The sequence below is a fragment of the Amaricoccus sp. W119 genome (assembly GCF_047275745.1).
Lineage (GTDB): Bacteria > Pseudomonadota > Alphaproteobacteria > Rhodobacterales > Rhodobacteraceae > Amaricoccus.
In genome coordinates, this window is sequence record NZ_JBKQWU010000001.1 from 57,348 (window position 1) to 112,516 (window position 55,169).

Annotated in this window: 53 protein-coding genes and 1 tRNA gene (2 of these 54 cut by a window edge); 26 read left to right on the forward strand and 28 right to left on the reverse strand. The window is 69.8% G+C overall.

The genetic code is table 11. The annotated features are described in order from the left end of the window. From ACLJK8_RS00255 to ACLJK8_RS00285, 7 genes are all read left to right on the forward strand, one after another. Positions 1-392, forward strand: partial view of a class I SAM-dependent methyltransferase gene (locus ACLJK8_RS00255; protein WP_413147945.1) — the end only. The gene continues 625 nt to the left of window position 1, outside the view; 392 of the gene's 1,017 nt are visible here — the last part of the coding sequence; its start codon lies beyond the left edge, outside the window; its stop codon occupies positions 390-392. 57 nt (positions 393-449) lie between these two features. Next, positions 450-1,598: a succinyl-diaminopimelate desuccinylase gene (gene dapE / locus ACLJK8_RS00260; RefSeq protein WP_413147946.1), complete on the forward strand. Its 1,149-nt coding sequence runs from the start codon at positions 450-452 to the stop codon at positions 1,596-1,598. Positions 1,599-2,504: 906 nt separating this feature from the next. Beyond that, positions 2,505-3,854 (forward strand): hypothetical protein, encoded by a 1,350-nt coding sequence (locus ACLJK8_RS00265; RefSeq protein ID WP_413147947.1) that lies wholly within the window; start codon positions 2,505-2,507, stop codon positions 3,852-3,854. Positions 3,855-3,968: 114 nt separating this feature from the next. Continuing rightward, on the forward strand, positions 3,969-4,292 hold the full coding sequence (locus ACLJK8_RS00270; RefSeq protein WP_413147949.1) for a hypothetical protein: 324 nt from the start codon (positions 3,969-3,971) through the stop codon (positions 4,290-4,292). Then, positions 4,292-5,485, forward strand: a complete 1,194-nt coding sequence (locus ACLJK8_RS00275; RefSeq protein ID WP_413147950.1) for a glycosyltransferase — start codon at positions 4,292-4,294, stop codon at positions 5,483-5,485. Before ACLJK8_RS00270 ends, ACLJK8_RS00275 begins: the two co-directional genes overlap by 1 nt. Next, on the forward strand, positions 5,472-7,568 hold the full coding sequence (locus tag ACLJK8_RS00280) for a glycosyltransferase (RefSeq protein ID WP_413147951.1): 2,097 nt from the start codon (positions 5,472-5,474) through the stop codon (positions 7,566-7,568). Before ACLJK8_RS00275 ends, ACLJK8_RS00280 begins: the two co-directional genes overlap by 14 nt. Further along, on the forward strand, positions 7,501-7,911 hold the full coding sequence (locus ACLJK8_RS00285; protein ID WP_413147952.1) for a hypothetical protein: 411 nt from the start codon (positions 7,501-7,503) through the stop codon (positions 7,909-7,911). The genes ACLJK8_RS00280 and ACLJK8_RS00285 overlap by 68 nt, the downstream gene beginning before the upstream one ends. A gap of 40 nt (positions 7,912-7,951) precedes the next feature. On the opposite strand, the gene ACLJK8_RS00290 is transcribed toward ACLJK8_RS00285, so the two are convergent. From ACLJK8_RS00290 to mnmD, 3 genes are all read right to left on the reverse strand, one after another. After that, complete coding sequence (locus tag ACLJK8_RS00290; protein WP_413147953.1) at positions 7,952-8,374, reverse strand: hypothetical protein; 423 nt, start codon at positions 8,372-8,374, stop codon at positions 7,952-7,954. A gap of 61 nt (positions 8,375-8,435) precedes the next feature. Continuing rightward, entirely contained in the window at positions 8,436-9,359 is a 924-nt protein-coding gene (locus tag ACLJK8_RS00295; protein WP_413147954.1) for a DMT family transporter, read from the reverse strand. Beyond that, a complete protein-coding gene (mnmD, locus tag ACLJK8_RS00300; RefSeq protein ID WP_413147956.1) occupies positions 9,356-10,081 on the reverse strand; it encodes a tRNA (5-methylaminomethyl-2-thiouridine)(34)-methyltransferase MnmD in 726 nt (241 codons plus the stop codon). Before mnmD ends, ACLJK8_RS00295 begins: the two co-directional genes overlap by 4 nt. Positions 10,082-10,152: 71 nt before the next feature. Here mnmD and ACLJK8_RS00305 point away from each other — a divergent pair, with 71 nt between their 5' ends. Together ACLJK8_RS00305 and ACLJK8_RS00310 are read left to right on the forward strand one after the other, a co-directional pair. After that, complete coding sequence (locus ACLJK8_RS00305; RefSeq protein WP_413147957.1) at positions 10,153-11,292, forward strand: NAD(P)/FAD-dependent oxidoreductase; 1,140 nt, start codon at positions 10,153-10,155, stop codon at positions 11,290-11,292. A 68-nt stretch (positions 11,293-11,360) separates the two neighbouring features. Then, positions 11,361-14,924 carry a chromosome segregation SMC family protein gene (locus tag ACLJK8_RS00310; protein WP_413147958.1) on the forward strand — a complete coding sequence of 1,188 codons (3,564 nt, stop codon included), beginning with the start codon at positions 11,361-11,363 and terminating at the stop codon, positions 14,922-14,924. A gap of 112 nt (positions 14,925-15,036) precedes the next feature. Here the strand turns inward: ACLJK8_RS00310 and ACLJK8_RS00315 are convergent. Next, positions 15,037-15,123, reverse strand: a tRNA-Leu gene (locus ACLJK8_RS00315). A gap of 360 nt (positions 15,124-15,483) precedes the next feature. Between ACLJK8_RS00315 and lipB the strand changes: the two genes are divergently transcribed. Then, complete coding sequence (lipB, locus tag ACLJK8_RS00320) at positions 15,484-16,176, forward strand: lipoyl(octanoyl) transferase LipB (protein ID WP_413147959.1); 693 nt, start codon at positions 15,484-15,486, stop codon at positions 16,174-16,176. A gap of 364 nt (positions 16,177-16,540) precedes the next feature. Here lipB and thrS read toward each other — a convergent pair whose 3' ends face one another. Beyond that, a complete protein-coding gene (gene thrS, locus ACLJK8_RS00325; protein ID WP_413147960.1) occupies positions 16,541-18,517 on the reverse strand; it encodes a threonine--tRNA ligase in 1,977 nt (658 codons plus the stop codon). Positions 18,518-18,760: 243 nt separating this feature from the next. On the opposite strand from thrS, the gene ACLJK8_RS00330 reads away from it, so the two are divergent. Then, positions 18,761-19,504: an alpha/beta hydrolase gene (locus ACLJK8_RS00330; protein WP_413147961.1), complete on the forward strand. Its 744-nt coding sequence runs from the start codon at positions 18,761-18,763 to the stop codon at positions 19,502-19,504. A 128-nt stretch (positions 19,505-19,632) separates the two neighbouring features. Here the strand turns inward: ACLJK8_RS00330 and ACLJK8_RS00335 are convergent, their stop codons facing one another. The 3 genes from ACLJK8_RS00335 to ACLJK8_RS00345 all read right to left on the reverse strand — a co-directional run bounded on the left by ACLJK8_RS00335 (position 19,633) and on the right by ACLJK8_RS00345 (position 21,226). Further along, complete coding sequence (locus ACLJK8_RS00335; protein ID WP_413147962.1) at positions 19,633-19,806, reverse strand: YdcH family protein; 174 nt, start codon at positions 19,804-19,806, stop codon at positions 19,633-19,635. Positions 19,807-20,078: 272 nt separating this feature from the next. Then, on the reverse strand, positions 20,079-21,008 hold the full coding sequence (locus ACLJK8_RS00340; protein WP_413147963.1) for a tRNA1(Val) (adenine(37)-N6)-methyltransferase: 930 nt from the start codon (positions 21,006-21,008) through the stop codon (positions 20,079-20,081). Next, positions 21,005-21,226 (reverse strand): DUF2007 domain-containing protein, encoded by a 222-nt coding sequence (locus ACLJK8_RS00345; protein WP_413147964.1) that lies wholly within the window; start codon positions 21,224-21,226, stop codon positions 21,005-21,007. Before ACLJK8_RS00345 ends, ACLJK8_RS00340 begins: the two co-directional genes overlap by 4 nt. Positions 21,227-21,274: 48 nt before the next feature. Here ACLJK8_RS00345 and ACLJK8_RS00350 point away from each other — a divergent pair, with 48 nt between their 5' ends. Together ACLJK8_RS00350 and ACLJK8_RS00355 are read left to right on the forward strand one after the other, a co-directional pair. After that, positions 21,275-22,288 (forward strand): polyprenyl synthetase family protein, encoded by a 1,014-nt coding sequence (locus tag ACLJK8_RS00350; protein WP_413147965.1) that lies wholly within the window; start codon positions 21,275-21,277, stop codon positions 22,286-22,288. Between the two features lie 59 nt (positions 22,289-22,347). Further along, complete coding sequence (locus tag ACLJK8_RS00355; RefSeq protein ID WP_413147966.1) at positions 22,348-22,647, forward strand: putative quinol monooxygenase; 300 nt, start codon at positions 22,348-22,350, stop codon at positions 22,645-22,647. Here ACLJK8_RS00355 and ACLJK8_RS00360 read toward each other — a convergent pair. The 3 genes from ACLJK8_RS00360 to ACLJK8_RS00370 all read right to left on the reverse strand — a co-directional run bounded on the left by ACLJK8_RS00360 (position 22,617) and on the right by ACLJK8_RS00370 (position 26,961). Next, positions 22,617-23,501: a 4-(cytidine 5'-diphospho)-2-C-methyl-D-erythritol kinase gene (locus tag ACLJK8_RS00360; RefSeq protein WP_413147967.1), complete on the reverse strand. Its 885-nt coding sequence runs from the start codon at positions 23,499-23,501 to the stop codon at positions 22,617-22,619. The two genes, ACLJK8_RS00355 and ACLJK8_RS00360, sit on opposite strands and share 31 nt — an antisense overlap. Positions 23,502-23,506: 5 nt before the next feature. Continuing rightward, positions 23,507-25,210 (reverse strand): tetratricopeptide repeat protein, encoded by a 1,704-nt coding sequence (locus tag ACLJK8_RS00365; RefSeq protein WP_413147968.1) that lies wholly within the window; start codon positions 25,208-25,210, stop codon positions 23,507-23,509. Between the two features lie 92 nt (positions 25,211-25,302). Next, positions 25,303-26,961 (reverse strand): 4Fe-4S dicluster domain-containing protein, encoded by a 1,659-nt coding sequence (locus ACLJK8_RS00370; protein WP_413147969.1) that lies wholly within the window; start codon positions 26,959-26,961, stop codon positions 25,303-25,305. Positions 26,962-27,193: 232 nt separating this feature from the next. Between ACLJK8_RS00370 and greA the strand changes: the two genes are divergently transcribed. Further along, positions 27,194-27,664 (forward strand): transcription elongation factor GreA, encoded by a 471-nt coding sequence (gene greA, locus ACLJK8_RS00375; RefSeq protein ID WP_413147970.1) that lies wholly within the window; start codon positions 27,194-27,196, stop codon positions 27,662-27,664. Between the two features lie 65 nt (positions 27,665-27,729). On the opposite strand, the gene ACLJK8_RS00380 is transcribed toward greA, so the two are convergent. From ACLJK8_RS00380 to mobA, 3 genes are all read right to left on the reverse strand, one after another. Continuing rightward, complete coding sequence (locus ACLJK8_RS00380; RefSeq protein ID WP_413147971.1) at positions 27,730-28,905, reverse strand: MFS transporter; 1,176 nt, start codon at positions 28,903-28,905, stop codon at positions 27,730-27,732. Positions 28,906-28,981: 76 nt separating this feature from the next. Further along, positions 28,982-29,503 carry a molybdopterin-guanine dinucleotide biosynthesis protein B gene (mobB, locus tag ACLJK8_RS00385; protein ID WP_413147972.1) on the reverse strand — a complete coding sequence of 174 codons (522 nt, stop codon included), beginning with the start codon at positions 29,501-29,503 and terminating at the stop codon, positions 28,982-28,984. Beyond that, complete coding sequence (gene mobA, locus ACLJK8_RS00390; protein ID WP_413147973.1) at positions 29,500-30,177, reverse strand: molybdenum cofactor guanylyltransferase MobA; 678 nt, start codon at positions 30,175-30,177, stop codon at positions 29,500-29,502. The genes mobB and mobA overlap by 4 nt, the downstream gene beginning before the upstream one ends. Positions 30,178-30,301: 124 nt before the next feature. On the opposite strand from mobA, the gene ACLJK8_RS00395 reads away from it, so the two are divergent. Together ACLJK8_RS00395 and ACLJK8_RS00400 are read left to right on the forward strand one after the other, a co-directional pair. Next, a complete protein-coding gene (locus tag ACLJK8_RS00395; protein ID WP_413147974.1) occupies positions 30,302-31,024 on the forward strand; it encodes an AzlC family ABC transporter permease in 723 nt (240 codons plus the stop codon). Then, positions 31,021-31,353, forward strand: coding sequence for an AzlD domain-containing protein (locus ACLJK8_RS00400; protein WP_413147975.1), 333 nt, complete (start codon positions 31,021-31,023; stop codon positions 31,351-31,353). The genes ACLJK8_RS00395 and ACLJK8_RS00400 overlap by 4 nt, the downstream gene beginning before the upstream one ends. Before the next feature lie 18 nt (positions 31,354-31,371). On the opposite strand, the gene mscL is transcribed toward ACLJK8_RS00400, so the two are convergent. The 4 genes from mscL to pheS form a co-directional block, all read right to left on the reverse strand. Further along, complete coding sequence (gene mscL, locus ACLJK8_RS00405; protein ID WP_413148250.1) at positions 31,372-31,806, reverse strand: large-conductance mechanosensitive channel protein MscL; 435 nt, start codon at positions 31,804-31,806, stop codon at positions 31,372-31,374. Positions 31,807-31,883: 77 nt separating this feature from the next. Continuing rightward, the gene (gene pheT, locus ACLJK8_RS00410; protein ID WP_413147976.1) at positions 31,884-34,298 is read right to left on the reverse strand and encodes a phenylalanine--tRNA ligase subunit beta; all 2,415 of its coding nucleotides are present in this window, start codon (positions 34,296-34,298) and stop codon (positions 31,884-31,886) included. Positions 34,299-34,395: 97 nt separating this feature from the next. Further along, positions 34,396-34,851 (reverse strand): hypothetical protein, encoded by a 456-nt coding sequence (locus ACLJK8_RS00415; protein WP_413147977.1) that lies wholly within the window; start codon positions 34,849-34,851, stop codon positions 34,396-34,398. A gap of 68 nt (positions 34,852-34,919) precedes the next feature. Further along, positions 34,920-36,002 (reverse strand): phenylalanine--tRNA ligase subunit alpha, encoded by a 1,083-nt coding sequence (gene pheS / locus ACLJK8_RS00420; RefSeq protein ID WP_413147978.1) that lies wholly within the window; start codon positions 36,000-36,002, stop codon positions 34,920-34,922. Between the two features lie 330 nt (positions 36,003-36,332). On the opposite strand from pheS, the gene ACLJK8_RS00425 reads away from it, so the two are divergent. Next, positions 36,333-37,865 (forward strand): GMC oxidoreductase, encoded by a 1,533-nt coding sequence (locus tag ACLJK8_RS00425; RefSeq protein WP_413147979.1) that lies wholly within the window; start codon positions 36,333-36,335, stop codon positions 37,863-37,865. Positions 37,866-38,203: 338 nt separating this feature from the next. On the opposite strand, the gene ACLJK8_RS00430 is transcribed toward ACLJK8_RS00425, so the two are convergent. From ACLJK8_RS00430 to ACLJK8_RS00440, 3 genes are read right to left on the reverse strand one after another with little or no spacing between them, the layout of a single operon-like run. Then, on the reverse strand, positions 38,204-39,157 hold the full coding sequence (locus ACLJK8_RS00430; protein WP_413147980.1) for an aldo/keto reductase: 954 nt from the start codon (positions 39,155-39,157) through the stop codon (positions 38,204-38,206). 48 nt (positions 39,158-39,205) lie between these two features. Next, positions 39,206-40,690, reverse strand: coding sequence for an MFS transporter (locus tag ACLJK8_RS00435; protein WP_413147981.1), 1,485 nt, complete (start codon positions 40,688-40,690; stop codon positions 39,206-39,208). A gap of 15 nt (positions 40,691-40,705) precedes the next feature. After that, the gene (locus tag ACLJK8_RS00440) at positions 40,706-41,494 is read right to left on the reverse strand and encodes an SDR family NAD(P)-dependent oxidoreductase (protein ID WP_413147982.1); all 789 of its coding nucleotides are present in this window, start codon (positions 41,492-41,494) and stop codon (positions 40,706-40,708) included. 395 nt (positions 41,495-41,889) lie between these two features. Here ACLJK8_RS00440 and ACLJK8_RS00445 point away from each other — a divergent pair, with 395 nt between their 5' ends. The 4 genes from ACLJK8_RS00445 (at position 41,890) to ACLJK8_RS00460 (ending at position 45,669) form a co-directional block, all read left to right on the forward strand. After that, complete coding sequence (locus ACLJK8_RS00445) at positions 41,890-43,233, forward strand: NAD(P)/FAD-dependent oxidoreductase (protein WP_413147983.1); 1,344 nt, start codon at positions 41,890-41,892, stop codon at positions 43,231-43,233. An 82-nt stretch (positions 43,234-43,315) separates the two neighbouring features. Then, entirely contained in the window at positions 43,316-43,795 is a 480-nt protein-coding gene (locus ACLJK8_RS00450) for an acyl-CoA thioesterase (protein WP_413147984.1), read from the forward strand. Between the two features lie 42 nt (positions 43,796-43,837). Next, entirely contained in the window at positions 43,838-45,031 is a 1,194-nt protein-coding gene (locus ACLJK8_RS00455) for a hypothetical protein (RefSeq protein WP_413147985.1), read from the forward strand. Positions 45,032-45,039: 8 nt separating this feature from the next. After that, positions 45,040-45,669: an OmpA family protein gene (locus tag ACLJK8_RS00460; protein ID WP_413147986.1), complete on the forward strand. Its 630-nt coding sequence runs from the start codon at positions 45,040-45,042 to the stop codon at positions 45,667-45,669. Positions 45,670-45,855: 186 nt separating this feature from the next. Here ACLJK8_RS00460 and rplT read toward each other — a convergent pair whose 3' ends face one another. The 3 genes from rplT to ctaA form a co-directional block, all read right to left on the reverse strand. Next, positions 45,856-46,218 carry a 50S ribosomal protein L20 gene (gene rplT / locus ACLJK8_RS00465; protein ID WP_413147987.1) on the reverse strand — a complete coding sequence of 121 codons (363 nt, stop codon included), beginning with the start codon at positions 46,216-46,218 and terminating at the stop codon, positions 45,856-45,858. A gap of 12 nt (positions 46,219-46,230) precedes the next feature. After that, positions 46,231-46,431 carry a 50S ribosomal protein L35 gene (gene rpmI, locus ACLJK8_RS00470; RefSeq protein WP_413147988.1) on the reverse strand — a complete coding sequence of 67 codons (201 nt, stop codon included), beginning with the start codon at positions 46,429-46,431 and terminating at the stop codon, positions 46,231-46,233. Between the two features lie 124 nt (positions 46,432-46,555). Then, positions 46,556-47,698, reverse strand: coding sequence for a heme A synthase (gene ctaA, locus ACLJK8_RS00475; RefSeq protein ID WP_413147989.1), 1,143 nt, complete (start codon positions 47,696-47,698; stop codon positions 46,556-46,558). Between the two features lie 207 nt (positions 47,699-47,905). Between ctaA and ACLJK8_RS00480 the strand changes: the two genes are divergently transcribed. Together ACLJK8_RS00480 and ACLJK8_RS00485 are read left to right on the forward strand one after the other, a co-directional pair. Next, positions 47,906-48,625: a glutathione S-transferase N-terminal domain-containing protein gene (locus ACLJK8_RS00480; protein ID WP_413147990.1), complete on the forward strand. Its 720-nt coding sequence runs from the start codon at positions 47,906-47,908 to the stop codon at positions 48,623-48,625. A 138-nt stretch (positions 48,626-48,763) separates the two neighbouring features. Then, on the forward strand, positions 48,764-50,572 hold the full coding sequence (locus tag ACLJK8_RS00485) for a M3 family oligoendopeptidase (RefSeq protein WP_413148251.1): 1,809 nt from the start codon (positions 48,764-48,766) through the stop codon (positions 50,570-50,572). An 87-nt stretch (positions 50,573-50,659) separates the two neighbouring features. Here ACLJK8_RS00485 and ACLJK8_RS00490 read toward each other — a convergent pair whose 3' ends face one another. Continuing rightward, complete coding sequence (locus ACLJK8_RS00490; protein WP_413147991.1) at positions 50,660-51,178, reverse strand: GNAT family N-acetyltransferase; 519 nt, start codon at positions 51,176-51,178, stop codon at positions 50,660-50,662. 61 nt (positions 51,179-51,239) lie between these two features. After that, positions 51,240-52,115: an SDR family oxidoreductase gene (locus ACLJK8_RS00495; RefSeq protein WP_413147992.1), complete on the reverse strand. Its 876-nt coding sequence runs from the start codon at positions 52,113-52,115 to the stop codon at positions 51,240-51,242. 102 nt (positions 52,116-52,217) lie between these two features. Between ACLJK8_RS00495 and ACLJK8_RS00500 the strand changes: the two genes are divergently transcribed. Further along, positions 52,218-52,607 (forward strand): winged helix-turn-helix transcriptional regulator, encoded by a 390-nt coding sequence (locus ACLJK8_RS00500; RefSeq protein ID WP_413147993.1) that lies wholly within the window; start codon positions 52,218-52,220, stop codon positions 52,605-52,607. Between the two features lie 96 nt (positions 52,608-52,703). Here the strand turns inward: ACLJK8_RS00500 and ACLJK8_RS00505 are convergent, their stop codons facing one another. Next, the gene (locus ACLJK8_RS00505; RefSeq protein WP_413147994.1) at positions 52,704-53,018 is read right to left on the reverse strand and encodes a muconolactone Delta-isomerase; all 315 of its coding nucleotides are present in this window, start codon (positions 53,016-53,018) and stop codon (positions 52,704-52,706) included. 193 nt (positions 53,019-53,211) lie between these two features. On the opposite strand from ACLJK8_RS00505, the gene panB reads away from it, so the two are divergent. Both panB and panC read left to right on the forward strand, forming a co-directional pair. Continuing rightward, a complete protein-coding gene (gene panB, locus ACLJK8_RS00510; protein ID WP_413147995.1) occupies positions 53,212-54,024 on the forward strand; it encodes a 3-methyl-2-oxobutanoate hydroxymethyltransferase in 813 nt (270 codons plus the stop codon). Between the two features lie 37 nt (positions 54,025-54,061). Next, positions 54,062-54,928, forward strand: a complete 867-nt coding sequence (gene panC, locus ACLJK8_RS00515) for a pantoate--beta-alanine ligase (protein WP_413147996.1) — start codon at positions 54,062-54,064, stop codon at positions 54,926-54,928. A gap of 73 nt (positions 54,929-55,001) precedes the next feature. Here panC and cysK read toward each other — a convergent pair whose 3' ends face one another. Then, positions 55,002-55,169 carry the 3' end of a cysteine synthase A gene (gene cysK, locus ACLJK8_RS00520; protein WP_413147997.1) on the reverse strand. Its footprint extends 918 nt past the window's final position, so the window shows 168 of its 1,086 coding nt (coding positions 919-1,086); the start codon falls outside the window, past its right edge; its stop codon occupies positions 55,002-55,004.

The window sequence follows — 55,169 nt, forward strand, 5'->3', positions numbered from 1 at the left end:
GCGCGCTCAAGGCCGATCCGCGCGTCGAGCGGGTCGATCTCTACGAGGCCGAGGCCCGCGCGCTCGAGATGGCGCGATTGAACGTGACCGATCCGCGCGCCGGTTTCCACTGGTCCGATGTGGCCAGTCTGGGCCGCGGCGTCCCGCCCTACGACGCGGTGATCGCCAATCCGCCTTTCCACCGCGGACGCGCGGCGGAGCCCGAGCTCGGCGCCGCCTTCATCGACGCGGCCGCGCGCATCCTGAAGCCCTCGGGGCAGTTCCTGATGGTCGCCAATCGCCAGCTGCCCTACGAGTCGACGCTGGACGCGCGTTTCAAGCATTGGGAACGTCTGTCCGAGGAAGGCGGATACAAGATACTATCCGCGACGCGGCCGCGGTCGGGCCGCTGAGGTTGAACGGCTGGCCGGGGCCCGGACCCGGCTGGCCTCCGCGAGAAGGAAGACCCGATGATCGATCCCGTCGCCCTGACAGCCGAGCTGATCCGCCGCCCGTCCGTCACGCCAGAGGACGCGGGCGCGCTCGAACATCTCGCCGCGCTTCTGCGGGACGCTGGCTTCGCCGTCATCTGGATCGACCGGGGCGGCGTTCGGAACATCCACGCACGCTGGGGCGAGGGGAGCCCGGTCTTCGGGTTCAACGGACATACCGATGTCGTGCCCCCGGGCGAAGCGCATGCCTGGCGGCATCCGCCCTTCGCCGCCGAGGAGGAGGACGGCTTCCTCTACGGGCGCGGTGCCTGCGACATGAAATCGGGCGTCGCGGCCTTCGTCGCGGCGGCGATCGGTTTCGTCACCGAGACGCCGCCCGAAGGCAGCGTGGTCATCACGTTGACCGGTGACGAGGAGGGCGAGAGCATCGACGGCACGCGCGCGATCCTCGACTGGATGGCGGAGAACGGCCAGGGCATGGACCACTGCCTCGTCGGCGAGCCGACCTGCCCGGAAGAAATGGGCGAGATGATGAAGGTCGGCCGCCGCGGGTCGATGACCGCGTATTTCACCGCCTATGGCGTGCAGGGCCACGCCGCCTATCCGGATCGGGCGAAGAATCCCCTCCCCGGACTGGTCCGTCTCCTGGACCGGCTCGCCGGGCACAGGCTCGACGGCGGCACGCGGCATTTCGATCCGTCGACGCTCGCGATCACCACGATCGACACTGGCAATACCGCGACCAACGTCATCCCGGCCGAGGCGCGGGCCGTGGTCAACATCCGGTTCAACGACGCGCATTCCTCGGCCTCGCTGTCGTCCTGGATCGAGGAGGAGGCGGATCTGATCGCGCAGGAGTTCGGCGTCGGCATCGCCGCGCGGTTTCAGGTCTCCGGCGAGAGCTTCCTGACGCTGCCCGGCCCGTTCTCGGAGCTTGTCGCCACCGCCGTCGAGGCCGAGACCGGCCGCCGGCCCGAAGCCTCGACCACGGGCGGCACCTCGGATGCGCGGTTCATCAAGGACCTTTGCCCGGTCGTCGAGTTCGGCCTCGTCGGCCAGACGATGCACAAGGTGGACGAGCGGGTAGCACTCGATCATATCCGGGCCCTGACCGCGATCTACCGGAGGATTCTCACCGACTATTTCGCGAAAGGCGGGCTCGCCTGAATCACCCGCTCACATTCGCGTGGCCCCTCGCCGTGGGGTTCAGGGCCAGCGCCTTGTTCGACAGGGATTTTTGCCTCCGAGAGACCGGCGGAACTTCGCCCGTGCCGGCCCGGGCGCCGTTTCCGCGGGACGCCGCGCTGGCATGCGGCGGCGTTTCCCGATAGAAACGCCCTGATGAGGAAGGGTCCGCGCGCCGCGCCGGGCCCTATGGGTGTGTCGGGCCGCCTCGTGCCCGTGGAACCGCTCGGGAGTTGATGCATGTCGAATTCCGCCCATCCGGAGCGGTCATCGGATCGTTCGGCGGAGTCAGAGCCGAGCTGGGCCGAGCTTCTCGACCCGGCGGCGCTGGAACGCCGCCTGCGCGATGCCCGGGAACGCCGGGCGGAAGCGATTCGCGCCCGCAAGGAGCGCGCCGAACAGCCGACCGCCGAGGGCGACGGAAACGCGGCGCCGGTGCCGCCCCGACCCGCGCCGCGCGCCGTGGTCGTGCCCGGCGGCGAAAGCGATCCACCGAGCCGCCCTGGTCGCCCCGAATCGCTGGGACGCGAATCGCTGGGACCCGGCGCTGGGCCGTTGGCTCCGACACCCTCCAGCCGTCCCGGATCGACGCCGCCGCCAGCCGCTGGCGAGGGCGAGGCCGAACGGCCCGCGCCGCCCGCTTCGCGTGGGTTTCCCCCCGCCGCCGCGCTCGCGGCGCGACAGGCCGCCGCCGAGTCGACCTTAACGTCGGGCCGAGGGATGCCGCGCGGCGAGCCAGGCGCCGACGCACCTTCCTCGCGTCCGGGCTGGCCCCGGCCCGCCGCGACCACTCCTCCGGCTGGCCAGCTCCCCGACCGCGCGCCCCCCGCGACGCGCGAGGCGATCGATCCCGAGTCCCGGCCACGCCCGCCGGCGCGCAGCGGATGGATGCCACCGCGCCCGGCACCGACGCCGGCTCCGGAGCGCGAGACCGCGGCGTCGGCCAAATCGGAGGCGCGCGTTCCGGAAATCGAGCCGAACTCCGACGAGACACCCGCGCCGGCGCCTGCGAAACCGATCCGCCCCGTCAGCCTTGAGCCGCCGGTACCGCTGTTCGAGCCCGGGCAGGCTCAGGCGCGCTCGCGCGGCATGAGAGGGTTCTCGGCGATACTGCTCGCGATTTTCCTGATCGGCCTGCTCGGTGGCGGCGCCGCCGTGCTTTTCGCGCCCGCGTCGTTTCGCGCGCGGATCGCCGAGATGATCGCCCCGTCGGGTGGCGGGACGGACGAGGCGGGCAGCAACACCGGGACCAACCCCGGGACCAACGCGGGGGACGGCACGATCTCCGCCCGGCCGGTACCGGCGCCGCCCTCGCGCCAGAGCGCCGCGCTCCAGAACGGCGCGGCGTCCGGAACGCCACCGGATGCGATGACCGACACGTCCGGCGCACCGTGGATCGGGCAGGATCAGCCAGCCGCGCCCGGTCTCTCGACGCCCGGTCTTTCCGCCTCCAGCCTGTCGGTGCCGCGCGCCGCCGAGCCGACGACCCTGGCCGCCGCCGATCCGTTCGGCGAGCTCGTCGCACCCGAGGCACCAGCTGCGATCGGGCCGTTGCGTCTCCCCGAACTCGCGCCGGATCAACAGGCCGACGAGGCGGTGGCGGCGCTTCCGCTGCCGCCCGCGGCCGGAGATACTCCGGTGGAAGCACCCACCCAGACCGCCGCGATCGAGCAGCCGGCTCCGGCCGCCGCGCCTGCGGAGACCGAGGCCGCCAGCACCGGGGCGCCAGAGGAAACGGCGGAGGGAATGGCGGTGGTCATGCCCGCCGCCCCGGCGCTCGCAACAGCGCGTATCTCGGTCAACTACCCGGCGTCGGCCGCGGGTATCGCCAACGAGATCGCCGCCGCGCTGCGCGCGGCCGGAGCGGGCGCGGCCAATGCCGTGCCGGTCGGCTTCTCCGTGAGTTCAACCAACGTGCGCTATTACCACGCCCAGGACCGCCCGGCGGCCGAGGCGCTGGCGGAACTCGCCAGCGGGGCCGGACCCGTGGAGACCCGCGATTTCACGAACTTCCGTCCGCAGCCCCTTCCGGGGATCGTCGAGATCTGGCTGAGCGGCGCTGGATCGTCCGGCGGCGCAACCGCCACCGTCCGGACGCCGGTCACGACGACGCGGACCACCGCGCGGCCCCCGGCACCAACCGCTTCCGCGCGGGACCTCGAAGCCGAGGAAGTCGAGCGGATGCTGCTCAGCCGGGAGGTCGAACGCCTGCTGCGCCAGCAGGGCGGGACACCTTAGCGGCTGGCGCCTCGGCTACTCGCATACCGAGGCGCTTCCCTCCCGCCACCACCTCCCGTAAGATTCGGGAGGGTCACCAGTCACCAGTATCGGCCGATGAGGGCCAAGAGAACGATGCACCGACAAATTGGCATTCTGGTTTCCGCGATGATCCTCGGCGCACAGCTGGGCAGCCCCGCCGGGGCGGAGCAACCGTCGACGACCCAACTGCGCGAGATCGCCTCGCTGCTTTCCTCCGACGACTACAACGGGCTCAGGATCTATCTGCGCGCGCATCCTGACCTGCTGGTCGAGGACACGCGGCTTTCGGGGCTGCTGCGTGAGTTCCTGGAGGGCTCGAACTCCGCTGCGCGGGGACTCGACACTGACCTCAGCGACGCGCTGAATCGGTTCAGCGCCCAGAATTCCAACGATGGCGGAGGAGCGAGCCAATACTGATGCCACCGGACGCGCCGATCGAGCTTCCCGCTGACCGCGCCTTCGAGGCCGCGGGCGGAACGGTCGGCCTGGCGGCGAATGTCCCCGGCCCCGCCCTCCGGTCCTCGCGCCGGCGGCGGCGGGCCGAAATCGCGATTCTGGTCGATCCGCGCTTTCCCGGCGGCACGGCGGGCGCGGTCGCGGCGGAGATCGCCGCGCTGGCGCCACATGCCGCGATCGAGGTCCATGCGCTCAGGACCCGGATGTTCCGCGAACGCGGCACCAACGCGAAGCTCGCGGCGGCGATCGAGGCGCATGGCCTGACACTCATCGAGGACGCGCCGGTGATCCGCGCCGAGACGATCGTCCTGCACAACCCATCGTGCCTCAAGCGCGACAGCGCGCTTCACCAGCGGCTGAGCTGTGCCCGGGCCTTCGTCGTCTGCCATGAGAACTTCCTGCGGCCCGGCGGCTCGGAAGGGTTCGACGTTGGCCATTGCCTCGGTCTGATCGACGCGGCGCTCGCCTGCGGCCTGCCGCTGCTGGCGCCGATCTCGCCCTGGAACCGCGACGGCGTGCTCGCCTGGCAGGCGCGCGCGGACGGGGCGCCGGGGGCGGACTGGCCCGTGACGCCGGTGGACTGGTTCAACGTCATCGATCTGCCCGTCCGCGCGCCCAGCGGCACGCCGCGCGACCGGCGCGGCCGCCACTCCCGTCCGGGGTTCGAGAAGTTCCCGCCGCTCGACCGGCTTCGGGCGCAGTTCCCGGCCGAGGCGGAGGCCTGCGTCATTCTCGGCGCCGACAATCTGATCGCCGATCCCGAATCGCCGCGCCACTGGCGCCTGCTGCCCTTCGGCGCGATGGAGCCGGCGCACTTCCTCGCCGAAATCGATTTCTTCGTCTATTTCACCAATCCGCTCTGGCAGGAGAGCTTCGGCCGGGTGATCGCCGAGGCGATCGCGGCGGGCAAGGTCGTCATCACAGACCCCGTTACCGCCTCGGCCTTCGGCCCGGCCGTGGTCGCCGACGCCGAGAACGGCCAGAGCGGCAATCTTGCGCGAGTCATCGAGGGCTTCATCGCCGACCCCGCCGGCTATCAGGCCTTTGTCCGCGACGCGCAGGCCCGGCTTGCCCGGTTCCGGCCGGACGCCTTCGCCCGCCAGACGATGTCCCTGCTCGAAACCTCCGGGGAGGTCACGCATGCTGCGCTGTGAGACCGCGAGCGCCGCGCCGCGCGACATCGAGGATCTGGCGGTCCTGGTCAGCCAGCTCGCCGCGCTCGGGATCGAAGCGCGCATCGACGCGCGCGGCATCCCCCAGGGTCTCGCCCGGAACGTGCAGTTCGACCTCGCCCCGTATCTGACCGACACGCGGCCGGCACCATCGGACCAGTTCCTCGTCACCGCCGCGCAACGGGCGACCGACGCGGGGCTCGCGGGGCTCCGCCGGCTGGTCGGGACCGAGGAATGCCTGGCACATGCCTGCGGCGCCTTCCGTGACCGGCAGGCCCGGGTCGCCGCGCGGGCGAAACTCGGCTACGTGCTGGGCGCGGAACCCAAGATCATCAACCTCGCCGACCCCGGCGATCCGGGCTGGGAGGCCGGCTGCCCGGTGATCGGCGTCGCGCCCCGGCCCGCCGCCGATATTGGCCGGCCCCGGCTCCTGATCGTCGCGCCCGACCTCGCCGACCCGGCGGATGCGCGCGACCTCGCCGACCTCGCCATGTCCCGGCGGTTCGAGACCGCGATCCTGACCGACGGCAAGAGCAAGGAGGAATGGCGCGCGAGCCGCGGCGCGGAACTCAAGGTCTATCACTATGGCGAGGCCCTGCCGCTCGATCTCGCGGCGATCGCCGACATCTGCGTGCTCCGCGCGCCGCTCAGCGGCAATTACCGGCTGCGGAGCCTGGTCGCCAATCTCGCCGTCACGGGCGGTGTGCTCATCGATGCGACGGAAGGCCATGTGCTCGCCGCCCGCGAGCCCGCCTTCGTCCGCGCGCCCGTCCGCACCCCCGCGCTTCATGCCTTCCTCGCCGAGACCATCCTGCCCCGGCGCGAGACGCTCGGCGAAGCCACCCGCGCCTCGCGCCTCGCGGTCCAGGCCGATCCGGAGCCGATGCTGCGCATGCTCGGCCTGACCCGGCGCCCCCGCGATCCCGGCAAGCCGGTGACAGCCTTCATGCCGACGAATGGCGTCGGCCTCGGCCACGCCCAGCGCTGCGGTCTGATCGGGTCCGAGATGACCGCCACCCGCCCGGTCTTCGCCGCCTTCCCGAGCTGCCTGCGGCTCATAAAAAGCTACGGTTTCGACGTGATGCCGCTGATCGGGCGCAGCGACGTCCATGCCCAGACGCATGAGAACGACCTCGCGAACTACCTGAGGCTGCGCGCGCTGACCGCCGGGGCGGGCACCGTGGTGTTCGATGGCGGCTATGTCTTCGATTCGGTCTATCGGACGATTCTCGAGAACCGGCTGAACGGGATCTGGATTCGCCGCGGGCTCTGGCAGAGCGGGCAGGACAATTCGATCGCGCTCGATCGCGAGAAGATCTTCGACCGCGTGATCGTTCCGGCGGAAGCCTTCGCCGAGCTGAACGCCTCCTATTCGCATGGCGACCATGTGCGCGAGGTCGGACCCATCGTCCGCCCGCGCCCGCCTGATCCCGCGGCCCGTTCGGCCTTGCGCGCGCGCCTGGCCGAACGGTTCGGCGTCTCCTTCGAGCGGCTCGTCGTATCGCTTCTCGGCGGCGGCGTCGCGGCGGACCGGGGGGCGCAGATCCAGGCGCTCTGCGGCATGATGGAACGCCGCGCGGACACGCTGCACCTCATCATCGTCTGGCCGACCGGCGTGACCTGCCCGTCCTGGTTCTCCTGGCGAAACTCGCGCGTCGTTCGCACGGACCGCGCCGGGGTGATCGCGGCGGCCGCCGATCTCTGCGTCAGCGCCGCCGGCTACAATTCGTTTCACGAGACGCTCTATAACCGCGTGCCGACGATCTTCGTGCCGCAGACGGCGGCCTTCATGGACGACCAGCGCGCCCGCGCCCGGGCCGCGCGGGACCGCGAGGTCGCGGCGATGGTCGAGCCGCACGCGCTGATGACGCTCGACCGCGAAGTGGCCCGGATTCTGGACGAAGGGCTCGGCGAGACCTTCCGGGCCCGGCTTTCCGAGCTCGACCTGCCTGCTCCGGGCGCGGCCGAGGCCGCCCGGCTGATCGAGGAGTTCACCGATGGATCACACGCGCTGGACCACGATCCTGTCACGGATCGACTCACGGGACGCGGTCGACATCGATGATCTCGCCGCCATGGTCGAGCCGCGCGCCGAGGTGCCGGGCCGGGACATCTTTCCCGAGGTCGAGGGCTGCCTCCTGCCCCGCGCCGCCTTCCGGCGCGCCGATGGCGTGGCGATCGGCCTGCGCGTGACGGAGCCGCCGGCCGACGCCGCGGACCGGGCGATGCGCGTTACCGCCTTCGCGCTGGAGCGCGACGTGGAAGTGGTGGTGATGTCCGATGTCGACCGCTCCGGCTTCGAACGTTTCGGCTTCCGGGTCGAGCGGGTCAGCGGCGATTCCGAGGAGGCCCGCGCCGCCTGCGAGGAGCAGATCCAGCGGTTCTGGAGCATCGATCTCGTTCTCTGACCGATGATCTCGCGGCCGGCCGCTGGCGGCAGGCAGGCCGTCAGCGGCGCTCGGGGCAGACCATCGGCGCGTCCGCGGCGCGATACTGCCGGGTCACGCGGGCGGCCCCGCTATCGGAATCCCCGGGGTCGAACGCGAGCGCCAGTTCGTCCTCGCCCGCCACGGCGATCTCCGCGCGGATCGTCGCACCATCCTCTTCCCAGACCAGGGTCGTCTCGTCGACGCGACGCCAGGGCGACAGCCGCCAGACCTCGCCGCAGCTGTCGTGAATCATCGTGCCGTCGGACAGGAAGGCGATGAAGGCGCCCTCCGGAGCGCCGGACGTCCGGTCGAGCCAGACGCGGTCCGCGATCTCGACCTCCTCGGCCCCGCCCAGCGAGAGGCCGGGCATCGGCGGCAGGGGCAGGTCGCCGCGCGAACAGGCCGCGAGCGCGAGACATCCTCCTGCCACCCACCAGCGCAACCGCTCCTCCATCATCGCCACGCGATGAATGGAGCGCCAAACGCGCGGGCGATGCAAGCCCTCAGTCGCCGACCGACGCCGCCGCTTCGCTCTCCGGCGGCTGGATGCCGAGCCGCTTCTGCCGCAGGAGGGTATAGAGGCCCGCCGCGAGAATGAGCGCGGTCCCGAGCACGGTGTAGATGTCCAGCCGTTCCCCGAAGAACATCAATCCAAGCGCGCAGGCGAAGACGAGCTGGAAATAGGAGAAGGGCTGCACGACGCTCGCCTCGGCGAGTTCGTATACCTTGATGAGCAGGAAATGGCTTCCCGCGGCCATCACGCAGAGGATCGCCATCCAGATCCAGTCCGCGCCCTCGATCGGCGTCCAGAAGAAGACGACCGCCACGGTCGAGACCGCCGCGCCCACGACCCCGGTGTAGAAGAAGGTCGTATCCGCCGAATCCTCCCAGGAGACCCGGCGTGTCATAAGCGCGTAAACGGCGAACATGAGCGCGCCCGTCAGCGGATAGATCGCCGCCGGATCGAACACCGCGATGCCCGGCCTCAGGATGATGAGAACCCCGACGAGCCCGACGAGGATGGCGCTCCCGCGCCGCCAGCCGACATATTCGCCGAGGAACGGCCCCGCGAGGCCAGCGACCAGCAACGGATAGATCGCGAAGATCGAATGCGTCGCGATCAGGCCGAGCTTCACGAAGGCGATGACCGTCACCCAGATCTCGACGATCAGGAGCGCGCTGCGCGCGATCTGCCACCAGGGATGCGCCGAGCGCGCGACCTTCCTGACCCCGCCCGCCCGCGACGCCGACCAGATCACCGTGACGAGGGCGAAGAACCAGAACCGGATCGTGACGACGGTGATGACATGGTACTTTCCCGCCAGATGCCGCGAGAGCGCGTCCTGGGTCGCGAAGATCAGCGACACGAGGATCATCAGCAGGATACCGAGCCTCTGATTGTCCCGGCTCATGTTTCCCCGGCTCATGGGCTTGCTCCTTCCACTCCCGGTTCCCCGGTTACTCCGGAGCCTGGTATCAGCCGGCCCCGCGTCATGTGCTTCTTGTTCGCGAAGCCCCGGACCCGCTCCACGGTGAACCCGGCGGCGGTGAGGGCGGATCGCACCGCGCCGGCCGCGCTGTAGGTCGCGAAGGTCGCCCCCGGCGCGGAGCGCGCGGCGACTTCCGCTATCAGCCCGGGCTCCCAGAGTTCCGGGTTCCGCGCGGGACTGAATCCGTCGAGAAACCAGGCGTCGGCCCGCCCGGGCCAGCGCGGCAGCGTCAGCCGCGCGTCCCCCTCGATCACCTCGATCACGACCGCGCCACCGGCATCGGCACCCGGGAGCTCGCAGCGCCGCGCCCCCGCCGCCCACGCCGCGACCAGCGCGCGGGCGTGCGGCTCGAGGTCCGGCCAGGGCGCGAGCGCCCGCGCCATGTCCTCCGCCGCCATCGGCCAGGCCTCGAAGGAGGTGATCCGCAGCGTTCCCGCTGTCCCCGATTCGCGCCAGGCGTGCGCGGCCGCGACCGCGTTCAATCCCGTGCCGAAACCGAGTTCGGCGATATGGAAGCCGTCGCGGAACCGGGCGGGCAGGTCGTTGCCGCCGAGAAACACGTGCCGCGCCTCGCCGAGACTATCGGAAGCGCCGAAATAGCCTTCGCCGAACGCGGCCGAGACCGGGGTCGCCCCGTCCCGCCACGACAGCTCAGCCATCCGTGGCGGCCGGCATTGCATGATCCATCCTCGGTCCTTAATCAGAGGCACTCATAGGGCCGCGCGAGTACATGGGAAAGACCGAGACCGCCGATATTCTCGTCGTGGGCGGTGGAATCTTCGGCCTCGCCTGCGCCCATGCCTGCCTCGATCGCGGGCGGCGGGTGACGCTGATCGACGCGGGCCTGCCCGGTGGCGGGGCGAGCGGCGGGCCGGTCGGGGCGCTCTCGCCGCATCTTCCCGAGAAGTGGAACGAGAAGAAGGCGGCGCAGGTCCGGGTGCTCGCGGAGGCCGAGGCTTGGTGGTGCCGGATCGCCGCGCTCGCGGGACGCGATCCGGGCTATGCGAGGGTCGGCCGCTACATCCCCCTCACCTCGGAGGCGGCGCGGGCGCGGGCCGAGGAGCAGGCGCGCGACGCGGAAAGGTTCTGGCCGGCGCCCTTCCGCTGGAGCCTTGAGCCGGGCGACGCCCTGCCCTTCGCGGCGCCGCATGGCGCGGTCTTCGAGACGCTTTCGGCCCGGATCGACCCGCCGCGCGCCATCGAGGCGCTCGCCGCCGCCCTCGCGGCACGCGGCGGGACGATCCTGCCCAACCGCGCCGTCCACGCCGTGACCGAGGATCGCGCCGAGACCGAGGATGGCCCGATCGCCGCCCGCGCGATCCTGCTCGCGCCGGGCGCCGGGGCAGGTCCGCTCGCCGCGCCCTTCCTTGGCGCGGGCCCGTTTCAAACGGTGAAGGGCCAGGCCGCGCGGGTGAGGCCGCGGAAGCCGCTGCCCGCCCCGCTCGTCTACGCCGACGGGCTCTACGTCGTGCCGCATGCCGACGGGACGGTCGGGATCGGCGCGACCAGCGAGAACGGCTACGCCGATCCCCTCACCACCGACGCCCAACTCGACACACTCCTCGCCCGCGCCGAGGCGCTGCTCCCCGGTCTCGCAGGCGCCACCGTCGAGCGGCGCTGGGCCGGGCTCAGGCCGCGCGGCCCCCGGCCCGAGCCGATGCTGGGCCGGCTGCCCGGGACCGGGACGCTGTTCCTCGCAGCCGGCGCCTTCCGCACCGGCTTCGGCATGGCGCCGCTCGTCGGTCGCATCCTCGCATCGCTGATCACGGGCGGCGCCGAGCCGATCCCTCCCGGTTTCACCATCGCCGAGCACATGGAGCGATTCGCGGCGCAACGGCCACGCCAGCCGCGCCGGCGGGAAACCGATTGACACTTGCCCCCGGTCCCGGGATGATTCGCGCCCATAACATAACGGACCGTCGGAGCAGGACAGGCCCCTTGCAATTCACCCGGCTGCGCCTTCTCGGCTTCAAGAGTTTCGTCGACCCGACCGAGCTCACGATCGCGCCCGGCCTCACCGGGGTGATCGGTCCGAACGGCTGTGGCAAATCGAACCTCCTCGAAGCGCTGCGCTGGGTGATGGGCGAGACCCGCGCCAGCGTCATGCGCGGCGACGGCATGGAAGACGTGATCTTCGCGGGCGCGGCCCGGCGGCCGGCGCGCAACCACGCGGAAGTCACGCTCACGCTCGACAACCGCGACCGGACCGCGCCCGCGGGTTTCAACGACGCCGACACGCTCGAAGTCGTGCGCCGGATCACCCGCGACGCCGGGTCGGCCTATCGCGCCAACGGCAAGGAAGCGCGGGCGCGCGATGTGCAGATGCTCTTCGCCGACGCCTCGACCGGGGCGCAGTCGCCGTCGCTGGTCCGTCAGGGGCAGATTTCCGACCTCGTCAACGCGAAGCCCCGCGCGCGGCGCCGCGTTCTCGAAGAGGCGGCCGGCATCTCCGGCCTCTACCAGCGCCGTCACGAGGCCGAGCTGAAGCTGCGCGCGACGGAGGCCAATCTCGCCCGCGTCGGCGACGTGCTGGAGGCGCTGGAAACGCAGCTCGCGCAACTGTCGCGCCAGGCGCGGCAGGCGGCGCGTTACCGCGAGATCGCCGAGTCGCTGCGGCGGGCCGAGGCCTTGCTCCTCTGCCGGCTCTGGCGCGACGCGGAGGAGGAGCGGATTGCGACGACCATCGCGCTCACCGATGCGATCCGGGCCGCCGCCCAGGCGGAAGGACGGGCGGGCGAGACAGCGCGCGCGCGTGCCAGCGCCGAGGAGGGCCTGCCCGGGCTGCGCGAGGAAGACGCGATCGCGGCCGCCGTCGCCCAGCGCATCGTTCTGGAGCGTGACCGGCACGAGGGAGAGGTTCGCGCCGCGGCGCGGGCGATCCAGACGCTGGAGGCGCAGATCCGGCAACTGGCGCAGGACCGCGACCGCGAGGCCGCGCTCGACGCCGACGCGGGCGGGATGATGGAGCGGCTGGCCGCCGAGGCGGCCGACCTCGCCGCGGAAGCCGAGGCGCATGGTCCCCGCCTCGCCGCCGCCCGCGACGCCGCCGCGCAGACCGGGGGCGCCCTCGGTGTCGCCGAGGCCGCCTTCGCCGCCCGCGCCGAAGCGGCCGCGCGCCTGATCGCCGAGCATGAGGCGGCGACCCGGGCCGCGACCGATGCCCGCCGCCGCGCCGAAACGCTCGCGCGCGGGCTCGCGGAGGCCGAGGAAGCCCAGGCCGCGGCCGAGACCGAGCAGGAGCGCGCCGCGGCCACCCAGGAAGCCGCGGAGGAAGCCGCCGCTCTGACCGAGGCCCGGGCCATGGAGGCCGAGGAGGCGCTGGCCGGGGCCGAGGCGCGCGCCGCGGAGCTTCGCCAGGTGGAAGCACGCGCACGCGCCGCGCGCTCGGAAGCGGACGGCGCCGCCCGCGCGCTCGGCTCGGAAGCGGCGAGCCTGCGCAAGCTGATCGAGCGATCCTCGGGCGATGCGAATGGCATCGTCGATCTCGTCACGGTCATGGCCGGCTTCGAAGCAGCCTTCGGCGCCGCGCTCGGCGAGGATCTGAGCCTGCCGCCGCTCAGTGCCGGCGAGAAGGCCTCGGGATGGCTCGGCCTGCCGCCCTATGACGCGCCGGCGCCACTGCCCGAGGGAACCGAACCGCTGGCGCCTCGCGTCGAAGGACCGGCCGAACTCTCCCGCCGCCTCGCCGCGGTCGGTGTCGCTCCGCGCGAGAGGGGGGATGCGCTGCAGGCCCGGCTCGCTCCGGGCCAGCGTCTCGTCAGCCTCGAAGGCGATCTCTGGCGCTGGGACGGGTTCCGCACCGCCGCCGGTTCCGCGCCCTCCGCCGCCGCCGAGCGGCTCCGGCAGCGCAACCGGCTGGCCGAGCTTGAAGCGCAGGAAGCCGCCGCGGAGGATCGCGCCGAGGAGGCGCGCGCGGCGGAGGACCACGCCGCCGCCTCCTTCGCGACCGCCGCCGCCGCCGAGACCGCCGCCCGCGCCACCCGAAAGGCGGCAGAGACCGCCGCAGCGGAGGCGGAGCGGGCACTCGGGCGCGCCGGGACCGCGGCGGAGGCGTTCGCGGCCCGCGTCGCCACCCTCCACGCAGCGCATGCTCGTCGCGCGACGGAACTCGCCGAGGCACGCGAGGCCGAGGAAGCCGCCGCGCGGACGCTCGCGACCCTGGCCGATCCGGGTGCCGCCAAGGAAGAAGTCGAGGCCGAGCGTCTCCGGGTCGAGGCCGCGCGGCTCACGATGCTGACACGCCGCGCGGAGGCCGATGAGCTGGAACGCGCGGGCAATGCGCGCGAGCGGCGCCTCGCGGAAATCGGGCGGGAGCGCGAAAGCTGGACAGCCCGCCGCGCCTCGGCGTCCGACCGGCTGGCCGGGCTCGACGCCCGCGTCGAGACGGCCGAGGCCGCGCTCGAGGATGCCCGCGACCGCCCTGCCGAACTGGAGGCGCGCGGCGAGGAACTGGCGCGGCGGATCGAGGAGGCCGAGGACCGCCGGAACCGCGCGGCGGACACGCTCGCCCGCGCCGAGGCCGCGCTTCGGGACGCCGACGCCGCCTCGCGCGCTGCCGAACGTGCCGCGAGCGAGGCCCGCGAGACCCGCGCCGGCGCCGCGGCCCGCGCCGAGGCCGCGTTTCGGGACGCCGACGCCGCCTCGCGCGCCGCCGAACGTGCCGCGAGCGAGGCCCGCGAGACCCGCGCCGGCGCCGAGGCCCGCGCCGAGGCCGCCCGCGCGCGCGCCGCGGCCGAGGCTGAGCGGCTGACGGCCGAGACCGGTCAGGCGCCCGCCGATCTGCTCGCGGGGCTCGACAGCGATCCCGCCACGATGCCGAAAGCCGGCGAACTCGACGCCGAGGTCACGCGCCTCCGCCGCGCCCGCGACGGACTCGGCGCCGTCAACCTGCGCGCCGAGGAGGACGCGCGCGAGCTTCGCGGCGAATTCGACACGCTGATCGGCGAGCGCACCGATCTGGAAGAAGCGATCAAGAAGCTCCGCGTCGGAATCGCCGGGTTGAACCGCGAAGGCCGCGGGCGGCTCCTCGCGGCCTTCGACGAGGTGAACCGGAATTTCTCGGTCCTGTTCAGGCATCTCTTCGGCGGCGGCGAGGCGAATCTGGTGCTGGTGGAAAGCGATGATCCGCTCGAAGCCGGGCTCGAGATCATGGCGCAGCCGCCCGGCAAGAAGCTCGCGACGCTCTCGCTGCTCTCGGGCGGCGAGCAGACGCTGACCGCGCTCAGCCTGATCTTCGCGGTCTTTCTCGCCAATCCCTCGCCGATCTGCGTGCTCGACGAGGTGGACGCGCCGCTCGACGATGCGAATGTGACGCGCTTCTGCGACCTGCTCGACGAGATGATCGAGCGTACCGAGACACGGTTCCTCGTCATCACCCACCACGCGGTGACGATGGCGCGAATGGACCGGCTCTTCGGCGTCACGATGCAGGAACAGGGGGTGAGCCAGCTCGTCTCCGTCGACCTCGCCGCCGCGGAGCGTCTGGTCGAATCGGTCGCCTGATCCGATCGTCTCCCGCCCTGCGACCGCCTTGGCACGGGACCTGAGCGACCCAACGAGAAAACCCGGCGGGATGGCTCCCACCGGGTTTCTTCGACGCTCAAAATGGAGCGCATGGTGCGGTCGAGAAGACTCGAACTTCCACGGGGGTTAGCCCACAGCGACCTCAACGCTGCGCGTCTACCAATTCCGCCACGACCGCGTGGCGGGGCTTCTAGCAAAGCCCCGCGGGCTTGTGAAGGGCGAAACCGCTTTTTTCGCCAAGGATTTCGCCCCGGCCGGTTCCCCGGTTTCGCGGCGTCCATGCACGTCCGGAATTGGCCCCGAACACCTCGGCCCGCCGCCTCGTCCGGTTCACCGGATGAGGCAACCACGCGTCGCCAGCGCGGCGAACCTTCATTCTTTCCGACCTCCCGGCCAGGCGGCGTGCGCCCGGTCAGGAAGGCCGGGAGTATGGCGCTGGGCGACGAAGCTGATTTAGAACCGATGCCTGAACATGAGACTTCCTCGCGGGGATCGGCAGATGTCATCAGCAATGGATGGGATTCCAACAAGGGACGCGATGTCGTCCGACACCGAAGTGACAGGCCCGGAGTGGACCATCTCCGATGGGCTCGTTTCCTATCCCGACGCGCTCGCAGTGATGGAAGAACGGGTGGGCGACATCTTGGCCGGGCGCGCGGGCGAGCTAGTCTGGTTGCTGGAACATCCGCCGCTCTATACCGCCGGCACCTCGGCGCGCCGCGAAGATCTGCTCATGCCCGACCGTTTTCCGGTCTATCCGGCGCGGCGTGGCGGCGAATACACCTACCACGGGCCGGGTCAGCGGGTGGCCTATGCGATGCTGGACCTGAACCGCCGCGGGCGCGATGTCCGCGCCTATGTCTGGAAGCTCGAGGAATGGGTGATCCAGGCGCTCGCCGAGTTCAATGTCCGGGCCGAGCGGCGGGCAGGCCGTGTCGGCGTCTGGGTCGTCCGGCCCGACCGGCCGCCCATGCCCGACGGCTCACCGGCGGAGGACAAGGTCGCGGCGATCGGCGTGCGGATCCGGCGCTGGGTGACGTTTCACGGCATCGCGATCAATGTGGAGCCGGATCTCAGCCATTTCTCGGGAATCGTTCCCTGCGGCATCCGGGGCTACGGCGTCACCAGCCTCGTCGATCTCGGCCTGCCCGTGACCATGGCCGACCTCGACCTCGCCCTCGCCCGCGCCTTCGAGCGCGTCTTCGGGCCGACGCCCTTGCCCGAGGCCTGATCCAGCGCCGATGCCTGTCCGGAGGACGGTTCCGGAAGAGGCACGCTCGGAAGAAGAAACGCGCCCCCTTCGGAACGCGTCATCTCGGGATCGTTCTCCCGGATACCTCAGCGACGCGGTCGCCGATCGCGTTCGACCCGAACCGGTCGCGGCACGGGCCGGGGACCGAGGAGGACATCGGAGAGCCAGGCGATCACCCGGTCAATCCACTCGGGGCCACGCTGTCCTGCCATTCCTCGGTCCTCCTTCGAAATCGTTTCGATGATGTCAATATGGGCATCCGACGCTGACCGCTCAACCCCGCCAGCGGCTTTCCGCCGAAGCTTGATCCAGATCAATCCGGCCGGGTCAAGCCCCGCGCGGATCAGTCCGCGCGTGCCAGATCGGGCGGCATCGCCTCGGTGACGAGCCGCGCCATCGTGAGGTCGACGGGCCGTTCCTCGGTCCGCTGCTCGCCGAGACGGCGGATCGAGACGGTACGGTCCGCGACCTCGCGCGCGCCGACGGCGAGGATCACCGGCACCTTGGCGAGGCTGTGCTCGCGGACCTTGTAGTTGATCTTCTCGTTCCTGAGATCCGCCTCCGCCCGGACACCCTTCGCCCGGAGTGCCATCATGATCTGCTCCGCGTAGTCATTGGCACCCGAGACGATCGGTGCGACCACGACCTGCCGGGGAGCGAGCCAGAGCGGGAACCTGCCGGCGAAATGCTCGATCAGGACGCCGGTGAAGCGCTCGAACGAGCCGAGGATCGCCCGGTGGAGCATGTAGGGCCGATGCTTGTCGCCATCCTCGCCGACATATTCGGCGCCGAGCCGGTCGGGAAGCTGCGCGTCCACCTGGAAGGTGCCGCATTGCCACTCGCGCCCGATGGCGTCGGTCAGCTTGAAGTCGAGCTTGGGCCCGTAGAAGGCGCCCTCGCCCGGATCGACCTGATAGGGCACACCGACCTGCAGGATCGCATTCTCCAGCGCGCCCTCGACCTTGTCCCAGGTCTCGTCGGAGCCGATGCGCACCTCGGGCCGGGTCGAGAGCTTGATATCGAATTTCGCGAAGCCGAGATCGGCATAGACGCTCGAAAGCAGGCTGATGAAGCCCGCGCATTCCGACTCGATCTGGTCCTCGGTGCAGAAGATATGCGCGTCGTCCTGCGTGAAGCCGCGCACGCGCATCAGCCCGTGCATCGACCCCGACGGCTCGTAGCGGTGGCAGGCGCCGAATTCCGCGAGGCGCAGCGGCAGGTCGCGGTAGGATTTCAGGCCCTGGTTGTAGACTTGGACGTGGCAGGGGCAGTTCATCGGCTTCAGCGCGTTGATCCGCTTCTCCCGCGCGTGCTCCTCCTCCACTTCGACGAGGAACATGTGCTCCTGATAGGCTTCCCAGTGGCCGGAGGCTTCCCAGAGCTTGCGGTCCACCACCTGCGGCGTACGGATCTCCTTGTAATCCGCCTGCCGCAGCCTCCGGCGCATGTAGTCCTCGAGCGTGCGGTAGAGCGTCCAGCCGTCGGGATGCCAGAACACCATGCCCGGCGCCTCTTCCTGCATGTGGAAGAGCTTCATCTCGCGGCCGAGCTTGCGGTGATCGCGCTTCGCCGCCTCTTCGAGCCGGTAGAGATGCTGCTTGAGGTCGTCCTTGCTCCGGAAGGCGGTGCCGTAGATCCGCTGCAGCATCGGCCGCGAGGAATCGCCGCGCCAATAGGCGCCGGCGACGCTCATGAGCTTGAAGGCATCCGCCGGCACCTGCCCGGTATGGGCGAGATGCGGCCCGCGGCAGAGATCCTGCCAGGGACCGTGCCAGTACATGCGGATATTCTGGCCTTCCGGGATCATGCCGACGAGTTCGACCTTGTAGGGCTCGTTCAGCGCCTCGTAATGCCGGATCGCGCGGTCGCGCTCCCAGACCTCGGTGGTCACCGGATCGCGGAGCGCGATGATCTCGCGCATCTTCTTCTCGATCGCGGCGAGATCCTCGGTCGTGAAGGGTTCGGCGCGGTCGAAATCGTAGTACCAGCCGTTCTCGATCACCGGGCCGATGGTGACCTTCACATCGGGCCAGATCTCCTGCACCGCGCGCGCCATGATATGCGCCGCGTCGTGCCGGATGAGTTCGAGCGCGATCGCCTCGTCCTTGACGGTGTGGATCGCGACGGAGGAATCCTCGGTGATCGGCTGGCTGAGGTCGGTGAGCCGGCCGTTGACCGTCGCGGCGATCGCGGCCTTGGAGAGCGATTTCGACAGGCTCTCGGCGATGCCGGCGCCGGTCACTCCGCTGGGGTATCCGCGGACTGCCCCGTCGGGCAGGGTGATCTGAACCTCGCGAATATCCTCGGCCGCGTCGCTCATGATCGTCTCCTTTGGATTTGGCGCCTACCGCGCGCCCGGGTCTCAGGGAAGTTCCGCGGTAGTGTCACCCGCGCGCCGTGTCAAGCGACGCGGGGGCGGGGCGAGATCAGCGGGCGCGGCCGACGGGACGGGACAAGGGGCGGGCCAGCGGAAAAGGCGGGCTCGGCTGGGCCGCCCCCGCTTGCGCGCCGGGGGGTCCCCGGTCCAAACCGGGGCGAACACGACATGGGGAGCGCGAGACAGATGACCGAGACCCGCCTGGACCTGCCCGACGGCCGCTCCCTCGCCTATCGCCGGCAGGACGGCCGGGGCCCCGGCATCGTCTTTCTGGGCGGCTTCCGCTCCGACATGACCGGGACCAAGGCCGAGCATCTGGCAGCCTGGTGCGCGGCGGAGGGCCGGGCCTTCCTGCGCTTCGATTACACCGGGCATGGCGCCTCCTCGGGCGACTTCCTCGATGGCGCGATCGGCGACTGGGCCGAGGACGCCTTCGACGCCGTCACGCGGCTGAGCGATGGGCCGCAGGTGCTCGTCGGTTCCAGCATGGGCGGCTGGATCGCGCTCCTGCTCGCCAGGCGCGTGCCTGAGCGCATTCACGCGCTGGTCGGCATCGCCGCGGCGCCGGATTTCACCGAGGATTCGATGTGGGAGGGGTTCGACGCCGCGCAGCGCGCCGCCCTCGCCCGCGACGGCCGGGTCGAGCTGCCCTCGGACTATTCGGACGAGCCCTATGTGATCACCCGAAGGCTGATCGAGGACGGACGCGGCAATCTCGTGCTTCGCGATCCACTGCCGCTGCCGTTCCCGACGCGGCTGCTGCAGGGCACGGCGGATACCGATGTCGATCCCTCGGTCGCGCTGCGGCTGCTCGATCACGCCGATTGCGCGGACATGCGGCTGACGCTCGTCAAGGGCGCGGATCATCGCTTCAGCGAGCCGGACAATCTCGACCTGATCGTCGGGACCATCGCCGGGATCGCGGGCTGAAGGCGCCCGCCCGACGCCGCGCTCCGACGCCCGCCGCGACCCGCGCGGGCCTCGGAATGCGGGCGCCCGCGCGGGTCGAACCACACGCGGGCGCCGGGATCTCTTCCTGAGATCAAGACGGTTCAGGTCTAGGCCTGAGCCGCCTCGAGTCGTTGGATTTCCTCCTTGAGATGCAGTTTCCTGAGCTTGAGCTGTTTGATGCTCAGATCGTCCGAACCGGGATGACGCTGCTCGGTCTCGATCACATCCGACAGGGCCTGGTGCTTCTTGCGCAGTTCCGTCAGGTGAGAACTCAGGCTCATGTGAGTTGCCTCCTCGTCAGCTTGTTTCCAACCCGATCAGTAGAACACCGATTTCCTCGTCTGTCACGCGAACCGAACATAGCGAGTTCGTGTTTCACGCCGAGATGACCGCCGGGTGTTTGCGAGTTGAGAATTTTGCGTCGCAACAAGACCAAGACACTTTCATGACGGATACTTGGCCGCGCATGGCACCAATGTTTCGCAGGTGCGAGCCGCGTGACTTCAGGCTCCGGGGCGCGTCCCATGCCCGTTCTACACCGAGACGCGTACATTTAGCGAGATTTCGCCACTTCCGTCGGCGTCAATCCGGCGCCGTCGCGAAGTACGCGTTCGGCCTCGGGCCCGTATCCGCCGGCGTCCGCGCCATGCGATTCGCCGCGGTGCACCACAAGCGGCGGGGCCAGCACCAGCGGACCGGCCGCGCCCTTGCGCGCCCGCACCAGCACCCGGCCGGCCACCCGTCCCGCGCGTGGAGCGAGCGGAAGCACGAGGGCCGAGCCCGCCCGCCCCTCCAGCGCCGCGAGGATGGCGCCGAGCCGCTCGGCCCGGTGGATCAGCGTGAGCCAGCCTCCGTCGCGCAGGCGGCGCAACCCCGCGCCGATCCAGTCGCCGAGACCGGCTTCCTCGACATGCGCCCGCCGCCGCCCCGGATCGCGCGGCGCCGTGACAGCGCCGCCGGGGTAGAACGGCGGATTGGCGATCACGTGGTCGAAGCGAAGCGCGGTCAGCGCGGCGGGCGGGCGGCGCAGGTCGCCCTCGTGGACGGTGAGCGCGACCGCGTTCATCGCAGCGTTTGCCCGCGCCAGCGCGGCATAGCCCGGTTGCGGCTCCAGCCCGTGCAGGACGAGCCCCGGCACCCGGGCGCCCAGGCAGAGGATCGCCACGCCGGCGCCGCAGCCGAGTTCCAGAACGCGCTCGCCGGCCGCCGCCGGGGTGAAGGCGGCGAGAAACACCGGATCGGTCGCGGCGCGATAGCCCGAGACGGGCTGCCGGATGCGCAACCGCCCCCCGAGGAAGCCGTCCTCGCTGAGCGGTCCGAGGCTCGACCCCGCATCGAACTCGGGCGGGGACTCGATCTCGGTATGGGCCTCGATGTCAGACCCGCGGCCGGACCCGTTCCCCGATCGGGCTCCGGTCTCGCGCTCCCCTTCGCAATCGCCCCCGAGATCGCCCCCGGGATCGCCGTCGCGGCCCGCGGTCATTGCCTGACCAGCCCCTCCACCTCGTTGTCGCCGAGGATCGCGCGCGCACGAAAGGCATCGCGGTCCGCCACGACCAGCCGCCTGGGAAAGAGACCGATGCCGCCTTCCAGCACGCTCATATGGACGTCCAGAACAAAGCAGTCTATATCCTCCGCGCGCAGCAAGGCGGTGGAAAAAGCTATGATCGTGGGGTCTGTCGTGCGCAGGATTTCCTTCATCGACCGGAGATTAGAGCGCGCGCGCCTCCCGGTCGAGAGGATGCCGGCATGAATACTCCCGGTACCATCCTGAACCCGGTCGAACGACTTCAGGTCGCGCTGGCCGACGACATGACGGCGGTGAACGCCCTGATCCGTGAGCGGATGGCGAGCGAGCATGCGCCGCGCATTCCCGAGGTCACCGCGCATCTCGTCGAGGCGGGCGGCAAGCGGTTGCGGCCGCTGCTCACGCTCGCCGCCGCGCGGCTCTGCGGCTACGAGGGTGTCGATCACGTGAAGCTCGCCGCGACGGTCGAGTTCATCCATACCGCGACGCTCCTGCATGACGACGTCGTGGACGAGAGCGACCGCCGCCGCGGCCGGCCGACCGCCAATCTGCTCTGGGACAACAAGTCGAGCGTGCTGGTCGGCGATTATCTCTTCGCCCGCTCGTTCCAGCTCATGGTGGAGACCGGGTCGCTCCGCGCGCTCCACATCCTCTCCGACGCGGCGGCGGTGATCGCCGAGGGTGAGGTGTTGCAGCTTGCGAGCGCCGAGAGCCTGGCCACGACCGAGCCCGTCTATCTGCAGGTGATCCGCGGCAAGACCGCCGCGCTCTTCGCCGCCGCGAGCGAGGTCGGGCCGGTGATCGCGGGCGCCGACGACGCCGTCGCCGCGGCGATGCGCGCCTATGGCGACGCGCTCGGCATCAGTTTCCAGATCGCCGACGATCTCCTCGATTACGGCGGGGCGAGCGCCGCGCTCGGCAAGAACACTGGCGACGACTTCCGCGAACGGAAGATGACGATGCCGGTCATCCGCGCGATCGCCGCCGCCGATGCCAACGCCGCCGCGGAGGAACGCGCCTTCTGGGTCCGGGTCATCGAGAAGGGCGACCAGCGCGAGGGCGACCTCGACACCGCGCTCGACCTCATGCGCCGCCACGGTACGCTCGAGAGCACGCGGGCGACAGCCTACGATTACGCCGCCCGTGCCCGCGCGGCGCTCGAGGCGGTCCCGGCCGGGCGTTTGCGGGACATTCTGAACGACCTCGCCGATTTCGTCGTGGCCCGCCTGTCATGACGCGCCCGTCGTGACGCGCCTGTCGTGACGCGCATGTCCTGACACGGATCTCCTGGACCATGCTTCTGCTCGTCGGCACCTTCCGGCTACCGGCCCACCGGCTCGACGCGGCAAGGCCGGTCATGTCGCGGATGGTCGCGGCGAGCCGGGAGGAAGACGGCTGCGTGGACTACGTTTACGCCGAGGACCTTTTCGCGCCCGGCCTGATCCATGTGCGGGAACTCTGGTGCGACCGCGCCGCGCTCAACCGGCATTTCGCCTCCGATCACCTGCGGGACTGGCGGGCGAGCTGGAGCGAACTCGGGATCGGCCACCGCGACCTGCGCCTCTATGAGGTCGGCGAGCCGGTCTCCACCTGACCGGTCTCCACCTGAGAAGCCGCGACCCCGGTCGCGACAACCCACCAGCCCGGCTCCGCCCGCCGGAGCACAGCCGCCGCCGCCTCGGCTTCCGCCAACCGCTCGAACAGCCCGAAGACGGTCGCACCCGACCCGGACATGCGCGCCAGCGCGCAACCCGGCCGAGAGGCGAGCGCCGAGACGACCCTGCCTATCACCGGCGCGACCTCAGCCGCCGGCGCTTCGAGATCGTTCCGCCGCCCCAGCAGCCAGGCGAAAAGGTCGTCCGCCGTCGCGAACCCTTCCACATCCGGCAGCGGCGGATTGTCCCGCCGGGCAAGCCGCGCGAATACCGCGCCGGTCGGCACGGCCACGCCCGGATTGACCAGCACCATCGCGAAGCCGGGCAGCGATACGGGGCTGAGGATCTCGCCGATCCCCGACATCCGCGTCGGCCTGCCCGCGAGGCAGACGGGAACATCGGCGCCGAGCGCCAGCACCTCCCGCGCCTCGGGCAGAGGCCGTGAGGTGAGGTGAGCCAGCGCGCGCAAGGTCGCCGCGGCATCCGCCGAGCCGCCACCGATACCGCTCGCGACCGGCAGGTTCTTGGTCAGCGTCAGCGCCACCCGCTCGCCGCCCGGCATGAGCGCCGCCGCGCGCGAGACCAGATTGTCCGGCCCGGCACCGAGCCCCGCGGCGAAGGGCCCCTCGACCGCGAGCGCGGGCCGCTCCGCCGGCGCGGCGCGGATCTCGTCCGCCACCTCGGCGAAGACGACCAGACTGTCGAGCAGGTGATAGCCATCCGCCCGGCGGCCGGTGACATGCAGGCACAGGTTCACCTTGGCGCGGGCGCGCTCGATCACCGCGGGAATCATGAGGCTCACCCGTCCGACGCGGTCTTTTCCTCGGTCAGCACGCGGTCGAGGCCGATATCGAGCTTGCGGCGCACCCGGTCCATGTCGAGATCGTCGGCCGGTCCGAAGGAGAGCGCGCGGTGCCACTGGAAATCCGCCTCGCGCTTGCGGCCGACCATCCAGAGCACGTCGCCGAGATGGTCGTTGATCACCGGATCGTCCGGCGTCAGCTCGACTGCGCGCAGCATCGGCGCCACCGCCTCCTGGTAGCGGCCGAGGCGGTAGAAGGCCCAGCCGAGCGAGTCGGTGATATAGCCGTCATCCGGTTGGCCCTTGACGGCGCGCTCGATCATGCCGAGCGCCTCGTCATAGCCCCGCCCCTGCTCCAGCAGCGAATAACCGAGGTAGTTCAGGACCAGCGGCTGGTCGGGCGAGAGGCGCAGCGCCTCGCGGAAATCAGTCTCGGCATCGGCCCAGCGTCCGGCGCGCTCGTTGGCGACTCCGCGCGTGTAATGCAGCACCCAGTGGATCGCCTGCGGATCGCCGACCAGATCGATCGCCCGCGTATAGGCCTCGACCGCCTCGACGAACTGCTCGTTGGAGCGATAGGCGTCGCCGAGCGCGGACTGCGCCTCGACCTGATCGCCATGCGTGCTGGTCAGGGCCGAGAGCGTGGCGATGCCGCCCTCGACATCGCCGGAATCGCGCTGGGTGCTGGCCCGGCGGATCTCGGTCGTCACATACCAGGGCGACTCCTCCGGCACGTCGGAGAGAACCTCGGTCGCGAGCGCGTAGCGCTCGTCGTTCTCGAAAAGCTCGGCCGCGAGCAGATCCGCCTCGATCAGCGCCGGCCGGATATAGGCGGCGAGCCGGGCGTGCAGGAGCGAGACCCGCTCGGTCTCATCGGTATTGAGCGCCTCGGCGAGCGTCAGATAGGCCTCGGCCACGCCGTCGCGGGCCTCGGTCACGCGCTCGAAGGGCACCTCGTCGCCGGCGGCGATCCGGTCGCGCAGCCCGATCAGCGTCGCATCCGGCAGACCGCCGGCGAGCGCCTCGTCCAGAATCGCGAGCGCCTCCGGCTCCTCGCCGATCTGGGCGAGGACCTCGGCGTGGGCGATCAGCGCGGAGCGCGTCAGGTGCAACGGCCCGCGCTCGTCACCCGCGAGGATCGTCTCGGCGGAGACGAAATCTCCCGCCATCGCGAGCGCCAGCGCCTTGTGGTACTGCCCATAGGCCAGCAGCGCCTCATTGGCCCGCATCGCATCGAACCTTGCCCGGGCGGCCGGGAAATCCTCGCGCCCGACCTCGATCCAGCCGCCGACGAGCCCGGCCAGGAGCGGATTGAAGACCCGCGGCGCGGCCGAGGCGAGGATCTGATCGGCCTTGCCGAAATCGCCGTCATGCACCGCCGTCGCGAGCCGCACGAGACCGGCGAGCTGATTGTCGGGCTGGATCGCGGCGAGCCTTTCGGCAAGCGGGCCCGCCACATCCATGTCGCCGATCGCCACGCGGGCGACGAGCGCGTTCTGCATCAGCGCGAAATTCTCCGGATCGGCCTCCAGAGTCCGGTCGTAGTACTCCGCGGCGACCCGGTAATCGTCACGAAAATCGGCCTGCATCGCGGCGAGATAGGCTCCGGACAGCGAGGCCGCCGCCGCCGGGGTCAGCGGCGACGCTACGAGAAGGCCGGTCAGGATGCCCGCGGCCAGTTTCGCTGTGATCGTCGGCAATGCTCGGCTCTCCCGGATCTATCGGGCGAAGACCCTATGCCGCTGGGCCGGGCCATGCAATCGCGGGCATGATCCTGCGCGGGCCTTCGCCATCACATGTTGGGGTAGTTCGGCCCGTCACCGCCCTGAGGCGTCGTCCAGTTGATGTTCTGCGCCGGGTCCTTGATGTCGCAGGTCTTGCAGTGGACGCAGTTCTGGAAATTGATCTGGAACCGCGGGTTCGAGCCGTCGTCGTCGCGCAGCACCTCGTAGACGCCCGCCGGGCAGTAGCGCTGCGCCGGCTCATCGTAACGCGGCAGGTTCAGTTCGATCGGAACCAGCGAGTCCTTGAGCTGGAGATGGCAGGGCTGCTCCTCGGCGTGGTTGGTGAAGGAGAAGGAGACATTGGTCAGCCGGTCGAAGCTCAGGACGCCATCGGGCTTCGGATAGTCGATCTTCTCGAACCGCTCCGCCCGTCCCGTCGCCGCCGCGTCGGTCTTGCCGTGCTTCATCGTGCCGAAGAGCGAGAAATTGCCGAAGAGCGAGTTGCACCACATGTCGAACCCGCCGAAGACCAGCGAGGCGGTGAGGCCGTGCTTCGACCACATCGGCTTCACGTTGCGGACCGGCTTCAGATCCTTCGCGATCGGCCCGTTCAGCACATCGTCCGAATAGGCGGTGACCTCATCGCCCGCGCGTCCGGCCTTGATCGCCTCCGCCACCGCCTCGGCCGCCGCCTTGCCCGAGAGCATCGCGTTGTGGTTGCCCTTGATCCTCGGCACGTTCACCATGCCCGCCGAGCAGCCGAGCAGCGCCCCGCCCGGGAAGGTCAGCTTCGGCATCGATTGCCACCCCCCCTCGGTGATCGCCCGCGCGCCATAGGCGACGCGCTTGCCGCCCTTCAGCACCTCCGCGATCAGCGGATGATGCTTGAACCGCTGGAATTCCATATAGGGGAAGAGGTGCGGGTTCTCGTAGTTCAGGTGCACCACGAAGCCGACGAAGACCTGGTTGTTCTCCAGGTGGTACATGAACGACCCGCCGCCGGCGTTCTTGCCGAGCGGCCAGCCCATGGTGTGGATCACCCGTCCCTCGTGGTGATTCTCGGGCTTGACCTCCCAGATCTCCTTCATGCCGAGGCCGAACTTCTGCGGCTCCCGACCGTCGGAGAGATTGTATTTCGCGATCAGCTCCTTCGCGAGCGAGCCGCGCACGCCCTCGCCGATCAGGACATACTTGCCGAGCAGTTCCATCCCCGGCTCGTAGCCCGGCCCCGCGGTTCCGTCGGGCTCGCGCCCGAATTCGCCCGCGACGACGCCGCGCACCTCGCCATTCTCGCCATAGACGAGCTGGCTCGCCGCCATGCCCGGGAAGATCTCGACTCCGAGCGCCTCGGCCTGCTCCGCCATCCAGCGGCAGACATTGGCCATGGAGACGATGTAGTTGCCGTGGTTGTGCATGAACTTCGGCATTGGCCAGCTCGGGATCTTGAACTTGCCGCCTTCGCCGAGGAAGTAGAAGAAATCCTCCTTGACCTCGGTCTTGATCGGGGCGCCCTGCTCGCGCCAGTCGGGGATGAGCGCATCGAGGCCCGACGGGTCGAGCACCGCGCCCGAGAGGATATGCGCCCCGACCTCGGAGCCTTTCTCCAGCACGACGACCTGAAGCTCCGGATCGATCTGCTTCAGCCTGATGGCGGCCGAGAGTCCCGCCGGCCCGGCGCCGACGATGACGACGTCATACTCCATCGACTCGCGTTCGATCTCGGACATCGTCTTCTCTCCCCTTTGTGGCGCGTTGCTGTCACCGTGGGTAAACAGCCCACCCGCCCACGTCAATCAGACGCGTGTCAGCCCGCTTGCGGAGCCAGTTTCCGCCACATATGGTCATTCCCAGGCGGCTCGGAGAGCCGCGCTTCAGGCCGATGCCAAGGGCGTCGGCCTGATTGCATATTGGGAGGGGAACCGCGCGCGCCCCGCGGGGGCGCGCGAGAGGAGAACGCGTATGGAAAAGATTCCCTTGACCGCGAAGGGCTTCGCAAAGCTCGACGCCGAATTGAAGAAACTGAAATCGCAGGACCGCCCGGCGATCATCGCCGCGATCGCCGAGGCCCGGGAACATGGCGACCTGAGCGAGAATGCCGAATATCATTCCGCGCGCGAGCGGCAGAGCTTCATCGAGGGCCGGATCAAGGAACTCGAAGGCATCATCTCGCGCGGCGACGTGATCGATGTGAGCCGGCTCTCCGGGCCGGTGAAATTCGGCGCGACCGTGGTGATCCTCGACGAGGAGACCGACCAGGAGAAGACCTACCAGATCGTCGGCGAGGCCGAGGCGGACATCGAATCGGGACTTCTGAACATGAAGTCGCCGCTCGCCCGCGCGCTGATCGGCAAGGAGGAAGGCGACAGCGTCGAAGTCCGCACCCCGGGCGGCCTCCGGTCCTACGAGATCCGGACGATCTCCTTCGCCTGATTTCCCCGCGACTTTCCGTTCCGTGACCGCGACCCGGCGCGGGGGCCAACGGCCCTCGCGCCGCGTCAGACCGCGAGCGGCTGACCTTTCCAGCGCCGCCCGAGAAGGACGCAGATCACCAGCCCCACGACCGACATGCCGAGGCCGATCCCGTACGTGAGCCCGCCGAACCGGGGATAGGCCCAGGCCGCCCCCGCCGTGGCGAGCGACAGGACCAGCCCCGCGGCCATCGCCGCCGCCGCGCCCTGCGCCGCGGCGCCGAAGCGTGCCGGGATCGCGCGGGTGATGAAGGCCATCGCCCCGAGATGGCCGATCGCGAAGGTGAAGGCGTGGAGCGCCATCAAGGGCCAGAGCGTCCAGCCCGTCGGATCGAACATCATGCCGCCCCAGCGCAGGATGCCGGCGAGACCCGAGAGCGCCAGCGCCCGCACCGGCCCGAGCCGGCCCGCGAGCGCGCCGCCGATCGTGATCATGAAGACGATCTCGGCCCCGACCCCCGCCGCCCAGAGTGCGCCGATCCGCGCCTCCGACAGGCCGAGGCTCGTCCAGTGGATCGTGCCATAGGCGTAGAAGACCGCGTGGCTCGCCTGCGTGAAGGAGAGCGCCGCGACGAAGACGCAGAAGACCGGATTGGTGACGAGCGCCCGGATCTCGTCCATCCGCGGCGGGATCTGCCCCCGCACCCGCCGGCCGCCGGGATGCCGCCTGACCAGCACCGCCGCGACGAGAAAGCAGGCGACCATCCACCAGAGCGCGACCTGCGTGTCGTAGATCGCGATGAGCGTGCCGACGGCGAGGTTGGCGATCATGTAGCCCACGGAGCCGAGCCCCCGCGCCGGCGCGTAGCCGAAACCGTGGAACCGCGCGGCCGCGACCCCGAGCGCCTCGCCGATCGGGCCGATCGAGGCGAGGCAGGCGCCGGTCGCGAGCGTCGCGAGCAAGAGAACCGGGGCGTCGCTGATCCAGAGATGGCTGATCAGGATCAGCGCCCCGAAGAGGCAGCAGACCACGATCGTGTTCCGGCGCGAATCGAGCCGGTCCGCGAGGGCGGGGATGAGTAGCCCGGCGACGACGCGGATGCCGATCCCGAGCGAGGTGAAAAGCCCGATCTGCGCCGGAGACAGGCCCCAGTTGGCAAGCCAGAGCGGCCAGAACGGCATGTAGACGCCGCTGACCATGAAGAACGACGCATAGAAGGCCGTCGTGTGACGGCCGGCGGAGGAACGCAGGGGAGAGGACACAACAGGAACCGGATAAAGAGACGCGACCGCGTTCCAATTCCACTCCCGGAGCCGCCATGCAAGGGGACTCGCGCGGCTATGTCCCCGCCGATGCCCGCGCAGGCAGGCCGACCTGGCCGAGAATGAAGTCCGCGATGCCGGGAATGTCGTCGAGATCGAAGACCGGCCGGCCGATTCCGGCGAGCGGCGCATCCGAGGCGATCGCTTCGATGGTCTCGTCGCCCTGCGCGATCAGATCCTGCGACGTATCGACGCGACGCGCCTCGATCTTCGGATGGCGGTCGCGCTTGTAGCCCTCGACCAGAACCAGATCGACCGGATCGAGCCGGGCCAGCAGACCGGAGAGCGGCGGCTCGCCCGCCCCCGGCTCCAGTTCGGTCATCAGCGCCCAGCGCTTCGCGGAGGCGACGAGCACCTGTCCGGCGCCCGCCGCGCGGTGGCGGTGACTGTCCTTGCCGGGCTGGTCGACGTCGAAGCCATGATGCGCGTGCTTGATCGTCGAGACGGTGAAGCCCCGGCCGGTCAGTTCCGCCACGAGCCGCTCGACCAGGGTGGTCTTGCCGGAGTTCTTCCAGCCGGTGACGCCATAGACCCTCACCGCCCCACCCCCGTCTCGGCCGCCGCGAGGTCGGCCGGCGTGTTGATGTTGTGAAAACAGGCCGCGCCGCGCCCTTCGAAGATCGCGCGCGTCGCTCCCCGCGCCTCGGCGAAGGCGCGGACCCGGCGCTCGCCCGCGGCCAGCGCCTCGGCGAGCGCGTCGCGCAGACTGACGGGCCAGAGGGCGAAGGTCGGATGCGGCGCGACCCCGCCCGCGTCGAACGTACAGGCGATCGCGAGATGCGCGCGGCTCGAATAGGCGGCGACCCGCAGCGCGGTCACGAGATCCTCGGGAAAGTCCGGTGTATCCCCCGCCGCCGTCACGATGGCCCTGAAGCCCCGCGCCGCCGCCCAGTCGAGCCCGGCGAGCACGCCCGCCAGCGGCCCCTGATGATCCGGCACCGGATCGGGCAGCACCGCGAGCCCAAAGGCCGCGAAACGCGCCGGATCGCCGTTCGCCGAGATCGCCAGCGCCGCGACCTGCGGCCGGAGGTGATCGAGCGTGTGCGAGATCAACGGCCGCCCGCCGAGATCGGCGAGCATCTTGTCGGACCCGAACCGCGAGGACCGCCCACCGGCCAGAACCACCCCGCCGAGAGGCTCGCCGGCCGAGATCGGCTCATCGGATGCACGGGACGTGGGGACGGGTGGCGGGGGCGCGGATCTCGGGGACACGGGCTCTCCAATTCCGGAAACGGATTGAACCCCGCCGAGCCCTCGGGATAGACGCGGGCGGCGGCGGTCGTGAAGCGTCCCCGTTTCGCGCGGCGCGCAACGCTCAGCAAGGAGAATCTTCGCCATGCACCCGGCGACCTGGTCGGCATTCAAGCGGGGGCTGCGCGATGGCGCTCCGTTTGTCCTGGTCATCGTGCCCTTCGCCCTGCTCTTCGGCGTCGCAGCCCATGAGGCGGGATGGGATCTGGCGCAGATCCTGTCGATGAGCGTCTTCGTGATCGCCGGCGCCTCGCAGTTCACCGCGCTGCAACTGCTCGGCGACAACGCGCCGCTCGCGATCGTCATCCTGACCTCGCTCGCGGTGAACCTCCGGATGGCGATGTATTCGGCGAGCCTCGCGCCGCTCATCGGGGCGCAGCCGTTCTGGACGCGCGCGCTCGTCGCCTATTTCCTCGTCGACCAGACCTATGGCGTCACGATGGCGAAAATCGACGGCGGGGCGCGCATGACTCCAACGGAACGGGTGGCGCATTTCTTCGGCGCGGCCGCGGCGATATGTCCCTGGTGGTATGTCTTCTCCGTGGTCGGCGCGGTGGCCGGTACCGCGATCCCGGCCTCGCTCGCACTCGACTTCGCGGTGCCGATCACCTTCATCGCGCTCTTCGCCCCGGCGCTCCGCAGCCTGCCTCATCTCGCGGCCGCCTTCGTCTCGGTCGTGGCCGCGCTCGTCCTCGCCGGCATCCCCTACAACCTCGGCCTCCTGATCGCGGCCGGGCTCGCGATGGCGACGGGCGCGGGGGTCGAGGTCCTGCTGGAACGGCGGCGGAGCCGGGAGGCGGGCCGATGAGCATGGATGCCCGCGTCTGGACCGTGATCCTGCTGCTCGGGATCGGGACCTATCTCATCCGGCTGTCGTTTCTCGGGCTGATCGGCGACCGCCCGCTGCCCGGCTGGGCGACCCGGCTCCTGCGCTATGTGCCGGTCGCGGTGATGCCGGGCCTCGTGGCACCGCTCGTCGTCTGGCCGACGGCGACCGGCGGGGCGCTCGACGGCCCGAGGCTCGCAGCCGCCCTGGCGGCCCTCGTCGTCGGCGCCTGGAAGCGCGACGCGCTCTGGGCGATCGGCGCGGGCATGGCCACGCTCTACGCCGCGCTATTCGCCCAGAGCCTTTTCTGACAGCGTTTCCAGCGCGTTTCAGGGTCTGGCGCGGATGGTTTCCACGTCGGTCTTCAGGATGTCACGGATCTCGACCAGCAGCTCTTCCTGGGTCGGGGCCGTCACCTCCTGCACATCCTTGCCCTCGTCCGGATCATCCCGCTTGGCGATGTTCTGCACCTTGTTGATCCCCTTGATCAGCAGGAAGACAACCCAGGCGATGATCAGGAAGTTGATGACCGCCGTCAGGAAGGCGCCGTAGCGGAACGTCGCCTGATGATCGCCCTCGCCGATGGCGATCTGCATGGCGGAAAAGTCCATGCCGCCGATCACGAGGCCGATCAGCGGATTTATGAGATCGTTTACGAGACTGGTAACGATGGCAGTGAAGGCGGCGCCGATAATGATACCGACGGCCAGATCCATGACATTGCCGCGCGCGATGAATTCGCGGAATTCCTTGATCATGACAATCTCCTCAAGTTTCCCTCCGTCGGACCGCGGGAGGGAACCTGGCGGCGCCGGAACGCCCGAGGAGACCGTCCGAGACCTCAGCTTCTCAGGGTTCCGCCGGTCGCCTTCGTCACGCCCGCGATCACTTTGGCCGAGATTGCCGCTATTTCCGCCTCGGTCAAGGTCGCCCTGGTCGGCTCCAGCCGGACGGAGATCGCGATCGATTTCTTCCCCGGACCCATCTGCGCCTCGGCCTGTGGTCCCGAGAAGATGTCGAAAACCGACACTTCGGCTACGAGCGCCTTGTCGGCGGCGCGGGCTGCGCGCAGCACCGTCTCCGCTTCCACGCGCTCGTCGAGCACGAAGGCGAAGTCGCGCTCGACCGCCTGGAGGTCCGAGATCGCGAGCGCGGGCCGGGTGGTGGCACGGCTCCTGGGCATCGGCACCGCGGCGAGATTGACCGCGAAGGCGACCGCGGGCCCCTTCACATCGAGCGCCCGCGACACGCGGGGATGCAGTTCGCCGAAGACCGCGAGCACGGTCTTCGGCCCGAGCGTCAGCGCGGCGGAACGGCCGGGGTGGAACCAGCCCGGCGCGATCCGCTGGATCATCGGCGTCGCGGTCAGGCCGAGCGCGGCGAGAGCCGCCTCGGCGTCGGCGCGGGCGTCATGCAGGTCCACCGGCCGCCGGCTCCCGAGCGTGTCACGCGGGGCGGTCTGGCCGACGCGGATGCCCGCCGCCATCGCCGACTGCTCCTCCGGTTCGCCGCCCGAGAAGACCGCGCCGACCTCGAAGAGCGCGAGATCCGCGAAGCCGCGCGCCTGATTGCGCGACGCGGCGCGCAGGAGGCCGGGGATGAGGTCGGGGCGCAGGTGGCTCATCTCCGAACTGATCGGGTTTTCGAGCCGCACCGCCTCGGTTCCGCCGCCGAAGAGTTCCGCCGCCTCGCGGTCGATGAAGCTGTAGGTCACGCATTCATTGTAGCCGAGCGCCGCGATGCGCCGGCGGACCCGCCCCTCGCGCACCTGCGCGGGTGTTAGCACCGGCCGCGCCACGCCGCTCGGGCGCGGCAGCGGCTGGCCCTTGAGCTTCGTCAGCGAAGCGACGCGCGCCACCTCCTCGATGAGATCGGCCTCGCCCTGCACGTCGGGGCGCCAGGGCGGCACGGCGGCGCTCAGCTTTTCGCCCTCGCCCGTATCAGTGGTCGCGAAGCCGAGCGCGTTCAGGATGCGGACCTGCTCGGCGCGCGGGATCTCCATGCCGACGAGGCTGATCACCCGCGCGGGGTCGAGCGTGTAGCTGCGCGCCGTATCCGGCACCGCGCCCCAGAGCGAGGTTTCCGAAGCCTCGCCGCCGCAGAGATCGAGGATCAGCTTGGTCGCGAATTCGACGCCGGGCCGGGTAAACTCCGGATCGACGCCGCGGTCGAAGCGGTAGCGCGCGTCGCTGTTGATCTTCAGGCGCCGTCCGGTCCGCGCGGTGCGGACCGGGTCGAAATAGGCGGCCTCGATGAAGACATCCGTCGTCTCGGCGGTGCAGCCGGACCGCTCGCCGCCCATGATGCCGCCGATGCTCTCGACGCCCTTCTGGTCGGCGATCACCGTCTCCGAACCGTCGAAGGCATAGGTCTTGCCGTCGAGCGCCAGCAGCGTCTCGCCCGGCTTCGCAAGCCGCACGGTCAGCGCGCCGCCATGGACCTTGCCCGCGTCGAAGACATGCAGCGGGCGGCCGCGGTCATAAGTGACGTAATTGGTGATGTCGACCAGCGCCGAGATCGGCCGCAACCCGATGGCGCGCAGCCGGTCCTGAAGCCATTTGGGCGAAGGGCCGTTCCTCACCCCCCGGATCAGCCGGCCGACGAAGAGCGGGCAGGCCTCGTTCACGACATCGGGCGCGAGATAGACGCCGACCGGATTGGGGAAGGCGCCCGGGACAGGCTCGACCGGCGGCGTGGTCACGGTTCCGAGCCCGCGGGCGGCGAGGTCGCGCGCGATCCCCGCGACGCCGAGCGCGTCGGGCCGGTTCGGCGTCACCGCGATCTCGATCACCGGGTCGAAGCTCAGGACCTCGGTGACCGGCGTGCCGACCGGCGCCTCCGCCGGCAGTTCGAGGATGCCGGTATGCTCGTCGGAGAGCTTCATCTCGCGCTCCGAAAGCATCATGCCGAAGCTCTCGACACCGCGGATCTTGCCGACCTTGATCGTGGTGTCGATGCCGGGAATGTAGTCGCCGGGCTTCGAGACCACGACCTTAATCCCCGCCCGCGCATTCGGCGCGCCGCAGACGATCTGCGTCTCGCCCTGGGCGGTCGCGACGCGGCAGACGCGCAGCTTGTCGGCGTCGGGATGCGGATTTGCCTCCAGCACCTCGCCGACGGTGAACGCGGCAAGCTCCGCGCCCGGGTCCGTCACGCCCTCGACTTCGAGCCCGAGGTCGGTCAGCGCGAAGGCGATCTCGTCGAGCGTCGCGGTCGTGTCGAGATGATCCTTGAGCCAGGAGAGGGTGAATTTCATGCGACCAGATCCCGTCAGCGTTTGCGCGGCGGGTCTACGCCATCGCAGGCTCAAGGGGAAGGGCGCGCGGAGCGGCCGCGGTCAGCGCGAAGGCGCGTCAGTCCTGATCCACACTTCCGAGCACGTCGCTCACGAGCGAATCCGGCTGGTCCTCGCACGCCGCGGCGAGATCCCCGGCGAACTCCTGGGCATCGTCGGCTTCATCCGCGGCGTCATCCTCGGGCTCATTGGCCTCCCCCGCCTCGCCGCCCTGATCCGCCGCGTCGGCCCCATCGGCCTGATCCGCCTCACCAGCTTCTCCCGCCTCGCCAGCCTCGTTGTCCTCGTCGGCCTCTCCGGCCTCGTTGGCATCGTCATCAGCCTGGTCCGCCTCATCGGCCGAGAAACCAAGCTCGCCGAGCATCGCCACCCTCTCATCCTGGCTCGCCGCGAGATAGCTGGCGCAGGACGCCTCCGAGCCGGTCGACGACACCGGCGCGTCCGAGCTCTGGGCCCAGGCGGAAGCTGCGAATCCTGCGAAGACGAGCGTGGTGAGCGCTGTGGTTCTCAACATCATATCCTCCGTATGCGTTACGGAGGGCAAACCCGGAACCCGGAGGATTCGATCCGGGGGGGGGGCCGCTACCGGCTTATCCCGGCCCTGAGCGTCGGCACGTCGAGCGAGGCGAAACCGTAGTGCCGGAGCCAGCGCAGGTCGCTGTCGAAGAAGGCGCGCAGGTCAGGGATGCCGTATTTCAGCATGGCGATCCGGTCGATCCCCATGCCGAAGGCGAATCCCTGCCATTCCTCGGGATCGACGCCCGCGGCGCGGAGCACCTTCGGATGCACCATGCCGCTCCCGAGGATCTCGAGCCAGTCGTCGCCCTCGCCGATCCGAAGCTGCCCGCCCGCCCAGGAACAGCGGATATCGACCTCCGCCGAGGGTTCGGTGAAGGGGAAATGCGAGGCACGGAACTTGAGCTCGACGTTGTCGACCTCGAAGAAGGCGCGGCAGAACTCCTCCAGAACCCATTTCAGATTCGCCATCGACACGCCCTTGTCGATGCAGAGCCCCTCGACCTGATGGAACATCGGCGTATGCGTCTGGTCATAGTCGGCGCGGTAGACCCGGCCCGGCGCGATGAGACGGATCGGGACGCCTTGGGCCTCCAGCGCGCGGATCTGCACCGGCGAGGTATGGGTGCGCAGCACATGCGGCGGGCGGTTGTCGCCCTCGGCGCGGGCCAGATAGAAGGTATCCATGTCGGCGCGCGCCGGATGGTGATCGGGGATGTTGAGCGCGTCGAAATTGTACCAGTCGCTTTCGACCTGCGGCCCCTCGGCGACGGAGAAGCCGAGATCGGCGAAGATGGCCGTCACCTCCTCCATCACCTGGCTGACCGGATGGAGCGAGCCGCGAAGTTCGGGGCGGGGCGGCAGGGTCACATCCTGCCACTCGGTCGCGAGCCGCGCTTCGAGCGCCGCGTCGGCGAGCCGGGCGCGCGCATCGGCGATGGCGGTGTTGAGATCGTCCTTCAGCGCGTTGAGCGCCGGGCCCGCGCTCTGGCGCTCCTCCGGGCTCATCGCGCCGAGCGAGCGCATCAGCGCCGAGACCTCGCCCTTCTTTCCGAGCGCGGCGAGGCGCGTCTCCTCGAGCGCGGCCTCGGTCGTCGCGGCGGCGATCGTCGTCAGGTATTTCTCGCGCAGCGCATCGGTCACGGACATGGCGCCCTCACCTTCCGGATGGTGACTGGAACATCGCGCCGCTCACTAGCCGAATGGCCCGCGCATTGGCAAGTCGGGTCCGAGCCTGCGGAGCCGGCGGTGGCGGCCACTCCCCCGAATCCCCCGCCGGAGGCCGCGGCATCTATGCAACACTTGACCGCGGAGTTAACCATTCGTCCTCGGTTTCCTTGTAGCAAGGCCCTGCTTCGCTTATCCGATAAGCATCGCGTCTCGGTGTACCTGTGGTGTGGGGTGGTTTCACGGTGCGTGTGTTGACTGGTGTTTTGTGTAGACGAGTTCTCTCGCCTATGGCCGCCGAGACGCGTTGTGTTGATTGATGCCAGTTCGGGCGAGCGGGCAGCCTTTGATCGCGCCTTCGACGTGTGCGTCGCCGGCGCGGGTCCCGCCGGGATTACTCTTGCGCGGCGGCTCGCCGCGCAAGGTTTCAGTGTCGCGCTGATGGAGGCGGGCGGGTTCGATTACGACCCCGTCTCGCAGGATGTCTACGCCGGGGAATGCGGCGGGCACGACTATTTCCCGCTGGACGAATGCCGGCTGCGCTATTTCGGCGGAACCTCGGGGCATTGGGAAGGCAAGTGCCGGCCGCTCGAGGCCCGCGATTTCCAGCGCCACGGCTACGACCCGATGAGCGGCTGGGCCATCGCCAGGGCCGATCTCGACCCGTATCTGGAACCCGCGGCGCGAATCGTCGAACTCGACGATCCGGTCATCCCGCCCGAACTGCCGATGGCCCAGCGCGAGGAGCGCTTCCGGCATATCCAGTGGCGCTACAGCCCGCCGACGCGCTTCGGCGAAAAGTACCGCGACGAGATCGTCGCCTCGGACCGGATCACGCTCTGCCTCAACGCGAATCTCGTGGACCTCAGGCTCGCCGAGGATTATTCGCGCGTGGTGGAGGCCTGGTTCCGCGGCTATGACGCGGGCGACCCGGGTTTCGGTATCCGCGCACGCGCCTATGCGATCTGCCTCGGCGGGATCGAGAACGCGCGCATGCTGCTCAATTTCCGGAAGCAGCGCCCCGACGGGATCGGCAACGCCCATGGTCTGGTCGGCCGCTATTTCGCCGAACATCCGACGGTTCTCGCGGCCGACATGCTGCTGACGGAGCCCTGGTCCTTCGAGCAGCGGGTCTTCGCGCCGACGGATGACCTGCTGGAAGCGACCGGGGTCGCGAATTTCACGGTCATGCTGGAGCCGCAGCGGCGGGACACGCCGCTCTCGCTGCCCAAGGCCCTGAAGACGACCGTCGAATGCTTCACGCCCGAGACGGCGCGGCTCGTCCAACGTCTGCGCGGTTTCCGTCCGAAATGCGGCTGGGGCGGGCTCGAGGAATTCGCGCTGGTGCGCCACCCGAAGGAAAACCCGTGGGCGCGGGTGGCCGTCTCGGTGGAGCAGCGGCTGAACCCGGAGAGCCGGGTCCGGCTCGCCGATGCGACGGACCAGTTCGGTCTGCGACGGTCCCGGATCTGCTGGAACCTCGTGGACAGCGACTTCGACACCTTCCGCGCCGCGATCACGGCCTTCGGCGCCCATGTCGCGGAACAGAACATCGGCAGGCTCCGGCTCAGGCGCTGGATTCAGGAGGAAAACCCGTCGCTGCCCAACATCCAGGGCGGCGAGGGCCAGGTCGCCGGCCGGCATCACATGGGCACGACGCGGATGTGCGCGAGCCCGCGCACCGGCGTCGTCAACGCGGACTGCCGCCTGCACGAAGTGGACAATCTCTATGTCGGCGGCTCGAGCGTCTTCTCGACCGGCGGTTTCACCAAACCGACGCTGACGATCGTTCAGCTCGCGCTGAGACTCGGCGACCACGTCGGCGAAGTGCTGCGCGCCAGCTGATCCCGGCACGCGGGCGTCCCGCGCGTCCCGCGCGCGGGCGAGGTGGCGCGCGGCGGGCCTTCCGCGAGGAGGGGGCGCCGCCTCGAATGCGTACCGAGCCCCCCACGCCGGATAGGCACGGGTGAGCTGCCTGACGCCGGGGTTTCGATTTCGACATGGCATAGGCGCGGCGCGCGACTTCGCCGAACCGGCGATCCATGGATCAATGGCACTCCGTCGCGACGGAAATCGCGCCAGCACGCATCGGGCCAACCCCTCCGACCCACGCCGAGACGGCGCAGGGAGAGACGCGCCCCGCAGAAGGCGTTCCGCGGGGCACGTCTCTCCGAGATGACCGCTCAGGCGCTCGCGGCGTCGAGCGCGGCGATATCCTCCGGCGACAGTTTGAGGGCGGCGGCGCGCGAGAAACTCTCCACCTGCGCGACGCTCGTCGCGCTCGCGATCGGCGCCGTCACGCCTTCACGGGCGATCTGCCAGGCGAGCGCCACCTCCGCGGGTTTGGCACCGTGGCGGGCCGCGACGTCGTCGAGCGCTTCGAGGATCGCGAAGCCGCGCGGCGTCAGGTATTTCGCCACCCCGTCGCCACGCGCGGATTTCGGCAGATCCGCCTCCGAGCGATACTTGCCGGTCAGAAAGCCCGAGGCGAGGCTGTAATAGGTGACGACGCCGATGCCGTCCCCGACGCAAATGTCCCGCAACGCGCCGTCGAAAGCCGCGCGATCGAAGAGGTTGTATTCCGGCTGCAGCGCCTGATAGCCGGGCAGGCTCCCGGTCCGCGAGACGTCGAGCGCCTCGCGAAGCTGCGCCGCGTCGAGGTTCGAGGCGCCGATCGCCCTGATCTTCCCCGCGTCGATGAGCTTCGCATAGGCGCCCAGCGTTTCCGCGTAAGGCGTGTCCGTGTCCGGCCAGTGCGAGAAGTAGAGGTCGATCGCATCGACCTTCAGGCGCCGGAGCGAATCCTCCACCGCCTCGGCGATCCAGCGCTCCGACAGGCCCTTGCGCTCCGGAGCACCCATGTCGGAGCCGACCTTGGTGAAGATCGTCACCCTGTCGCGCATGCCCGGACGCGCCGCGAGCCAGTCACCGATGATGCTCTCCGACTCACCGCCCGAATTGCCCGGCGCCCAAGAGGAATAGACATCGGCGGTGTCGATCGCGTTGAATCCGTGATCGACGAAGGCGTCGAGCACGTCGAAGCTCGTGGCCTTGTCGATCGTCCATCCGAAGACATTGCCGCCGAAGACGATCGGCGCGATGTCGAGCCCGGTCCCACCGAGCGGTCGCTTTTCCATGAGGTGCCCTCCCTTCCATCTCGTTCCGGGGCGAACCCCTCCGTTCACTCAGCGCCGCGTCGCGCGCCGGGCGACATTCGACCCGGCCTCGGCTTCGAGTGCCAGGCTGTCGAGCACGCCGAGAAGCGAGATAGCGCCGACGATGAGGAAAGCCACGCGGAACGGCATCACGGGCCCGGCATCGGCGCCGATCACTTCCCCCAGTCTCCAGGCAATCGCGCCCAAGGCCACCCCGAGCCCCATCGCGAGCTGGAACGCGGTGGAGAACAGCGTATTGGCACTGGTCATGCCGCCGTCGGGCACATCGGCGAAGGCGATCGAATTCAGCGCGGTGAACTGCATCGAACGCGACATGCCGCCGATGAACAGCACCGCGCAGGAGATCCAGAGCGGCGTGTCGGCGCCGAGGAAGGCGATCGACGCGATGGCGCAGGCGTTGAGGAGGCCGTTGCCGATCAGCACGCGGCGGAATCCGAAGGTCCTGAGCACCCAGGTCGTCATCGGCTTCATCGCGAGATTGCCGGCGAAGACCGCCATCAGCATGAGCCCGGCGTCGAACGGGTCGAAGCCGAAGGCGATCTGGTAGAGCAGCGGCACGAGAAACGGCACCGCGCTCACGCCCATGCGGAAGAGCGACCCGCCCCAGATCGTGACGGCGAAGCTGCGCAGCCGGAGCGCGGAGAGATCGAACATCGGATGCGACGCGCGGTTGAGGTGGCGGACGCTCCAGGCGAGGAGCCCGATGCCCAGCACCGCGAGGCCGGCCGCGGCCGCCATCTCCGCGTCGGGCCGCGCCAGCATCTCGGCCACGAGCATCAGGCAGAAGAGCGCGCCGCCCAGCAGGAGGAAGCCGGGCCAATCGAAACGCGCGCCCCGGTTCGGCCCCGTCGCCGGCACGATCCGGAGTGCGAGCCCGAGGGCGATGACGCCGAGCGGCAGGTTCAGATAGAAGATCCAGCGCCAGTCGGCATGTTGCACCACCCATCCGCCGAGCGGCGGGCCAAGCACCGGGGCGACCAGCGCGGGCCAGGTGAGGGTCGCGATCGCCGTGATCAGCCGCTCCTTCGGCGTTGCCCGCAACACGACGAGCCGGCCGACCGGGACCATGAGCGCGCCGCCGATCCCCTGCAGGACGCGGCTCGCGACGAAGACGGGAAGCGAATTCGCCAGCGCGCAGAGCAGCGAGGCGAGTGTGAAGAGCACGATGGCGAAGGAAAAGACCGGGCGCGCGCCGAAGCGCTCGGCCGCCCAGCCGCTGATCGGGATGAAGACGCCGACCGTCAGCATGTAGGCCGAGATGCCGGTATTGAGATCGACCGGCGCCACCGCGAAGCTCTCGGCCATCGCCGGGATCGCCGGGGTAATCACCGTCGCATCGAGGTTCTCCATGAAGAACGTTCCCGCGACCAGAAGCGCGAGGGCGACCCCGCCCTCCGCCCCGCGCGCGGGGGTCTCCGCTCCCGTACCGCGCGCCCGCGCATCATCCCGCGCCGTCCCGCGCTCCTGACCGCTGTCGTCCATCGTGCCGGCCATCTGGCTCCCCGATCCTCAGAGGCTGTCGACCACGCCGCCATCGACGCGGAGCGCCGCGCCGGTGGTGGCGGAGGCCTGCGGCGAGCAGGCGTAGACGACCATGTTCGCCACCTCGTCGACGCTCGCGGCGCGGCGGATGATCGAGGAAGGGCGGTTCTCCATCACGAAATCCGCCGCCGCCCGCTCCAGCGTCTTGCCGCCCTCGACCTCGGGCCGGAGCATCTCGGCCACGCCCTCGGAGAGCGTCGGACCCGGCAGGACGGAATTCACCGTCACCCCGGTGCCTGCCATCCGTTTCGCGAGACCGCGGGCGACCGACATCACGGCGGTCTTGGTGAAACCGTAATGGATCATGTCCGCCGGGATGTTCAGCGCGGATTCGGAGGCGAGGAACACGACCCGCCCCCAGCCACGCTCCGCCATTCCGGGCACATAGGCGCGCGCCAGCCGAACGCCCGACATGACGTTGACCTCGAAGAACCGCGTCCATTCGGCGTCCGGCGTCTCGAAGAAATCCTGGGGACCGAAGATCCCGAGATTGTTGACGAGCACGTCGCAGCGCGGATGCGCCGTGATCAACTCGTCGCATCCCGCGGCCGAGCCGAGATCGCCGGGGTGGCCGAGCAGAGCCGCGCCGGGCACATCCGCCGCGATCGAGGCGAGCGCGGCGTCCACGTCGCGCGCCCCGCGCCCGTTGACGACGACGCTCGCGCCCGCGGCCGCGAGCCCCCGCGCGATCGCGAGGCCGATACCCTTGGTCGATCCGCTGACGATCGCGGTCTTGCCGTCGAGGTCGATCTTCATGCCCGCTCCCTCTCCCTCCCAGACGGCCGGCCGGCCGCCGTTTCAATCGCACGGCTCGCGGCCGCCCCCTTATTCGCACGGCCGGCGGTCGCCCTCTCAACCGCGCGGCCGTCTCGCCGCCGTGTCGGTAGGGTGGCCACCGGCCGTTTCATCCCGGGGAAATGGATCGAATCGGCGTCGCGGCGAGCCCTCGTCGCAACCGGACGCGAGCCGCGCGTCTTCGCCCTGCCGGACACCAAGGGATCGGCGGGAGGAGGAACAGGCCGCGGGAGTATCAACCGGCGGTATTTCCCGGCCGCGGCGTCTCGCCACGGCGCGGGTCCGCGGTCTATAGTCGCGGCCGGGTCAGCCGGGCGGGCCCGCGCGCCCGGCCAGCCATGACAGAGGAGTCCCGAATGTCCGATAGCTCTTCCGCTCATCATGTCGTCATCGTCGGAGCCGGTTTCGCCGGGCTGAATGTCGCCCTCGCCCTCAAGGGGGCGCCGGTCCGCATAACGATCATCGATCAGCGCAACCACCACCTGTTCCAGCCGCTGCTCTACCAGGTCGCGACGACCCTGCTCGCCACGTCGGAGATCGCCTGGCCGATCCGGCGCATGTTCAGGGACAGGCGCGACGTGACGACGCTGCTCGGACGGGCTCAGGATGTCGACCGGGAGGGGCGGCGGGTCCTGCTCCGGGACGGCGACAGCGTCGGCTACGACACCCTCGTCCTCGCCACCGGCGCGCGCCACGCCTATTTCGGCAACGATGAATGGGAGCCCTCCGCGCCCGGGCTGAAGACGCTCGAGGATGCGACGACGATCCGCCGGCGGCTGCTCCTCGCCTTCGAGCAGGCGGAGAAGGAGGAGGACCCGGAGGTTCGTCGCGCGCTGATGACCTTCTGCGTCATCGGTGGCGGGCCGACCGGGGTGGAAATGACCGGGATCATCGCCGAACTGGCGCAGAAGACGCTGCCGAAGGAGTTCCGGCGGATCGACACGCGCGAGACCAGGGTGATCCTCGTGGAAGCCGGACCCCGCGTGCTGCCGGTCTTCTCGGAGAAGCTGTCGAACTACGCGGCGGAGTCGCTGCGAAAGCTCGGGGCCGAGGTCCGCTGCGGCAAGCCGGTCTCCGCCGTCAACGACGACGGCATCCAGGTCGGCGACGAGTTCGTTCCGGCGCGCACCGTGATCTGGGCCGCCGGCGTTCAGGCCTCGCGCGCCGCGCTCTGGCTCGACGCTCCGGCGGACCGCGCCGGCCGCGTGATCGTCGGACCCGATCTGAGCGTGCCCGGGATGCCGGATGTCTTCGTGATCGGCGATACCGCGCATGTCGAGATCGACGGCAAGCTCGTCCCCGGCGTCGCACCGGCGGCGAAGCAGCAGGGCGCCTATGTCGGGAAGGTGATCCGCGCGCGCATCGCAGGCACCCCCGCGCCCGGACCCTTCACCTACAACCATCTCGGCAATCTCGCGACCGTGGGGCGCAGCGCGGCGGTGATCGACTTCGGCAAGGTCGAACTCACGGGATGGGCCGCCTGGTGGATCTGGGGCATCGCCCATATCTACTTCCTGATCGGGACGCGCAGCCGGCTCGCGGTCGCGATCAGCTGGCTCTGGTCCTTCATGAGCGGCGGCCACAGCGCGCGGCTGATCACGCAGAAGGAAACGCTGCGCGCCGAGGCGGCCGACCATGACCCGCCGACGCATATCGTGCCCACCGCCCCGGAACCGGCGCGCGCCAGCGGCGCGGCCTGACCCCGCCTCGCCCGGTGCGAGCGCCGCGCGGCGCCACCGGGCGGTAGCCCAACCAAGCCAGACGCCCGGAAGGAAGACCACGATGGACCCGCGCCAGCTGCAGATGACCGAGCTCATGACGCCCGACCTCGCGAATTTCTCGGGCAAGGTTCACGGCGGGGCGCTCCTGAACCTGCTCGACCGCGTGGCCTTCTCGCTCGCCTCCCGCTACTCGGGGCGCTACGCGGTGACGCTCTCGGTCGATCAGGTGACCTTCAAGGAACCGATCAATGTCGGGGAACTCGTCACTTTCCGCGCCAGCGTGAATTTCGCCGGCCGCACCTCGATGGAGATCGGCGTCCGCGTCGAGGCGGAGAACATCCGGACCGGCGCGGTGCGGCACACGAACTCGTGCTATTTCACGATGGTGGCGGTCGATGACACCGGCCGTCCGGCGGAAGTGCCCGCGCTCCGGGTCGAGACCCCGACAGAGAAGCGCCGACACCGGGCCGCCGAGATCCGCCGCCGTCTCCGCCGCGAGATCGGCTATCAGCTCGAACAGGCCTCCGAGGGCGACGATTGACATAGACCGATCATCGCACTGGTCGCCGCCCCCGAATTGGCTATGTCGGTCGGGAAGGATCGAAGGCGGGTGGCGCGATACCGTGGACCGCCGCGAGAGCGGCGGCGTCGCTTGCTCACAGCCTGCGAAAGGACTGACTCAAGAATGTTGCATGACAAGATGAACCGCTTTGAACGCCCATTGGTATTTCTGCTGTGCGCCGTCGTTATCGGCACGGCGGTGACCGGATTCGCGCCCGCGGCCAACGCGCAGCTGGCAGGAAGGCCAGATCTGGTCGCGGACGCCTCGGCCAGAGCCACGACCACGGGTCGCCTGCGGGTCGGCGTGCCATCCGGGTGGACCGAAAGGCGCGTCGAGGGCGACCCCTTCGGTCTGCGCTACAGCGACGGGGACGCCGACGACGCGACCACGCTCTCGCTCGCCGGAGACTTCGGGCCATTCGGGACGGCGCGCGTCGGTCTCAGCACGCTGATCGGCGGGATTCAGACCAGCACTCCCGGGTTTCGGGTCGACGGCACGACCGACATCGAAGTGCCGGGCGCGACATCGGCGGTGCGTCTCGATTTCGCCTACGGCACCGAGGAGGAGAATGGCGTTTTCGAAGGCATCTGGATCGTCGCGTCGGACGACAAGACCGATCAGTCGATCGCGCTCGCCCTGTCCGGGCGAACGATCGACGACGACCTCGCGAGCAGGGTGCAATCCGGTCTCGCCATGCTGTCGCCCGATGGGTCCGACTCTGGAGAGGCGAACTCTGGCGAGGCGAATTCGGGCGGGGCGGACCCCGAAGGAGCTGATCCCGGCGCCGCGGCCGCGACCGGCGGAAGTACGGTCCAGGGCGCTCAAGGTAACCAGGTCCTCGCGACGGGCCGGTATAAGAACGGCGAGATCATCGCCGAGGTCGACGGGCTGGTCGTCGATGGCGAGCGGCTCACGGTCAAGATGGCGCTGCGTCCGGCGCGGGAGGGTAGCCGTGTCGGGTCCAACGTCCTCTACAGCAATCTCGGCGACAATATCTATGAGGAGATCTATCTGATCTCCGGCGACAAGAAGTACATGCTGGTGCGCGATTCGAACGATGAACCGCTTGCGCCGCCCTCCCTCACCGCCTCGGGCAAAGGCGCGCTGGTGGGCAGCTGGTACGGTGTGTTTCCGAAGCCTCCCGCCGGACAGAACATCACGCTCTACATGCCCGGCATGGAGCCGATCGGGCCCTTCAGGATGACGGCGAATTGAGGCGGCGGATGTCGCGCCATCTCACTCGCGCCGCGGCGGCCGTGACCACGATCTGCCTGGCCGGGGTTTGCGTGGCCGCGCCCGTCGCGGCCCAGGAGGATGGCGGCGATCTGTCGGGATATATCCGCGAGCTTCGGGACGCGGATATTCGCGATCTCGCGTCGACCGTGCATGACATGACCTCGCAGGTGAGCGACCTGTCGGGCAGCGTGAGGGACATGGTCGCGGACAGCGGCGGCGACATCGCCATGCGCGAGACCGATGACAGTATCGTTCTGTCGGTGACCAGCGATGTGCTGTTCGCGTTCGACAGCGCCGAACTGACCGCGCCGGCGCGCGAGACGCTTGCCCGGATCGCGGCGGTGCTGACGGAGGGCGAAGGCGGCGCCGTTCAGGGCACGGTTCAAGTCGTGGGCCACACCGACGCGAAGGGGCCGGAAGACTACAATCAGCGGCTGTCCGAGGAACGCGCGGCTTCGGTCGTGGCCTCCCTCACGGAAAGCGGCGTGCCCTCGACCCGGCTTCGCGCGGCGGGGCGCGGCGAGACGGAGCCCGTCGCGCCCAACCAGATCGACGGGGCCGACAACCCGGAAGGCCGGGCACAGAACCGCCGGGTCGAATTCGTATTGCCGAGATGACAGGCGGAGCCCCGCTCGCCGGGGGGGTTCCTGACGAGATTTCCAAGGCGGAAGCTCGGGGAAGGACATTTCGGCGGCGGTCGGCCGCGACGAACGAGAAAGGCCGCCCCAAGGGGCGGCCCATCGATAGAACCCAGCGTCGTGACCTCGCGCCACGACCGGCGGCGCGAAATCTCAACGGCGGGATCAGGCCAGCGCGGCCTTGGCCTGCGCGGCGATCGCGTTGAACGCCTCCGGCTCATGCACGGCGAGGTCCGCGAGAACCTTGCGGTCCACATCGACGCCGGCGCGGTCGAGGCCGTTGATGAAGCGCGAATAGGTCAGATCGGCGTCGAACGCGCGCACGGCGGCGTTGATGCGCTGGATCCAGAGCGCGCGGAAGTTCCGCTTGCGGACCTTGCGGTCGCGGGTCGCGTACTGCTGCGCCTTGTCGACGGCCTGCGTCGCGGTGCGGAAATTGGTCGAACGCGCGCCGTAGTAGCCCTTGGCGGCCTTGATGACCTTGCGGTGACGGGCGTGGGAGGCGGCGCCGCCTTTGACTCGGGACATGTCGGCTCTCCTTTAGCGCGCGTAGGGCATGTAGCTCTTGACGATCCGCGCGTCGGGCGCGCTGAGCGTCGTCGTGCCGCGGGCCTGACGAATGAACTTCGTCGAGCGCTTGATCATGCCGTGCCGCTTGCCCGCCTGGGCCGCGACGACGCGGCCGGTGGCCGTCACCTTGAAGCGCTTCTTCGCGCCGGACTTGGTCTTCATCTTGGGCATTTTCATCTCCTGCGATGGTCGTTTCGGGCGACTCGGCAGCCCCATTGGCCGGCCGTCCGGTGTTGAAGGCGCGCTGTTAGCGGGGATCACGCGGGAATGCAAGTAGGGCGGAGATCTGGTCCCCCTACTTGCGGGCGATCCGTTGCGGCGCGGGATAGAGCGCCATGAACCGTGCCCGCACGATCAGCGCGAAGAGCAGGATCGCGCCCACCTGATGCGTGATCGCCACATGCGGCTGCGCCGCCGTCAGCACGGTCGCGACGCCCAGCGCGACCTGCAGCAGCCCCATGTGGACCGGCCCGGCGAAGGCCTTGCGGATCGAGACCAGCGCGCTCCCCCGCGCCCGCAGCCAGGCGACGAGCGCGAGGATGAGGAGGAGGTAGCCGACGCCCCGATGCGTGAACTGCGTCAGCGCCGGGTTTTCGAGGAAGTTCCGCCAGACCGGCTGAAGCTCCAGCATCCCCGGCGGCACGACCTGCCCCGCCATCAGCGGCCATTCCGGAAAGTTCCGCCCGGCGTCGATCCCGGCCACGAGCGCGCCGAGGATGACCTGGACGAAGGCCACCGCGATGAGCGCGCTGCCCCAGCCCATCATCGCCGGACTGCGCTGCCTGCGCGCCTGCAGAAGCTCGGATTCCGTCCGGTTGAGGGCGAGGATATACCAGGCGAGCATGCCGAGGATCAGGAAGGCGATGCCGAGATGGATCGCGAGCCGATAGGAGGCGACCGAGGTCATCGCGCCCGTGAGCCCCGAGGTCACCATCCACCAGCCGATCGCCCCCTGCGCGCCGCCGAGCACGCCGAGCAGGAGAAGCCGCCCGGTCCAGCCCGGAGGGATCTGGCGGCGCACCAGGAACCAGAGGAAGCCCAGCGCCCAGACGAGGCCGATCACGCGGCCAAGCTGGCGGTGGCCCCATTCCCACCAGTAGATCTCCTTGAACTCGGCGAGCGTCATCTCCGGGTTCAGCGTTTCGGCCTGCGGCGTCGCCTTGTACTTGTCGAATTCCACCGTCCAGGCCGCGTCGTCCATCGGCGGCAGCGCCCCGGTCACCGGCTTCCACTCGGTGATCGAGAGGCCGGAATCGGTGAGCCGGGTCAGCCCGCCGACGGCGACCATCACCATGACCAGCGCGAAGAGCACCGTCAGCCAGACGGCGATCGCGCGGCGCGCATGGCGTGGGCGCGCGGGCGGCGGCGTGCTCGGCCGCGGGGTGGCGGCGGGCGTCTCGTCGCCCACCTCCTCGAAAATGCTGCGGGTTTTGCTCATGGCTGCCCTCCGGGCTCCTCGGCTCGCCTGTCGCGCCCGGGTCTATGCGGCGGTTCCCTGCCGGGCAAGCCGGTTTTTCGCCGGGCCCCCGGGGCCGGGCGCGGGGACTTGCCACGGAGCCCCGGTGCGCCAGATAGCCTCGGCGAACGGCCCAGCCGAACCGAAGTCCGGGCGGCGGCGCCGATGAACCGCCGAAGGAGACCTCCGATGGACCAGAGCGCGCGCCCCTTCCGAACCCTGGCCGAGCACCCGATCAACACCCGCTGGCCGGCCGAGCACCCCGATCGCGTCCAGCTCTATTCCTGGCCGACACCGAACGGGATCAAGGTCTCGGCGATGCTGGAGGAGACCGGCCTTCCCTACGAGCCGCATCTCATCAACCTCTCCGAGGACGTGACCACCCCGGAGTTCCTCTCGCTCAATCCGAACAACAAGATCCCCGCGATCATCGATCCCGACGGGCCGGACGGCCAGCCGATCGGCCTTTTCGAGAGCGGGGCGATCCTGATCTATCTCGCCGACAAGAGCGGCCGGTTCCTTCCCGCCGGCGCCGCGCGCTACGAGACGATCCAGTGGCTCATGTGGCAGATGGGCGGCGTCGGGCCGATGTTCGGGCAGGTCGGCTTCTTCCACAAGTTCGCGGGCGCCGAGATCGAGGACAAGCGCCCGCTGACCCGATACGTGAACGAAGCGAAGCGCCTGCTCAACGTGCTGAACCAGCGGCTCGAAGGCCGCGACTGGATCATGGGCGCGGACTACACGATCGCCGACATGGCGATCTGGCCCTGGGTGCGCGGGCTCAACTTCTACGGCGCCGAGGAGATGGTCGGGCTGCCGGGGTTTGCCAACATCGGCCCCTGGTTCGACCGGGCGATGGCGCGGCCGGCCTCGCAGGCGGCGCTCGACATTCCCGCGACCGGCCGCTGAACAAGGCCGCCGGGCCGGTTGCCAAGGTTCGGGCGCTGCCATCGACACCGCCGGTCCGAGTGACTAGATCTGGCTCCGACAGTCACGAGGAGCCCGCGAATGTCCCTGATAGAACGCCACGCGATAGCATGGCAGCGCATGCCGCGCGACGCCCGCGAGCCGGGCGCCGGCGGCGGAGATCTCGGCGCCCTGCCGGAATGGAACCTCGACGATCTCTACAAGGGCCCGGACGATCCCCGGATCTCCGCCGATCTCGACTGGCTCACGACCGAATGCGCGGCCTTCGCCGGTGATTACCAGGGCAGGCTCGCCGATCTCGACGCGGATGGCCTGCTCGAGGCCGTCCGGCGTTACGAGAAGATCGATCTCGTCTCGGGCCGGGTGATGAGCTTCGCGGGCCTGCGCTACTACCAGTGCACGACCGACGCGGCCCGCGCGAAATTTCTCGGCGACACGCAGGGCCGGCTCACCGACATCACGGCGGCGCTGGTCTTCCTGTCGCTGGAACTGAACCGGGTCGAGGAATCGCGCATCGCCGAACTGATGGCCGCGAATGACGAGCTCGCGCGCTACAAGCCGGTCTTCGACCGCATCCGCGCCATGCAGCCCTATCAGCTTTCCGACGAGCTGGAGAAGTTCCTGCACGATCAGTCGGTGGTCGGCGCCGCCGCCTGGAACCGGCTCTTCGACGAGACCATGGCCGCGCTGAGCTTCGAGGTCGGGGGCGAGACGCTGCCGCTCGAAGCTACGCTGAACCTGCTCACCGACCAGAACCGCGCCAGGCGCGAGGCGGGCGCGCGGGCGCTCGCCAAGGTCTTCACCGCGAACCTGCCGCTCTTCGCGCGCATCACCAACACGCTCGCGAAGGAGAAGGAGGTCGAGGACCGCTGGCGCAAGCTTCCGACCCCGCAGATGAGCCGGCATCTCGCGAACCAGGTCGAGCCCGAGGTGGTCGAGGCGCTCCGCGATGCCGTGGTCGCCGCCTATCCGAAGCTCTCGCACCGCTATTATGCGCTGAAAGCGCGGTGGATGGGGCTCGACAAGCTCGAGATCTGGGACCGCAACGCGCCGCTGCCGCGCGACGATGACCGGCTGATCCCCTGGCCGGAGGCGCGCCAGACCGTGCTCGACGCCTATGCCGGCTTCGATCCGCGCATGGCCGAGATCGCCACGCCGTTCTTCGAGAAGGGCTGGATCGACGCGCCGGTGAAGCCCGGCAAGCAGCCCGGCGCCTTCGCGCATCCGACGGTGACGGACGCGCATCCCTATGTGCTCCTGAACTACCTCGGCAAGCAGCGCGACGTGATGACCCTCGCCCATGAGCTTGGCCACGGCGTGCATCAGGTGCTGGCGGCGGGACAGGGCGAGCTACTGGCGCAGACGCCGCTGACGCTTGCCGAGACAGCGAGCGTCTTCGGCGAGATGCTGACCTTCCGCCGCCTGCTCGACGCGACCGAGGACCCCGCGAAGCGCAAGCTCATGCTCGCCTCAAAGGTCGAGGACATGATCAACACGGTCGTGCGCCAGATCGCCTTCTACGATTTCGAATGCAAGCTCCACGCCGCGCGGCGCGAGGGGGAACTCACGCCCGACGCCATCAACGCGCTCTGGATGAGCGTTCAGGCCGAGAGCCTCGGGCCGGTCTTCGATTTCATGGACGGCTACGAGACCTTCTGGTCCTACATCCCGCATTTCATCCATTCGCCGTTCTACGTCTATGCATATGCCTTCGGCGACGGGCTGGTGAACGCGCTCTACGCGGTCTACGAGGAGGGCGATCCAGGGTTCCAGGAGAAGTACTTCGACCTGCTCCGCGCGGGCGGGTCGAAGCACCACAAGGAGCTTCTGGCCCCCTTCGGCCTCGACGCCAGCGACCCGAAGTTCTGGGACAAGGGCCTCGGCCTCATCGCCTCGATGATCGACGAACTGGAGGCGATGGAGGCGTAGGGCTACGGGGTTGGACGGGCGGTCAAACGCGGGCGGGCAAGGCGAACGAATGCCCGCCTCGCGGCGATTCCGGCCATGCGGCGGACTTCACTCCGCCACCCCCTCCGCCTCAGCCGCGAAGCCCGGGTGAAACACCGCCTCGCCCGCCGGAACCTCGCCGTCGAAGGCCAGCCCGAGCACATACTCCTCCGGCACGTCGGAGTAGGTCAGCCCCTCGCGGCGGGCGAAGCCGAAGCGGCCGTAATACGCGATCTCGCCGACGAGGACGCAACCCACCGCGCCCGCGTCCCGAATCCGGCCAAGGCCCGCCTCGACCAGCGCCGAGCCGATGCCCGCGCGCTGGCGGTCGGGCCGGACCGAGAGCGGCCCGATCCCGAACCAGCCGGGGCCGGCGCCTTCGATCGAAAGCGGCGAGAAGGCGACATGCCCGAGGATCTCGCCGCCCTCCTCCGCGACCAACGACACGGGGAGCGCCCCCGCCGCGCGCAACGCCGCGACGATCGCGGGCTCGGTGCCGCGGCTGTAGGGCGTGCCCGCGAAGGCGGCCTTCGTCACCGCCGCGATGTCCGCGGCATCCGCCGGTCTCTCGTCACGGATCCTGAGCATGTGGCCCTCATTCGGTGTCGTCCGGGACCGGGTTAGCACCGGGCGGATGCCCGGCCAAGCCTCAGACGACCGGCGCCGCAAGCTCCGCGAGGGTCGCGGCGATCGTCTCCGCGTAAGGCGTGGCCGGCCGGCCGATCAGCGCGCTCAACGTGTGCGACGCGTCGAAGAGCGCGCCACCCGCCGCCTTGGCATCGCTCTCGGCGAGAAGGGCGGCCAGCGCGGCGGGCAGGCCGGCGCCTTCGAGTGCTTTGGCATGGTCGGCCTCGGGCAGATCGGTGTAGACGACCGGCCGGCCGGACTGGCGTGCGATCTCCGCCGCGAATTCCGCCAGCGTGTAGGACTCGTCGCCCGCGAGTTCGTAGACCTTGCCGGCCTGATCCTCGTCGGAAGTCAGCACAGCGATGCCGGCGGCCGCGTAATCGGCGCGGGCGGCGGAAGCGATACGGCCCTCGCCGGCCGAGCCGACAAGAGCGCCATGCTGGAGAGCCGGCGCGATGCCCGCCGCGTAGTTCTCGGTATACCAGCCGTTCCGGAGCAGCGCGTGGGGGATACCCGATTCGGCCAGCGCCACCTCGGTCGCGCGGTGCTCGACGGCGAGGTCCATCGGGCTCGTGTCGGCGCGGAGCAGGCTCGTATAGGCGATGAACCGCACGCCCGCCTCCCTGGCGGCGCTGATCAGCGCGAGATGCTGAGGCGCGCGCCGGCCAACCTCGTTCGCCGAGATGAACAGCAGTCTGGTCACGCCCGCGAGCGCGGGTACGAGCGTCTCGGGGCGGTCGTAGTCGGCGACGCGCACGGCGACACCGCGCCCGGCGAAATCGGCGGCTCTGGCGGGGTCGCGGACAAGCGCGACGATCTCATTGGCCGGAACCTCGTCCAGCAGGTTTTCGAGCGCCAGCCGGCCAAGCTGGCCAGTGGCTCCGGTGATCGCGAACATGGTGGATCTCCTTCCCATGGGTTGCGGAAGGGAAGCTAGACAGCTAACTTATCAAAAGTAAGTACGCACAGGAATGTAAGTATGGAAAGGGACTGCTTCTCCATGGGCGATAATGGCGGCGCATCGCTCTCAGCTCAGCTGCGCCGGGGCGATCTGCTCGATCCCGCCTGCCCGTCGCGCGAAGCGCTCAAGCATGTCACCAGCCGATGGGGCGTGCTAACCCTCATGGTGCTGCGCGACGGTACGCTGCGGTTCTCGGAGTTGCGCCGGCGCGTGGGCGGGGTCAGCGAGCGGATGCTGGCGCAGACCCTGCGCTGGCTGGAGGACGACGGCCTCGTCGCGCGCCGCTCCTATCCCGTGGTGCCGCCGCATGTGGAATACAGCCTGACCCCGCTCGGGGAAGAGGCGGCGGCGCGGGTCGCGGCGCTCGCCGACTGGATCGAGACGAACCTCCCGCGCATCCTCGCGGCCCAGGGGGAGCCGGCGGCCTGACTCGGTGCCCGCGCGGGGCGGTCGGGGACGGGCGGCGTAGGTTTCCCGCGGCTTGCGCCAAGCGTTCCCCCCGCCCCCGGCCAGGTCCGAAGGCTCTCAGGACTTCAGCCGCGATGCGACATCGGCGGCGAAATCCTCGTAGCGGCGAAGCGCGGAGACCTTGATCGACACATGCTGGCCCATCTCCCGCATGATCGGCAGGTCGAGAGAGATCTGGTCGAGCACGTCGGGCCCCGGCAGGTCGAGGATCGCGATCACCCGCCGCTCGCCCGCGACCTTCCAGAGATCGACCACGGCGCCCGACTCCTTCGCGCCGAGCGCGACCTTGGCCTCGTCGGCCCAGATCCGGAACAGATCCTGCTGCGACATGTCCGCGCCGTATCCCACGGTGAATTCAAGATGATAGAGCATGCATCCCTCCCTCTGGCCTCCCTCGGGCCTCCCTCGAGCGGCCGGTCTCGCACCGCCGCCGCGACCCGCAGCCTACCCTGCCGATCGCGCCGATCAATGGCCCATCGGCCGCACCGAGTCGCACCCGCGGCTTGACAACCGCCCCCGGGACCAACAAGTGCTGGCGCGGGCACAAAGGACGGGGGGAGGTCCGATGAGCGTCTCTGCCAGGAAGAAGGCCATCACGCCGGTGGATGTCCGCGCGCGCAAGGGGGCCGAGCCGCTCGTCACGCTCACCGCCTATACGACGCCGATGGCGCGGATCGTGGACCGGCACGCGGATATCATCCTCGTCGGCGACAGCCTCGGGATGGTGGTGCACGGCCTGCCCTCGACGCTCGGCGTCACGCTCGAGATGATGATCCTGCATGGCCAGGCGGTCCGGCGCGGCTGCCAGAAGGCGCTCCTCGTGATCGACATGCCCTTTGGCAGCTATGAGGAAAGCCCGGAGCAGGCGTTCCGCAACGCCGCCCGGATCATGACCGAGACCGGCTGCGGCGCGGTGAAGCTCGAAGGCGGCGTCTCGATGGCCGAGACCATCGCCTTCCTGACCAGGCGCGGCATCCCGGTGATGGCGCATGTCGGCCTGCTGCCGCAATCGGTCAATGTCGTCGGCGGCTACAAGGTGCAGGGCCGGGGCGCCGACGCGGAGCGCGTGCTCGCCGATGCGAAGGCGGTGGCCGAGGCCGGGGCCTTCTCGGTCGTGCTCGAAAAGGTCTCAGAACCGCTCGGACGCCGGATCACCGGGGAAATCACGATCCCGACGATCGGCATCGGCGCCTCCGCCGCCTGCGACGGGCAGGTTCTGGTGCTCGACGACATGCTTGGCTTGTTCGAGGATTTCAAACCGTCCTTCGTACGGCGCTATGCCGAGCTCGGCGGCACGGTCGACGCCGCGGTCGCCGCCTATGCCGAGGAGGTGCGCGCCCGTGCCTTCCCCGCCGAGGAGCACGTCTATCCGGAATAGCCGGCATCCCGCCCGGTCCTTCGAGGAGCCGAAGCCGATGGAGAGCACCCTGACGACGACGCCGATCGTCCGCCATGTCGCCGAATTGCGCGCGCTGACCGGGAAATGGCACCGCGAGGGCGCCCGGATCGCGGTCGTCCCGACCATGGGCGCGCTGCACGAGGGGCATCTGACGCTGGTGCGCGCCGCGCTCGCCCGGGCCGACCGGGTGATCGTGACGCTCTTCGTCAATCCGAAACAGTTCAACAGCCCCGAGGATCTCGCCGCCTATCCCCGGACCGAGGAAGCCGACGCGGCGAAGCTCGCGCCGCTCGGCGCCGATGTGCTCTTCGCGCCCGGTGGCGACGAGATGTACCCGGAAGGGTTCGCCACGCTCGTCCGCGTGAACGGGCTCGACCAGGGGCTCTGCGGAGCGTTCCGGCCCGGCCATTTCGACGGCGTGGCGACCGTGGTGACCAAGCTCCTGAACCAGACCTCCGCCGATCTCGGCTTCTTCGGCGAGAAGGATTTCCAGCAGCTCGCGATCATCACCCGGCTCGCACGCGACCTCGACATCCCTTGCGAGATCGTCGGCGTGCCGACGGTGCGCGAGGCGGACGGTCTGGCGCTCTCCTCGCGCAACGTCCGGCTCGCGCCCGAGGATCGCGCGGCCGCGCCCGCGCTCGCGGCCGCGCTCCATGCGGCGCGCGACGCGATCGAGGCCGGCGGCCCGGTCGAGGGCGCCATCGCCGAAGCCCGCGCCGCGATCCTCACCGCGGGCTATTCCGGGGTCGAGTATCTGGAACTGCGCCGCGCCGACGACCTCGCGCGCATGACCGAGGCCACCGCCCCGGCGCGCCTTCTCGCCGCCGCCTGGCTCGGCGGCGTCCGCCTCATCGACAACGTCGCGGTCAGCCCGGCGTAGGGCGGGCGATTCGCCCGCCGCGCCCGTCAAGCCGGCGCAGGGTGGGCGATGCGCCCACCCGACCCCGCGACGGTCACCCCAGCTGATACCCCGGCGTCGAGGCGGAGACCGCCAGTTCCTCGGTGTTCATGTCCGCCCCGAACGGCTCGAAGAGCGGCGTCGAGAGATAGCGCTCTCCGGTATCGGGCAGCATCGCGAGGATGACCGAGCCCGGCGCCGCCGATTGCGCGACCTGCAATGC

Excerpts from the sequence above, each read along its gene's own strand:
- dapE (WP_413147946.1), top strand. The coding sequence starts at position 450 with ATGATCGATCCCGTCGCCCTGACAGCCGAGCTGATCCGCCGCCCGTCC.
- ACLJK8_RS00490 (WP_413147991.1), bottom strand. The coding sequence starts at position 51,178 with ATGCTCAGGATCCGTGACGAGAGACCGGCGGATGCCGCGGACATCGCG.
- ACLJK8_RS00445 (WP_413147983.1), top strand. The coding sequence starts at position 41,890 with ATGTCCGATAGCTCTTCCGCTCATCATGTCGTCATCGTCGGAGCCGGT.
- ACLJK8_RS00305 (WP_413147957.1), top strand. The coding sequence starts at position 10,153 with ATGGGAAAGACCGAGACCGCCGATATTCTCGTCGTGGGCGGTGGAATC.
- ACLJK8_RS00330 (WP_413147961.1), top strand. The coding sequence starts at position 18,761 with ATGACCGAGACCCGCCTGGACCTGCCCGACGGCCGCTCCCTCGCCTAT.
- ACLJK8_RS00270 (WP_413147949.1), top strand. The coding sequence starts at position 3,969 with ATGCACCGACAAATTGGCATTCTGGTTTCCGCGATGATCCTCGGCGCA.
- ACLJK8_RS00485 (WP_413148251.1), top strand. The coding sequence starts at position 48,764 with ATGCCGCGCGACGCCCGCGAGCCGGGCGCCGGCGGCGGAGATCTCGGC.
- ACLJK8_RS00285 (WP_413147952.1), top strand. The coding sequence starts at position 7,501 with ATGGATCACACGCGCTGGACCACGATCCTGTCACGGATCGACTCACGG.
- ACLJK8_RS00440 (WP_413147982.1), bottom strand. The coding sequence starts at position 41,494 with ATGAAGATCGACCTCGACGGCAAGACCGCGATCGTCAGCGGATCGACC.
- panC (WP_413147996.1), top strand. The coding sequence starts at position 54,062 with ATGGAGAGCACCCTGACGACGACGCCGATCGTCCGCCATGTCGCCGAA.
- ACLJK8_RS00280 (WP_413147951.1), top strand. The coding sequence starts at position 5,472 with ATGCTGCGCTGTGAGACCGCGAGCGCCGCGCCGCGCGACATCGAGGAT.
- ACLJK8_RS00495 (WP_413147992.1), bottom strand. The coding sequence starts at position 52,115 with ATGTTCGCGATCACCGGAGCCACTGGCCAGCTTGGCCGGCTGGCGCTC.
- ACLJK8_RS00505 (WP_413147994.1), bottom strand. The coding sequence starts at position 53,018 with ATGCTCTATCATCTTGAATTCACCGTGGGATACGGCGCGGACATGTCG.
- ACLJK8_RS00355 (WP_413147966.1), top strand. The coding sequence starts at position 22,348 with ATGCTTCTGCTCGTCGGCACCTTCCGGCTACCGGCCCACCGGCTCGAC.
- thrS (WP_413147960.1), bottom strand. The coding sequence starts at position 18,517 with ATGAGCGACGCGGCCGAGGATATTCGCGAGGTTCAGATCACCCTGCCC.
- rplT (WP_413147987.1), bottom strand. The coding sequence starts at position 46,218 with ATGTCCCGAGTCAAAGGCGGCGCCGCCTCCCACGCCCGTCACCGCAAG.
- ACLJK8_RS00350 (WP_413147965.1), top strand. The coding sequence starts at position 21,275 with ATGAATACTCCCGGTACCATCCTGAACCCGGTCGAACGACTTCAGGTC.
- panB (WP_413147995.1), top strand. The coding sequence starts at position 53,212 with ATGAGCGTCTCTGCCAGGAAGAAGGCCATCACGCCGGTGGATGTCCGC.
- ACLJK8_RS00360 (WP_413147967.1), bottom strand. The coding sequence starts at position 23,501 with ATGATTCCCGCGGTGATCGAGCGCGCCCGCGCCAAGGTGAACCTGTGC.
- ACLJK8_RS00295 (WP_413147954.1), bottom strand. The coding sequence starts at position 9,359 with ATGAGCCGGGGAAACATGAGCCGGGACAATCAGAGGCTCGGTATCCTG.
- ACLJK8_RS00370 (WP_413147969.1), bottom strand. The coding sequence starts at position 26,961 with ATGTCCGAGATCGAACGCGAGTCGATGGAGTATGACGTCGTCATCGTC.
- ACLJK8_RS00430 (WP_413147980.1), bottom strand. The coding sequence starts at position 39,157 with ATGGAAAAGCGACCGCTCGGTGGGACCGGGCTCGACATCGCGCCGATC.
- ACLJK8_RS00435 (WP_413147981.1), bottom strand. The coding sequence starts at position 40,690 with ATGGCCGGCACGATGGACGACAGCGGTCAGGAGCGCGGGACGGCGCGG.
- ACLJK8_RS00480 (WP_413147990.1), top strand. The coding sequence starts at position 47,906 with ATGGACCAGAGCGCGCGCCCCTTCCGAACCCTGGCCGAGCACCCGATC.
- greA (WP_413147970.1), top strand. The coding sequence starts at position 27,194 with ATGGAAAAGATTCCCTTGACCGCGAAGGGCTTCGCAAAGCTCGACGCC.
- mnmD (WP_413147956.1), bottom strand. The coding sequence starts at position 10,081 with ATGGCTGAGCTGTCGTGGCGGGACGGGGCGACCCCGGTCTCGGCCGCG.
- pheT (WP_413147976.1), bottom strand. The coding sequence starts at position 34,298 with ATGAAATTCACCCTCTCCTGGCTCAAGGATCATCTCGACACGACCGCG.
- ACLJK8_RS00265 (WP_413147947.1), top strand. The coding sequence starts at position 2,505 with ATGCCACCGCGCCCGGCACCGACGCCGGCTCCGGAGCGCGAGACCGCG.
- ACLJK8_RS00450 (WP_413147984.1), top strand. The coding sequence starts at position 43,316 with ATGGACCCGCGCCAGCTGCAGATGACCGAGCTCATGACGCCCGACCTC.
- lipB (WP_413147959.1), top strand. The coding sequence starts at position 15,484 with ATGTCGTCCGACACCGAAGTGACAGGCCCGGAGTGGACCATCTCCGAT.
- ACLJK8_RS00395 (WP_413147974.1), top strand. The coding sequence starts at position 30,302 with ATGCACCCGGCGACCTGGTCGGCATTCAAGCGGGGGCTGCGCGATGGC.
- pheS (WP_413147978.1), bottom strand. The coding sequence starts at position 36,002 with ATGTCCGTGACCGATGCGCTGCGCGAGAAATACCTGACGACGATCGCC.
- ACLJK8_RS00400 (WP_413147975.1), top strand. The coding sequence starts at position 31,021 with ATGAGCATGGATGCCCGCGTCTGGACCGTGATCCTGCTGCTCGGGATC.
- ACLJK8_RS00455 (WP_413147985.1), top strand. The coding sequence starts at position 43,838 with ATGTCGGTCGGGAAGGATCGAAGGCGGGTGGCGCGATACCGTGGACCG.
- ACLJK8_RS00460 (WP_413147986.1), top strand. The coding sequence starts at position 45,040 with ATGTCGCGCCATCTCACTCGCGCCGCGGCGGCCGTGACCACGATCTGC.
- ACLJK8_RS00335 (WP_413147962.1), bottom strand. The coding sequence starts at position 19,806 with ATGAGCCTGAGTTCTCACCTGACGGAACTGCGCAAGAAGCACCAGGCC.
- ACLJK8_RS00500 (WP_413147993.1), top strand. The coding sequence starts at position 52,218 with ATGGGCGATAATGGCGGCGCATCGCTCTCAGCTCAGCTGCGCCGGGGC.
- ACLJK8_RS00415 (WP_413147977.1), bottom strand. The coding sequence starts at position 34,851 with ATGTTGAGAACCACAGCGCTCACCACGCTCGTCTTCGCAGGATTCGCA.
- ACLJK8_RS00345 (WP_413147964.1), bottom strand. The coding sequence starts at position 21,226 with ATGAAGGAAATCCTGCGCACGACAGACCCCACGATCATAGCTTTTTCC.
- ctaA (WP_413147989.1), bottom strand. The coding sequence starts at position 47,698 with ATGAGCAAAACCCGCAGCATTTTCGAGGAGGTGGGCGACGAGACGCCC.
- rpmI (WP_413147988.1), bottom strand. The coding sequence starts at position 46,431 with ATGCCCAAGATGAAGACCAAGTCCGGCGCGAAGAAGCGCTTCAAGGTG.
- ACLJK8_RS00275 (WP_413147950.1), top strand. The coding sequence starts at position 4,292 with ATGCCACCGGACGCGCCGATCGAGCTTCCCGCTGACCGCGCCTTCGAG.
- ACLJK8_RS00340 (WP_413147963.1), bottom strand. The coding sequence starts at position 21,008 with ATGACCGCGGGCCGCGACGGCGATCCCGGGGGCGATCTCGGGGGCGAT.